General features: G+C 38.3%; 46 protein-coding genes (1 of these 46 running past the window's edge). 45 read left to right on the forward strand and 1 reads right to left on the reverse strand.

The genetic code is table 11. From position 1 onward, the window contains the following. From F0Q01_RS11335 to F0Q01_RS11500, 34 genes are all read left to right on the forward strand, one after another. On the forward strand, positions 1–4,028 hold a 4,028-nt coding region (locus tag F0Q01_RS11335), incomplete at its 5' end, for an RHS repeat-associated core domain-containing protein (RefSeq protein ID WP_279279584.1). A 25-nt stretch (positions 4,029–4,053) separates the two neighbouring features. After that, complete coding sequence (locus F0Q01_RS11340) at positions 4,054–4,764, forward strand: hypothetical protein (protein ID WP_090489560.1); 711 nt, start codon at positions 4,054–4,056, stop codon at positions 4,762–4,764. 91 nt (positions 4,765–4,855) lie between these two features. Next, the gene (locus F0Q01_RS11345; protein WP_090489558.1) at positions 4,856–6,712 is read left to right on the forward strand and encodes an RHS repeat domain-containing protein; all 1,857 of its coding nucleotides are present in this window, start codon (positions 4,856–4,858) and stop codon (positions 6,710–6,712) included. 27 nt (positions 6,713–6,739) lie between these two features. Next, positions 6,740–7,204, forward strand: coding sequence for a hypothetical protein (locus F0Q01_RS11350; RefSeq protein ID WP_090489556.1), 465 nt, complete (start codon positions 6,740–6,742; stop codon positions 7,202–7,204). Positions 7,205–7,403: 199 nt separating this feature from the next. After that, positions 7,404–7,997, forward strand: a complete 594-nt coding sequence (locus F0Q01_RS11355; protein WP_090489554.1) for a hypothetical protein — start codon at positions 7,404–7,406, stop codon at positions 7,995–7,997. Between the two features lie 36 nt (positions 7,998–8,033). Next, the gene (locus F0Q01_RS11360; protein WP_090489552.1) at positions 8,034–8,498 is read left to right on the forward strand and encodes a hypothetical protein; all 465 of its coding nucleotides are present in this window, start codon (positions 8,034–8,036) and stop codon (positions 8,496–8,498) included. A 135-nt stretch (positions 8,499–8,633) separates the two neighbouring features. Continuing rightward, positions 8,634–9,257, forward strand: coding sequence for a hypothetical protein (locus F0Q01_RS11365; protein ID WP_090489550.1), 624 nt, complete (start codon positions 8,634–8,636; stop codon positions 9,255–9,257). Positions 9,258–9,281: 24 nt separating this feature from the next. Beyond that, complete coding sequence (locus F0Q01_RS11370) at positions 9,282–9,746, forward strand: hypothetical protein (protein WP_090489548.1); 465 nt, start codon at positions 9,282–9,284, stop codon at positions 9,744–9,746. Between the two features lie 189 nt (positions 9,747–9,935). Next, positions 9,936–10,133, forward strand: a complete 198-nt coding sequence (locus F0Q01_RS11375; protein ID WP_143096673.1) for a hypothetical protein — start codon at positions 9,936–9,938, stop codon at positions 10,131–10,133. Positions 10,134–10,220: 87 nt separating this feature from the next. Further along, entirely contained in the window at positions 10,221–10,421 is a 201-nt protein-coding gene (locus tag F0Q01_RS11380) for a hypothetical protein (RefSeq protein WP_143096672.1), read from the forward strand. A 354-nt stretch (positions 10,422–10,775) separates the two neighbouring features. Next, positions 10,776–11,018, forward strand: coding sequence for a hypothetical protein (locus F0Q01_RS11385; protein ID WP_090489542.1), 243 nt, complete (start codon positions 10,776–10,778; stop codon positions 11,016–11,018). A 34-nt stretch (positions 11,019–11,052) separates the two neighbouring features. After that, positions 11,053–11,379, forward strand: coding sequence for a hypothetical protein (locus F0Q01_RS11390; protein ID WP_090489540.1), 327 nt, complete (start codon positions 11,053–11,055; stop codon positions 11,377–11,379). Between the two features lie 58 nt (positions 11,380–11,437). After that, complete coding sequence (locus F0Q01_RS11395) at positions 11,438–12,364, forward strand: leucine-rich repeat domain-containing protein (protein WP_090489538.1); 927 nt, start codon at positions 11,438–11,440, stop codon at positions 12,362–12,364. An 18-nt stretch (positions 12,365–12,382) separates the two neighbouring features. Further along, positions 12,383–13,330: a hypothetical protein gene (locus F0Q01_RS11400; protein ID WP_090489535.1), complete on the forward strand. Its 948-nt coding sequence runs from the start codon at positions 12,383–12,385 to the stop codon at positions 13,328–13,330. A 3-nt stretch (positions 13,331–13,333) separates the two neighbouring features. After that, positions 13,334–17,569 (forward strand): type VII secretion protein EssC, encoded by a 4,236-nt coding sequence (essC, locus tag F0Q01_RS11405; protein ID WP_090489533.1) that lies wholly within the window; start codon positions 13,334–13,336, stop codon positions 17,567–17,569. Positions 17,570–17,580: 11 nt separating this feature from the next. Then, a complete protein-coding gene (locus tag F0Q01_RS11410; RefSeq protein WP_090489531.1) occupies positions 17,581–17,823 on the forward strand; it encodes an EsaB/YukD family protein in 243 nt (80 codons plus the stop codon). Positions 17,824–17,998: 175 nt separating this feature from the next. Beyond that, complete coding sequence (locus tag F0Q01_RS11415; protein WP_090489529.1) at positions 17,999–21,004, forward strand: toll/interleukin-1 receptor domain-containing protein; 3,006 nt, start codon at positions 17,999–18,001, stop codon at positions 21,002–21,004. Between the two features lie 35 nt (positions 21,005–21,039). Further along, positions 21,040–24,108 (forward strand): toll/interleukin-1 receptor domain-containing protein, encoded by a 3,069-nt coding sequence (locus tag F0Q01_RS11420; protein WP_090489527.1) that lies wholly within the window; start codon positions 21,040–21,042, stop codon positions 24,106–24,108. A 148-nt stretch (positions 24,109–24,256) separates the two neighbouring features. Beyond that, on the forward strand, positions 24,257–24,574 hold the full coding sequence (locus F0Q01_RS11425) for a hypothetical protein (RefSeq protein ID WP_090489525.1): 318 nt from the start codon (positions 24,257–24,259) through the stop codon (positions 24,572–24,574). A gap of 92 nt (positions 24,575–24,666) precedes the next feature. Continuing rightward, complete coding sequence (locus F0Q01_RS11430) at positions 24,667–25,668, forward strand: FAD:protein FMN transferase (RefSeq protein WP_242941884.1); 1,002 nt, start codon at positions 24,667–24,669, stop codon at positions 25,666–25,668. 200 nt (positions 25,669–25,868) lie between these two features. After that, on the forward strand, positions 25,869–26,921 hold the full coding sequence (locus F0Q01_RS11435) for an ABC transporter substrate-binding protein (RefSeq protein WP_090489521.1): 1,053 nt from the start codon (positions 25,869–25,871) through the stop codon (positions 26,919–26,921). After that, a complete protein-coding gene (locus tag F0Q01_RS11440; RefSeq protein ID WP_090489519.1) occupies positions 26,921–27,874 on the forward strand; it encodes an ABC transporter permease in 954 nt (317 codons plus the stop codon). The genes F0Q01_RS11435 and F0Q01_RS11440 overlap by 1 nt, the downstream gene beginning before the upstream one ends. Then, positions 27,867–28,667, forward strand: coding sequence for an ABC transporter ATP-binding protein (locus tag F0Q01_RS11445; RefSeq protein WP_090489517.1), 801 nt, complete (start codon positions 27,867–27,869; stop codon positions 28,665–28,667). The genes F0Q01_RS11440 and F0Q01_RS11445 overlap by 8 nt, the downstream gene beginning before the upstream one ends. Positions 28,668–28,798: 131 nt before the next feature. After that, positions 28,799–30,121, forward strand: coding sequence for an aspartate kinase (locus tag F0Q01_RS11450; RefSeq protein ID WP_090155115.1), 1,323 nt, complete (start codon positions 28,799–28,801; stop codon positions 30,119–30,121). Between the two features lie 127 nt (positions 30,122–30,248). Further along, entirely contained in the window at positions 30,249–30,887 is a 639-nt protein-coding gene (locus F0Q01_RS11455; protein ID WP_090489515.1) for a hypothetical protein, read from the forward strand. Positions 30,888–30,917: 30 nt separating this feature from the next. Then, positions 30,918–31,517, forward strand: a complete 600-nt coding sequence (locus F0Q01_RS11460) for a hypothetical protein (protein WP_090489513.1) — start codon at positions 30,918–30,920, stop codon at positions 31,515–31,517. Between the two features lie 12 nt (positions 31,518–31,529). Continuing rightward, positions 31,530–32,624 carry a hypothetical protein gene (locus F0Q01_RS11465; RefSeq protein WP_090489511.1) on the forward strand — a complete coding sequence of 365 codons (1,095 nt, stop codon included), beginning with the start codon at positions 31,530–31,532 and terminating at the stop codon, positions 32,622–32,624. Between the two features lie 130 nt (positions 32,625–32,754). Beyond that, entirely contained in the window at positions 32,755–34,032 is a 1,278-nt protein-coding gene (locus tag F0Q01_RS11470; RefSeq protein WP_090489510.1) for a dihydroorotase, read from the forward strand. 265 nt (positions 34,033–34,297) lie between these two features. Next, on the forward strand, positions 34,298–35,218 hold the full coding sequence (gene pyrF / locus F0Q01_RS11475; protein WP_090489508.1) for an orotidine-5'-phosphate decarboxylase: 921 nt from the start codon (positions 34,298–34,300) through the stop codon (positions 35,216–35,218). Between the two features lie 119 nt (positions 35,219–35,337). Next, positions 35,338–36,102, forward strand: a complete 765-nt coding sequence (locus F0Q01_RS11480; RefSeq protein WP_090489506.1) for a dihydroorotate dehydrogenase electron transfer subunit — start codon at positions 35,338–35,340, stop codon at positions 36,100–36,102. Further along, complete coding sequence (locus tag F0Q01_RS11485) at positions 36,102–37,010, forward strand: dihydroorotate dehydrogenase (RefSeq protein WP_090155099.1); 909 nt, start codon at positions 36,102–36,104, stop codon at positions 37,008–37,010. The genes F0Q01_RS11480 and F0Q01_RS11485 overlap by 1 nt, the downstream gene beginning before the upstream one ends. 130 nt (positions 37,011–37,140) lie before the next feature. Continuing rightward, complete coding sequence (locus F0Q01_RS11490) at positions 37,141–37,839, forward strand: adaptor protein MecA (protein ID WP_090155097.1); 699 nt, start codon at positions 37,141–37,143, stop codon at positions 37,837–37,839. A gap of 193 nt (positions 37,840–38,032) precedes the next feature. Next, complete coding sequence (locus F0Q01_RS11495; RefSeq protein ID WP_090155094.1) at positions 38,033–38,575, forward strand: glutathione peroxidase; 543 nt, start codon at positions 38,033–38,035, stop codon at positions 38,573–38,575. A gap of 828 nt (positions 38,576–39,403) precedes the next feature. After that, on the forward strand, positions 39,404–39,730 hold the full coding sequence (locus F0Q01_RS11500) for a hypothetical protein (RefSeq protein WP_090489504.1): 327 nt from the start codon (positions 39,404–39,406) through the stop codon (positions 39,728–39,730). 531 nt (positions 39,731–40,261) lie between these two features. Here the strand turns inward: F0Q01_RS11500 and F0Q01_RS11505 are convergent. Then, on the reverse strand, positions 40,262–40,657 hold the full coding sequence (locus F0Q01_RS11505) for a hypothetical protein (RefSeq protein WP_090489502.1): 396 nt from the start codon (positions 40,655–40,657) through the stop codon (positions 40,262–40,264). Between the two features lie 66 nt (positions 40,658–40,723). Here F0Q01_RS11505 and F0Q01_RS11510 point away from each other — a divergent pair, with 66 nt between their 5' ends. From F0Q01_RS11510 to F0Q01_RS11560, 11 genes are all read left to right on the forward strand, one after another. Next, positions 40,724–41,935, forward strand: coding sequence for a 6-phosphofructokinase (locus tag F0Q01_RS11510; protein ID WP_090489501.1), 1,212 nt, complete (start codon positions 40,724–40,726; stop codon positions 41,933–41,935). A gap of 194 nt (positions 41,936–42,129) precedes the next feature. Next, positions 42,130–44,253, forward strand: coding sequence for an FAD-dependent oxidoreductase (locus tag F0Q01_RS11515; protein WP_090489499.1), 2,124 nt, complete (start codon positions 42,130–42,132; stop codon positions 44,251–44,253). After that, on the forward strand, positions 44,253–45,359 hold the full coding sequence (locus tag F0Q01_RS11520) for an NADH-ubiquinone oxidoreductase-F iron-sulfur binding region domain-containing protein (protein WP_090489497.1): 1,107 nt from the start codon (positions 44,253–44,255) through the stop codon (positions 45,357–45,359). The genes F0Q01_RS11515 and F0Q01_RS11520 overlap by 1 nt, the downstream gene beginning before the upstream one ends. 229 nt (positions 45,360–45,588) lie before the next feature. Then, positions 45,589–47,037, forward strand: a complete 1,449-nt coding sequence (locus F0Q01_RS11525; protein WP_090155083.1) for an FAD-binding protein — start codon at positions 45,589–45,591, stop codon at positions 47,035–47,037. Positions 47,038–47,263: 226 nt separating this feature from the next. Beyond that, positions 47,264–47,656, forward strand: coding sequence for a C-glycoside deglycosidase beta subunit domain-containing protein (locus F0Q01_RS11530; RefSeq protein ID WP_090155081.1), 393 nt, complete (start codon positions 47,264–47,266; stop codon positions 47,654–47,656). Positions 47,657–47,672: 16 nt separating this feature from the next. Then, positions 47,673–48,728 (forward strand): sugar phosphate isomerase/epimerase family protein, encoded by a 1,056-nt coding sequence (locus F0Q01_RS11535; protein WP_090155079.1) that lies wholly within the window; start codon positions 47,673–47,675, stop codon positions 48,726–48,728. 131 nt (positions 48,729–48,859) lie between these two features. Continuing rightward, the gene (locus tag F0Q01_RS11540) at positions 48,860–51,271 is read left to right on the forward strand and encodes a GH39 family glycosyl hydrolase (protein ID WP_090489495.1); all 2,412 of its coding nucleotides are present in this window, start codon (positions 48,860–48,862) and stop codon (positions 51,269–51,271) included. Between the two features lie 193 nt (positions 51,272–51,464). Further along, positions 51,465–52,535: a Gfo/Idh/MocA family protein gene (locus F0Q01_RS11545; RefSeq protein WP_090489493.1), complete on the forward strand. Its 1,071-nt coding sequence runs from the start codon at positions 51,465–51,467 to the stop codon at positions 52,533–52,535. 204 nt (positions 52,536–52,739) lie between these two features. Beyond that, the gene (locus F0Q01_RS11550) at positions 52,740–55,139 is read left to right on the forward strand and encodes a GH39 family glycosyl hydrolase (RefSeq protein ID WP_090489491.1); all 2,400 of its coding nucleotides are present in this window, start codon (positions 52,740–52,742) and stop codon (positions 55,137–55,139) included. A 169-nt stretch (positions 55,140–55,308) separates the two neighbouring features. Beyond that, a complete protein-coding gene (locus tag F0Q01_RS11555; protein WP_090489489.1) occupies positions 55,309–56,262 on the forward strand; it encodes a flavodoxin family protein in 954 nt (317 codons plus the stop codon). Positions 56,263–56,334: 72 nt separating this feature from the next. After that, on the forward strand, positions 56,335–57,671 hold the 5' portion of the coding sequence (locus F0Q01_RS11560; RefSeq protein ID WP_090489488.1) for an MFS transporter. 136 nt of this gene lie beyond the right edge of the window; 1,337 of the gene's 1,473 nt are visible here — the first part of the coding sequence; its start codon is at positions 56,335–56,337; its stop codon lies off the right edge, out of view.

Raw genomic sequence — 57,671 nt, forward strand, 5'->3', positions numbered from 1 at the left:
ATAGAAGACTTGTAGAGATCAAAGAACCAGATCAAGCTACAAGAAGATTTACATACGATAGTGAAAATAGAATAAAGGATGTGATTAATCCAAAGGGAATTACATCTATCACAAATGAGTATGACAGCGAGGGACGTACTGTAAAGCAGAGCTTCCCTGATGAGACTGTTATGACTTATGAGTATGATGATGAAAAAAAGACCTGCACTGCTACAGAGCAGAATGGAAATAAGGTCATCTATACCCATGATGAGCTAGGTCGTCATACAAAGACTACCTACTATGATGGTGAGGAAAGATATACTTACAACAACAGAAATCAAAAGACAAGCTATACAGATAAAAGAGGAAATACAACAAGATTTTCTTATGATAATAAGGGCCATCTGACAAAGGTGGTAGATGCTTTAAGAAATAAAACCAGTATTACTTATAGAGCAGATGGTAAGCCACTTGCTGTAAAGGGAGCCAAGGGCGAGGAGTATCACTATGAGTACGATTTAGATGGAAAGCTTTTTGAAATAAGAAATCCTCTTAATGAGACTAATAGATTTATCTATAAAAATGGAAACCTTGCGAAGGCAAAAAATGCAAATGGGGCAGCCACTTTATTTTCTTATGATGAAAGAGGTAACGTAAATACGGTAGAAGACCCAGATGGTGTTAAGACATCATATGAGTATGATGAGCTTAATCGTGTCATCAAAACAGTAAGCCCTAGTGGAGAAGTAACTACCTTTGAGTACGATAGTGCTGATAGAATCACAAGGACAGTAGATGCTCTCGGTAATGAGCGAATCTATACATACGATGCTGCGGGGAAGGTCACATCAGTAACAGAGCCAGATATGACTAAGAGGACTTTTGACATAAATGTCATGGGAAAAGTCTCTAGAGTAGTAGATCAGGCAGGGCGAGTTACAGAAATTAAATATAACGTAATGGGTAAGCAGGAAAAGGTATGCTTGCCTAATGGTGGTGTGATTCTTTATGAGTACGACCCACTTATGCGACTTACTAAAGTCACAGACCCAGAGGGAAGAACCAGGGGATATGACTATGATAAAAATGGAAATGTAGTTGCTGAGTACATAGGGGATATAAAAGTAAGAGCCCTTGAGTATGATGTGATGAATCGAGTGACAAAGGAGACAGATGCCCTTGGTCATACTAGAAGCTTTACTTACGATGAGGCAGGTCTTATTACTTCAGTAACTGATACTTTGGGAAATAAGAGTACTAGAGAATACGACCTCCTTGGACGAGTAACAAAAGAGATAGACCCTCTAGGAAATGAGACAAGCTATACCTATACAAAGCTTGGAAATGTAGAGACAATCACTGATGCAGCAAGTAGAGTAAGAAGATTTGAGTACACAAGGGGCGGAAAGCTTACAGCTATTTATTTTTGCGACAAGCTAGAGCAAGAGCTTTCTTACGATGTTGCCGGGAGAGTTTCTAAAAGAACGTTTGCTGATGGCTATGAAATCTCATATAGCTACGATGCTTTAAGTAGAATTGAAAAAGTAAATGGAACTGATGGAAGAGCGGTATCATACGAGTATGATGCCATGGGAAGAGCAACAAAGGTATCAGATTCAGATAAAGATACTCTCTATACCTACACAGCTACAGGTCGCCTTAAAAGTGTAGTAGATGCTCTTTCAAATGAGACAGTTTATACATACGATGCACTTGATAATCTAAAGAGTATCCATCGAGTGGATGGACTTGCTGATGCCAGTGAGACTAAAGAGGATAGACTTCCAAAGGTAGGAGAAGATGGTCATGTGACAATCTACTCTTATAACCTAGCAGGCCAGCTTACAGAGGTAACAGACGCCTTAGGTCAGAAGGAAACCTATGAGTACGACCAGTATGGAAGACTTGTTACAAAGGTAGATAGAGACAATTATTCTACAGCCTATAGCTACAATGATTTGGGAAGAGTAACAAGAGTAGACTATGCAGATGGAAAGTCTGTGGCTTTATCTTATGATGAACTTGGCAGATTAGATGAGTTTACAGATTGGCTTGGTACGACTTCAATTGAAAGAGATATCTTAGGTAGAGTTATTTCTGTAAGTGACTATAATGACAAGACCGTATCTTATGGTTACGGTAGTTTAAATGAAAGAACAGCAATAGTCTACCCAGATGGTAAAAAGGTAGATTACAGGTATGATGATAAACTTAGACTCACAGAGCTTGTATCAGGTGATGATAAGACAAGCTATAATTATGATGCGTATGGTAGATTAATTAAAAAGACTCTTCCAAATGGAAATGCACAGACCTTTGATTACTTTGTAGGAGGACTTCTTAAGTCTCTTGAAATGTATGATTCAAATGGGCTTATGGATAGATATACCTATGGATATGACAACAAAGGTAATCGAACTAAGGTAAATCGATTTAGAAGAGATTTAGAGAATGTTTCTGGCGAATATATTTATGGATATGATTTAGAAAACAGGCTTACAGATGTAAGTCTTGATGGCAAGCTTATTCGTAAGTACGAATATGATGCATTTGGAAATCGAAGCAGATATATAGATGATGAAGAAGAAACAACCTATAGCTATGATAATATAGATAGGCTTCTTAAAACAGTAAACAGCTCAAAGACTATTTCTTATGAATATGATAGAAGAGGAAATAGGGTAGCCGAATTTGAAAATGGAATATTAGAAAAGAGGTTTTTATTTGATGCCACGAATATGCTTTCAAAGGTTGAAAGTGGCAAAGAAGTTGAGGCTATTTATAGCTACAACGGTATGGGAAAACGCGTGGCTATAAGCAAGCCAGATGAGCAGATAGAGTATCTCCTTGATTTAACAAAGGACTACCACAACATGCTAGAGCGTTCTGTAAATGGTGAGGCGGAATCATACATATATGATAGCAATATAGTATCAATGTCAAAATCGGGAGAAGACTATTTCTACATGTTAGATGAGCTTGGAACTGGTATGTATCTGACTGGAACAGACGGAGCCGCTGTTTCAACTTTTGCATACGATGAATTCGGTAGAACTGTTAATCCAGGAAGTGGAAAGCATGAAGGAATTGCTTACACTAAAAGTGGAAATATCATCCAGCCGCTAGCATTCACAGGATATCAGCAGGATGAGATGACTGGCAATTATTATGCTCAGGCAAGATACTATGATGCTGAGGTGGGTAGGTTTGTTTCTAGAGATAAAGAGAGATTCATATATATCTATAATAGTAAAACAGAAAATTTATATTCATATTCAGAGAATAGACCGTTAAACTATATTGATCCAACAGGAAATATAATATATACGCCATTGGAAGGCACGGAAGCCCATTTGATAATCGAAGAATATGCTTGTGAGACGTTGGGGGCATATACTGAATATAGGATAGATGGAGCTTCTTTCTGTGGCACAGGTCTATTTGGAAGGGCTGATATAATTTTGGTGAATGGATTAGATGCTGAGGTATATGAGATAAAACCAGTAACATATGCTAATGGAAGTAGAAGAGCGCTAGCGATGATCCAAATAGAGACTTATGTAAATGCAATAAATAATGATGCGTATGATAATAAATTACGATTGGGAGTAGAAGGAGCTATTCCAGGAATAAGCTATGATTGTAGTTTTGAGAATATGTATGCACCATCTGTAGTTCATCCAGGAATGTATATACAGTATTATGCTGATGGAGATGGTCTTATTCTCTATAGATATGTAGAAAAAGAGAAGATTCCAGATAATTATCAGCAAATAGTTATGTCAGAAGAGCTAGAATCAAAATTAGAGAAACGTGTAAAACAAGTTAAGTTTGCAACAGTTTTAATTCAAGCATTAGTAGCATGGAATAGAATAAATACAGCATCTGATGCATCGTCGACATATGCAGGGCAGGATTTGCTTTATTGTGAGGACGGTGAATATACCTATACTTATGAGTTGCACAACACTCCGACGCAAGACTTTCTTGATTCGTTCTTTTTGGGTTTACCTATGGATGGGATGATGCCTGTTCCAGTGCTATAGTGAGAAAAGAAAAAGGAGATTCACTATGAATAATTCGGCTAAAAAGAAGATAATTGAAAAGATAGTAGTAGAAGATGCCAAAAAACATGGATTTACATGCAAAAGTATAAGAGGTGGTTTAGGGATAAAGTATTTGGCTATATTCGGAAGAAAGAAGAATGGCGTTGCTCAAGGATTTGATATATATGAAAACGTGATTAAGGAAGGCAATTTAACGATGCTTATCATGGGTAAAAAAATAGAGACAACTTATCATGATGAAGAATCTTTTGAAATTGCAATGAAGTATTACGCTGATTATTTAAACAATCATGGATATGAAGATTTAGATGCAAATGCGGTAGCTCCTCGATTTGAAACTCCAGATAGAATCAGATTACGTGATGAGTACGTAATTATGGCACAGCATTTTAATGAAAAATGTGGGAATTTGAATGACGATGGGTATCTGGAAGAGGTTAGGCAATATCTTACGGAAACATTCAATTATGATTTTGAAGAGGTAAAAGAGGACTTATTATTAATTACTGCAGCTTTTGCAACATATATAGCAAGGATATATTCTAATGCAACTTTAAAGGAGGCTGATAATGATCTCTTGTTGGTTCATATAAGTACCACTTCATACGGAAGAGTTATGGAGAGATATTTTAATCCATTGAATACTATTAAAGGAATCTATGATAGGAAAGATATTAGTTTACTTGATATATTTCTTGGGTATTTTAAAAAATAGTAGCCAAGCAAAAAGAAGCGCAGTGATTGACTCTATTGCAGCATAGTCAAGTAAATGGACAAATCTATAATGGACCACTAACCCCGTCCCCATGGATCCAGGTGGAAATATAGCAAGCATGACAAGTATAGATAAGGAAGGTGTACTTGATAAATACTTCTATACATACGATAACAGCGGATACATCTCTGAGATTAATAGAAACAGAAGAGCGCTTGATGCTGTATCAGGAAAATATGAGTATAGCTATGATGCAATAGGTCGCTTAATAAAGTCCACACTTGATGGTGCCATAAAGGCAGAGTATCAGTACGATGCATTTGGAAATAGAACATCTCTTACAGAAGGAAACACAAGTACAACTTATAGCTACGATGTGCTTGATAGACTTCTTGAGGTAAATGAACTAAATAACAACCAGTCTGTTGTCAAAACCTACGACTATGATAAGAGAGGCAATCAGACAAATGAGTATGTAGATGGTGTTTTAAATAAGACCTTTACTTTTGATGCAACAGGAATGATGTCAAAGGTAACTGATGCAGTAAAAGGTCAGCAGGAAGATCTTTATAATGGACTTGGATTTAGAGTAGAAACAACAAGACCTGAAGAGCATATCGAATATCTCTGCGATTTATCAAAGGATTACTTTAACCTTTTAGAGCGCACAGTAAATGGAGAAAAAGAAAGCTTTGTCTATGATAAAAATGTAATTTCAATGTCAAAGAAAGGAAGCAACTTCTACTACCTTCAGGATGAGCTTGGAAGCCCAATGTATCTAACAGGTACAGATGGAGTAGCAGTATCCTCATATGCCTTTGATGACTTTGGAAGAAACATAGACCCAAGAACAGGCAAGCAAAAGCATGGCTATACCAAAGATGGCAACATCATTCAGCCATTTGCCTTCACAGGCTACCAGGAGGATGAATTCTCAGGCCTTAAGTTTGCCCAGGCTAGATTCTATGATGCAAGGGTAGGTAGATTTGAGTCTAGAGATAAGGTAAAGGGATTCACACATGCTCCATTTACCCTTAATAACTATAGCTACTGTTTCAATAATCCACTTGGATTAGTAGATAGAGATGGCAACTGGCCAGAATTGTTAGAAAACGCTTGTGACTGGGTAGCCGATAAAGCAAGTGATGCCGGAAAAGCGATTAGTGATGCTGCAAGTGATGCCGGAAAAGCGATTAGTGATGCTGCAAGTGGCGCCAAAAAAGCGATTGGAGATTTTGCAGAAGATACAGTAAACGGAGTAAAAGCAGTAGGAAAATTTGTATATGAACATCCTAAGGAAATCGCTATTACAGCAGCAGCTGTGGGTGTAACGCTTGCAACAGGCGGCGCAGGAGCTGCATTATTTGTTGCAGGAGCTAGCGTGACCTGTGGAGCAGTGAATGCATATACTACTGAAGGAGATAAACAAGATGCTTTTGCGCAAGGAATGATGCTTACATCAGTAGGTTTGACAGCCGGATATCTTAATCCCGCAGGAACTGCAATGGGACTTGGTGGACAATTTGCAGCTGATGTCTTTATTAACAATAAAATATCTTCACCAGAAGTATATGTAGCAGCAGCTGTTGGAGGTTCAGTGGGGAATATTGATGTGAAGGGCGCGAATGCACTTGGAGGCATGGCAGCTGGATTAACTAATAACATTCTTTCGGGAGAAAGGATTTCGATATTTGATGTTATTCGATCAGGAGTTATTGGGGGTATGTTTGATGGTCTAAACCTTGGATTAGAAATCTCACCTGCTTCAATAAAGTATGGAATAAACTCTATTTTTAATCCTCTTTATTATTCTTCAAATGCAGGCGGCCAGACTATTGGAAATATATTGGATGACATAGGAAGAGCGGTATTTGGGCTGAATGGAAGTAGCGATATAGGAATGAATATATTAAATTCGATTACCGATGAAATATGTTCAGATGATTAGCGAATATTTTAAGTTGAGGATATTAGTATGGATTATCAAAGTATTTTTAATTTATATTTTTATTTGATTTTAGTTGGTTTCCTAGGGATGCTAACAGTAACAATTGTTTTGTGGAAAAGCAAATCAGACTTTGACAAGTACGAAAAGATTCGAAATAGCAAGTATAAAGAGCAGATTATTTTGGGTTATAGACTTGTCTTTACAGCAGTTACAATAATAGCGCTATTTACAGTAGTAGTTCCTTTAGTGAGTGATAAAAAAAGTATTAATAATAAAACTTATAATATTGATTATGGTCAGGTAGTTTATATATCGAAAGATAGAGGACCATATGGATTAACAAAACTATTTCGTATCGAAACTGACGGGAAAATATTAGAAGTTGATGTATTAAAACGAGATAAGAAAATTTTAAAAGGTGATTACGTGAAAGTAACTTGGCTAGAAAATTCTAAAGAGGCAGTCGTGGAAAAATGCGATAAAGAGGAATAATGGACCACTAACCCCGTCCCCTTGGTTCATTAAAGATGATTCGTTTTCTTTGATATTAATATTGTTGACACTGTTTTTTGAAGGCATGTCTGTTTTCTTTTTTGCAATATTTGAAATTGGAATGCGACATATCTCGTGAAAAATACGGGGCAATAAAGGACTGCTTAACTTCAGTAGCTTCTAAGGATGGTTTGATTAGATGATAGATTCAGGCTTAAAAAAATATGCGGGATTAATTAAGCTATACATTTTTATGCTAGCTGTTGTAAGTGTACCTGATATTTTCATGTCAATAATGTCGAACAAAAACCAAGAGATATCTATGGTCCAATGTGGACTTTTGACATTATTATGTGTGCTTTCGGTATATGCTGAGAAGAGCAAACTTGATGTGAATAAAATACAAATTATCTTAGCAGTAGCTACAGTAATTGTTTTTTCGGGTAGCTATATTGTTGTTGTTCGACAGTTATTTGTTATGGGGATATCATTGCTTTTTTCATTATTAACATTTCCAATCGTAATTATTGCTTGGATTATATGTTATAAATATAATCGTTCCACTAGAAAAGGAACGACTCAAGGAACGACAGTAACTCAAACATCTATTATTTCAACAATAGCAGCAGCGTCATTTTTATTTGGTAGAAAGTATATTGTAGACTCAAGTCCAGAAAAATTTGCATGTATTTGGATGATTGGTACTATTTTTCTTATGTTAATGATGGTGTGGTTTTATTCTTTTGTGGTTGTAAAAATAAAGAATATAGAAGAAGAGAATAAAGATAACTAATACCACAAATAGATGGTGAAGCTAAGGGGTATTAGTATGGATTATCAAAGTATTTTTAATTTTTATTTTTATTTTAATATAGTTGGATTCTTTGGAATGTTAATAGCAACAATTGTTATGTGGATAAGCAAATCAGGCTATGATAAGTACGAAAAGATCCGAAACAGCAAGTATAAAAAACAGATTATTATGGGTTATAGACTTGTCTTTACCGCAGTTACATTAATGGGGTTATTTACAGCAGTAGTTCCACTAGGGAGTGATAAAAAAAGTATTAATAATAAAACGTATAATGTTGATTATGGTGAGGTAGTTTACATATCGGAAGATAAAGGACCATTTGGATTGAAGAAACTATTTCGTATTGAAATTGACGGAGAAACTTTAGAAGTTGATGTAATAAAAAGAGATAAGGGAATTTTAGAAGGCGATGATGTTAAAGTGACTTGGTTAGAGCATTCCAAAAGTGCAGTCGTGGAAAAATGCGATAAAGAGGAATAATGGATCACTAACCCCGTCCCCTTGGTTCATTAAACTATTAGACAGCATGCAAAAGATTTTGTTTATGATAATGCGGAGAAAGTAGAATCTGTTGTTTCTGACGGAATAGATTGGGTAAAAGGATAGTTTGATTAAATGATTGATTCTGATTTAAGAAAACACGTTGGAATAATAAAGGCATATACCATAATGCTAGCTATTGTATGTGTACCGGATATTATTATGTCAATAGTATTAGATAAGGTTGAGGAATTGTATATGAATCAGGTGTTACCGACAATTCAGTGTGGTCTCATGACATTACTGTGTGTGCTGATAGTATATACAGAGAAGGCAAAACTTGATTTGAAAAAGCTACAGATTATATTAATGATAGCCACGGTGATTGCTTTTATTGGCTACTATAGTAATATTGTACGTCAGTTGTTTGTCATGGGGAAGTCATGGCTTTTTTCATTCTTAATATTTCCTATTATAATCATCGTATGGATTATATCTTTTAAATATAATAAATCCAATGCAAAAAAGAACATACAAAACGCAACCGCGACTCAAACCTCTATTATTTCGACGGTAGCAGCTGCTACATTGTTGTTTAGTAGAAAACATTTGAAAGGTTCAAGCCCAGAACAGTTTGCGCATATTGACCTGATAGCTGCTATTGCATTTATGATATTTACAGTGTATATATATTCTTTTGTGGTTGTAAAAATAAAGAATATAGAAGAAGAGAACAAAGATAACTGTTACTACAAATAGAGGGTGAAGCTAAGGGCTATTAGTATGGATTATCAAAATGTTTTTAATACTTATTTTTACTTGTGTATATTGGGCTTTATCTGCATATTATTTCTAACGATTATTTTATGCGCTAGTAAAGCAGAGTTTGATAGGTATGAAAAAATCCGTAATAGTAAATACAAAGATCAGATTATAATAGGATATAGAGTTGGGTTTATAGTATTTACAATTGTGACGTTTGTTTTATTAATAATGCCCAACTTGCGTGATAAAAAGAGTATTAATGAGGAAACTTATAATGTCAGTTATGGCAGTATTGTGAATAATGTAACTAGTGGTGCGCCATTTGGCTTGACTAAATATATTGATGTTGAAACAGAGGAGACTGTTTTGGAGTTAAATGCACTTAAAAGCTACAAAGGGATTTCAAAAGGCGATTATGTGAAAGTGACTTGGTTAGAGCATTCCAAATGTGCCGTCGTGGAAAAATGCGATAAAGAAGAATAATGGACCAATAACTCCGTCCCCTTGGTTCATTACGGGCAACCAAAAACAGTTGAGGAATGTAGAGAAAACTTTTTAGATTATATTTTGGAAGAAAAATGACAGTGATGGGGTGGAATAGTGAAAAATAAAATTCAAACAATAATTCAAGGTTTACTGTGGATTGTTACGATTGTCCCAGCGGCCTATGTAATGAAGAATTGCATAAGTGCATTTTTTAATGGAACATATCATGGATTCAACAGTGATGAAAAGATTTATGGTTTTAATGCATTTGTAGATGTACTACTCAGTTATATAGCATTTGAATTTATATTCTTTGTTATATGGTTTATATGCCTTGTTATTATTATCGTATATACGATTAGGCTTCACAAGAAACACACATAGTAAAGAGCCGATAGTTAAAAGGCACATAGTATTAATGGACCACTACCCCCGTCCCCTTGGTTCATAATAATCGGAGAAATAATGCAAATGAATTACGAGGAATTAGCAGGGAAGATGACCTTGTTAGTTGAAAAATATATCCCTGAAAGATCTGATTTAATAAAATTGATTAATGAAGACAACGATAGTGTTAAATATATCCTAGCGGAAATTGACAGAAATAAAAATCAGAATTATGAAACAAGTGATTTAGAACTATTAAAGGAAATCGCTTATTATTTTTTATAATTAGATATGGCAGTATAGTCAAGAGCTGCATTACATGAGGAGTTTTCCTCTGAAGGATTATCAAATAGAAACGCTCAAGATTTATGACGGGCATGGGGGATTATGACAATGCATGATAAATATATATTAAATCGTATAGGGCAGATTTTATAAATAAAGAACTAATATTTGAAGTTGCTAATGATATAAGTGATGAAGGTAGCACTATATGTTTTGTTGATGTGTTGACACATTCTTTTAAATGCATAATAGAAGACAATATTATTATAGATATAACAGAGCAAGGGATAGATGATTTTATTGTCGAAAATAGCAAGGAACTTAGCGAGTTGATTTTACTGGGGAGATGAAGATATGCAGTTTGACAACATAAAGGATATAACAAGTTTTTTGCTTTTTCTACGAGATAAAAACGAGATAGATGAGTGTTTATACAAGGATTTTACCTGGTTTAGCACAAATAAATACACTACCAGTTCAGAATATTTTGGAGAATTAATGGTGTTTTTAGAATCAATAGTTGATTCTGATTCCATGAAAAAGGATAGGGATGAGATTTTGGAACTTATAAATATTTTACAAGGTTATTTTGAATAAAAGTAACCGCATAGACAAGATTGGCTAAGAAAAAATGATAGATGAAATGATAAAAAGTATTATGTCTTATCCCAATGGGACAAGTCTAAAAATCTTCTGGGAAAAACAATCATTAGAATTAATTGGGACTATCGATACGGTGTATGAAAGCTGTAATTGTTTAGATGAGGATGATCCTAATTATATGGACTATTACGCATGTGCAATGAAAGTCACAAAAGTAAATAAAGCTTCTGGTGATTATGATAAGAAAATAGGTGATTTGGTGGAAATATCTATAATTAATTGCCCTGATAAAATTGAATTATTAAATGATCAAGTGATATGGTCAAAAAACGCAAAGAATAATTATAGAAAATGATTGGTTAACCCCGTCCCCTGGTTCACATACAGATGATTATGATTTTAAGAGGATTAGGATGATTAAGACATCAAGGAAACAAAAGATTTTTATTGTATTATTTCTGATAACTGTGGTATGCCTTTTGTTTATAAAGATACTGTCAATTGGGTTTTGGCATGATGATTATCATTACAGATTTAGCCTTGAAGAAACTAGGATAGTTATTGATGGATATCATGGTGAAGATGAATATGTAGAAGTACCGACACATTTAGGTCCATTTAACGTGAGTTTAACGAGTGGAGTGTATGATAATAATTCAATTATAAAAAAGATTTTTGTTCCCATGGGATTGTCGGAGGGATACGTATTTGATAATTGTTCAAATTTACATGAAGTAGAATTTGAACAGGGTATTACTTCAATTAATACTAGATTTAAAAAGTGTTATAATTTAGAGAAAGTTATTATACCTGAATCAGTAACAGAAATAGGCGTGTATGCATTTGCGTCTTGTAAAAATGTAAGTGATGTAAAGATACCAACATCAGTTAAATATATAGGATTAGATGCATTTTATAATACGAATTTTGAAACGCAACATGCTGATAATAAGTATTACATAGTGGGAGATGGAATTTTACTTTTTTATAATGGGCCACAGGATTGCATTGTTATTCCTAAAGGGATAAGGCAATGTAGTCACTTATATTTTGAAGATAAAGAAACTTGTTATGTATATTATCCAGAAACAGTTACGGATGCATATTTATATATACCGAAGAATGTTGTTGCGTATTTTGGAGACGAGGCAATAAACTTTAGGGCTATAGATGACTATCAATATTTTGCAGGATTGTTTGTGGCTCCAGCAGGTTCATATGTAGAAGAATACTGTAAAGAGAATAATCTGAAATTCAGAACAATGACTGAAGAAGAGGAAAAAGAGTGGCGAGAGAAGACTGAAGTAGCAGCTTCGGAGATAACTTATCAGGATGAATAGATATAGGTATAGCTTTTTATGAATAGAAAACTTATAGTTGGATTACTTATTGCGGCGATTGTTATTGGAGGTTGTTGTTTTTTCTTCAGTAGAAACAATAAAAAGGAAGTATATCAAAAAGAATATTTGTATCAATTCTATGCTCATAAAGAAGGGGATGATGTTATATTTTATGAGCCTGGATTGCTGATGTATTTATCTGGTTATAACTTATATACAAACTCTGATGCTTCCTTGGAAGATTTGGAAGAGTCATATTTTAGCAGAAACGAGTTATTTGATAATTACATTTCTGTATTTGCTTTGATGAAGCCTGATAATATAGAAGAAACATTTTCTGAAATTACAGAGCGTGAATTAGGAAAATCATATTTTAATATTTCGCTAGATGAAGCGAAAAAAATAAATGATATATTTCTTGAACAGCAGAGTTTAGTGACTGATTATTATGGAGATTCAAGGATACTTTTATACAATTTGTCGGATGAGCAGCGGGAAGAATTCTATAAAAAATATGAAGATTCGTCTTATGTTATTGAGGATTCTGTGATGGAGACAACGGAACCATATACAGGACATAAGCACCAAGAGTTTCAGGGGATTGTTAAAGAGATAAATGGAAATGAGGTAGTAATCAGAGTTTTAGATGGGAAAAGAATTTGCCAGTATAGTGGAATATATGATGATATATCATTTGATATACAGGATTATGTAGCGTTTGATTTTTATTTTTTTAAAACTGGAATCGAAGAAGAGACTAGGAGCGAATGGACAGGTGTTGAGTTTGAGAACATAAAAATAATCGACGAACCAAAAAATTTTGATATAGATGCGTATTATGCTGATGAATATGAAAAGAAAAAGGACCTTATTATAAAGGTGTTAGTAGTTGCGTTTTATAGTTTCGTTTTAGTTGTATCAATGGTGTATTTCTCTAGGAGACAACGTGAGAAATGGAGTTCTTAGTATATGAAAAACAATATTAAATTCAAAAATTTACAGGTTAGCTATGATATGGAAATTAGCACAGTAGGTGTTAATTCTATTGTCATAGGAAATAGACCACATGATGATATTTGTATAACTGAAAGTCAAAGCAAGAGCTTTGCAGTTACTATAAATAGAATAAATGATGGATTTGAAGTGACTTGTGATGATGAAGAGATTCCTGTTTTCATCAATGGTACCTTGGTCCAAAAAGAGGATAGTTTTTTTGCACCGGGGACTTTTCTATCTATTGATGGTATTCCTTTCTATTTTGAGGAACATGCAATAAAAACATCCATGTCATTTAAGCTAAAGACTACCTTTAATTTTAAGGATTTATCTGAATCAGGAAAAGCTATGGTTTATCCTGAGTTTTATCGTAATGTCCGTTATTTATATGAATTGCCAGAGGATAAACTAGAGGTGCTTAATCCGGAGAATCCTCCACAAAAGCCAAAGAACAATCTTTTGATGACACTGACTCCACTACTTGTTTCGCTGGCGCTGATGATATTTGTCAGATCTAGAATGATGCATGGCGGTATGATGTATGTGCTTTATTTTGCAGGCACTATGATTGTTGGCGGATTGATGTCAGTTTGGACATATTTTGAGAGTGGAAAGGATTTTAGGAAAAAGAGCAAAGAGCGTATCCAGGTATATGCTGACTACATAAGCAAAAAAGAAGAGGAAATTCAGAAACTCCGCGACGAGGAAAAATTAATTTTTACAAAGCGAAATCCTTCTGTGGAGGAGACCGTAGACAGAATAGAGTCATTTTCTCCAAATCTTTTTGAAAAGCAAAAAGGTCAAGAGGATTATTTGGATGTAAGAATTGGTACTGGAAGTGTTAAATCTCAAGTTCAAGTTGAATATAAAAAACAAGAGTATCTCCATGTATATGATGAGCTGATTAAATATCCAGAATTCTTACATGATAAATACGAGTACATAAATGATATGCCTGTCACATTGCCACTCGGTCAGAAAAATGCAGTGGGTTTTGTAGGAAATAGAACAAAGCTATATCAGATTATGAAAAATATGGTTCTCACCATTGCAGGCCAGGAATCTTTTACTGATGTAAAAATGATGTTCCTTTTGGATGAAGTATATGCTCCATATATGGAATGGGTGAGATGGCTTCCAAACACATACGATGAAAATACTGGCATGCGATTTGTCATGTATGATGATGCTAGTAGCAAGGGTGTTTTGGAGTATTTGTATTCGGAAATATCTAGCAGAGATGGTCTTAAGAAAGAGCAGATAGATGAGTTGCCAGATTATGTGGTATTTGCTTTTAGATCTGAAAGATTGTCAGAGCATCCTGTAAGCAAATATTTTGAGGAAGCTCGAAAGCTAGGATTTACATTCCTGTTTTTCGAGGAAAAAGAAGAGTTCTTACATAAATCATGCGAATTAGGCGTGTTCCTTGATGATGACCTTTATAGCGGATATATTCAGGATATAGCTGATGGTACTATTGTGCAGAATTTTACTTATTCTCATGTCAGCAAGGCCACTGCTGAGAGTTGTTCTAAGAAATTGGCTCCGGTTTATATAAGGGAACCATCTCTTGAAAACAATCTTAGAAAAAATATTTCTTTGTATGAGCTTTTGAATATTAATTCTGTGGACGAATTGGAATTATCCGATAGATGGAGTTCTTCAAAAGTATACGACAGCATGGCTGCTCCTCTTGGTGTTAAAACAGGAGGGGAGATGGTCTATTTGGATATTCATGAAAAATATCATGGACCTCATGGACTGGTTGCAGGAACAACAGGTTCAGGTAAATCAGAGATTCTTCAAACATACATATTGTCAATGGCTACACTTTTCCATCCATATGAAGTTAGCTTTATTATCATCGACTTTAAGGGCGGTGGAATGGCAAATCAGTTTAGAGATTTACCTCATTTAAATGGAGCGATAACAAATATTGATGGTAAACAAATCAATCGCTCATTGATGTCTATAAAGGCAGAGCTTGTTAAGAGACAGGAGCTTTTTGCCAAGTATGATGTAAATAGAATTGATGATTATATCAAGCTATATAAAGATGGAGTGGCTGAGATTCCATTACCACATTTGATATTGATAGTGGATGAGTTCGCAGAGTTGAAAAGCGAGCAGCCAGAGTTCATGAAAGAGCTAATCAGTGCAGCACGTATCGGTCGAAGCCTTGGTGTGCATTTGATTTTGGCAACACAAAAGCCAGCTGGCGTTGTAAATAATCAGATTTGGAGTAACTCAAAATTCAAGCTTTGCTTGAAGGTGCAGGACAAATCCGATAGTAAGGAAGTAATCAAATCACCTCTTGCAGCAGAAATTAGAGAGCCAGGTAGAGCATATTTCCAGGTTGGAAATAATGAAATATTCGAGCTGTTTCAGTCCGCATATAGTGGAACTTACATTACAGATGGCAAAGCAAAGGCTGTTAAAAAATACGAGATATCTACAGTAGATTTAGCAGGAAGAAGAAGCACTGTATATTCTCAAGAGCCAGCGCAAAATGATAATACGGTTACAGAGCTTGACGCAATAGTTGAATATGTAAACGAGTATTGTCAGAAGGAAAAGATAGAAAAGCTGCAGGAAATCTGCTTGCCACCATTGCCTGAAATAATTGAGTATCCAAATGATTTTGAATCAAATGGCACTGATGTAATTGTTCCAATAGGTGTATATGACGACCCTACAAGACAGGCACAGAGAATTTTACAGACAAACTTTACTCAGAATCATACATTTATTTTGGGCTCTTCACTTGCAGGAAAGACATATCTTCTTCAGTCAATGATATATGGTTTGGCGTCAAAATATTCGCCAGATGAAGTGAATATTTATATCCTTGATTTTGCATCAATGGTCCTCAAGAGTTTTGAAAAGCTCAATCATGTGGGAGCATTTATAAATCTAGCCGAAGATGAGAAGCTGAACAATTTTATTGAGCTCATGCAGAAAATCATTAACGATAGAAGAGAAGTACTATCAACTGTTGGTCTGAGTTCATTTGGCGCTTACAAGGAAGGCGGAAACAAAGATTTACCTCAGATCGTTATCTTCCTTGAAAACTATACAGCTTTTAGAGAGACATATCCTAGGTTGGAAGAGCAATTTATAAAGATTTGCAGAGATGGTGTTGCTCTTGGCATTTCCGTTGTAGTCACCAACCAGCAAATGTCAGGTTTGGGCTTTAAACTGTTGACTAATTTTGCAGTTAAAATTGCTATGAATTGCAATGAAAGAGCTCAGTATTCTGCTCTGCTTGATAGATGCAAGATTCAACCAGACGAATTCCCAGGTCGAGGTCTTTTAAATATCGATGGTGATATTTTAGAATTCCAAAGCTATCTTGCTTTTTCAAAAGGCAAAGAGGTTGAACGTCTTTCAAAGATTAATGAGTTTATAGAATCTACCAATGCAAGGTATCCAGGAAAGGTGGCTGAATCTGTTAAGTATATTCCTCCACATTTGGATGATGACTATATTGAAAGCAGATTTGGAACAGCCAAGATGACTGATTTTAAGATGCTTGTTGGACTGGCATATTCAAATATTGAGCCAGTTTACAATGATCTGTTGTCGGACAACATAACAGCTATATTTGGTCGCGAAGATTTGGGTCGAGGCAAATATGTGAACTATGTTGTTGAGAAATTGTTGGCTAGTGCTAAAAACTGTCCTGTGGAATTGCATGTATTTGATTCTAGCGAGGGAGCAATGGAGCGCTTTAGCGACAATCCAGCTGTCAAGGAATATACCAACAGTATCATGGAGGTTGTTGATGCAGTAAATGACATACGTGATATAGCTGCCAATCGAAATGAAAAAATGCAACGAGGTGAAAGCATTGACGATGAGCCGTTGATTGTTGTGGTTTTAAACGATGCCAAAGCTGCAGAGATATTAGAAAAACATGAGACTGCAAAGAATGCATTTAATGAGCTGGTAACACTCTATAGCAAGTGTAAGGTATCCTTTATATTTGCCAATGTTCCAAATGTTGCACTTACTCCATTATCAGGCAAGGTATATATGATGATTAGAAATAGTGCAAATCTAATTTTCTTCGAAGACATGGTAAACATTAAATTTATATCTATACCAAATAGTATTGTTAATCAGGTAAAGAAGAAAAATGGAAAGGGCGATGCTTATTACGCCAAGGGTAACAAGCTTATTAAAACAAAGACTATGGAGTGGAAGTAGAGGGATTTTCTATGACAGATAAAATAATAATTATGTTTCACTGTGGCGGAAAATCTATAGATGTGGAAATTCCAAGCAGTATAACAGCAAATGAATTAATTCATGGATTAAATGTAGGCTTTAATCTAGGCATCGATGAGTCTAATGAATCGGAGTGTTTCCTGCGCTCCGAGAATCCATTAGCCTTAATCAAGGGTAATATTGAAATTTCAGAGCTAGGGCTTAGAAATGGTAGTTCTGTATATTTAAGATAGTTAAGAAATGTTATTTGGCTTAGGCCGAATAACATTTTTTTTGCGGGTTTTAGCGTCCTTTAGAATTGTAAATATCCCTAATTTATAATAAAATATGAAATAATTGTGAATTCTGTTAATAGTTCAATTGGTATTAGTTTTGAGTTTTATGCATTAGGGAGTACAGCTTAATAAGATGAAGTATGATGCATTTATTAGCTATAGGCATTTGATGCCAGATGAGTATGTAGCTAAGAAAGTACACAAGGGTTTGGAGACTCTTAGGATTCCTAAAAAGATACAAAAAGAAATTGGGAAATCTAGGATCAATAGAGTCTTTAGAGATATGGAAGAGCTTCCAGTAGGTAGTGATCTGGGAGCCAATATTATGGCTGCTTTAGAGGAGTCAGAGTATCTGATTGTTATCAGTTCACCTAAGACAAAGGAGAGCTATTGGTGCAATCAGGAAGTTGAAAATTTTGTGCGAATGCATGGACGAGACAAAGTTCTTGTTGTTCTTGCAGAGGGGGAGCCTTATGAATCTTTTCCTGAGCAGTTGCTCAAAGATGAAGAAGGCAATGCGGTAGAGCCATTTGCAGCAGATTTTCGTGGTACTACAAGAAAAGAAATAAATAAAAAGGCTAAGACAGAGTTGGTGCGACTTGCAGCAGCTATTTTAGGCATTGATTTTGATGATTTAAAGCAGCGTCAAAAAGAACGCAAAACCAGACGCAATATGATTCTTGCCCTTGGTGTTGCTGCATTTGCTTTTGTATTCGGTGGATTTAGCGTTTACAATTTGGCACGAATAAACGAAGAGTATCAGCAAAAGCTTGTTAATGAGTCCAAGGTACTTGCGGCCAAATCAGCAGATGTTCTTGAGACTGGCGATAGAAAGACTGCAGCTCTTATAGCTATGGAGGGCATCCCAGAAAGTGGTGAGAGACCTCTGGTTCCAGAGTCTCTGTATGCTTTATCAAAGGCTCTTGGAGTTTATGATTATAATACAGTCTTATCTAGTGAGACGGTTATTAATGCAGATTATTCAATCAAGAAATTTTGCAACAATGCAACTAACGATATAGTGGGCATATTAGATGACAATGGCAATGTTTACGTATGGGATTTGAAAGCCGGTGAGATGCTATATGAGATTCAGGCAGAATACGTTAACGGCATTTTGGTTCCTGTTTTTGACATAGGGATTACAGAGGAAAGCTCCACCTTGGTGGTAGTATCCCAAAATGGTGTCAGGGGCTATGATTTGTCAGGTTCCATGGTTTATGAATATACACTAGAGCAACCAATATTAGAGGGCAAGGTTTCTGAGTATAATAATTGTCTTGCAATAGAATATGCTGAAAATGGCGTCGACTATTACCCAGATACTGTGGCAGTTATTTCTCCTGAAGATGGTAAGGAGCTTGGCGTCTACCACAATGACTGCCCTGCGCCTTATTCAGATGTAATTGATTTTATCAATACAGGTTCTATGGTTATTGTTGGGCATATGCAGATGGATGGAGAGGAAAACTATGTATCTGTTTACGATACCGCCCATGAAGAATTCAACAATAAAAATTTATTAATAAAAAATGATACGACAATTTCTGCAGGATTTGCTTTTACCGCAGATGACGTTGGAGTAATAATTGCATCTGCTCCATATGAGACCATTGGAGATGGCAGAGAGATATCAGTTGATTTGCAATATTATAGTTTGGCTTATGATAACAGAACTTGGAATACTACAGTTGACTATTACATACAGTATTCAAACAAACTGGATTATCAAATAGAAATCTTGGGTGATGGAAAGCCATTTGAGAAGTCTCTGATTACCGCTGGCCGATCTATTTATATAGTGGATAACGCTACAGGAGAGATAGTTGATCAGATTAAGTCGGATTCGCTATTTAGTGACACAATTGTTGGTGGTGATATTTTTGCAGTATCTACAGAGGCAGGTTTCCTTAGATTTTATATATATTCAGAAGGAGTCAAAAATCCGTTTTTTGAGCGCAAGCTGGCTAGCAATATTGCCCAAATCGGTATGACCGATACGAAATTTATAACCATAGACGGGACAAGCCCTAGCGCCAGAATATATTACTCTAATAATACCCAGTATTTTGATAAAACCTATACGGTGGATGGATATAGTAATGACGGAATGAGTAGTCCAGATGGAAAATATTACTATATCGCTTCTGAGGAAGAAAACAATTCTTCTGGAAGGATTTTTACAGTTTGTAAATCAAGCAACCATAAAAAAGTAGGTGAATTTAGGGCGGATTATGCATATTATAGCGGCGTTCAGTTTATAGACAACGACACCATTTTTGTGCCTACCTATGATTTGGAATTGATTTTTTATTCTATATCAGAGGACAAAAAAGAAGTTATAAAAAGTGATATAGATGCCAAAGATTTTGGAATGAATGTATCGGACAATAAAAAATACTTTGTGTTATTTAGTTATAAGTTTGCAGATGTTTACGATTTAACTACAAGAAAAAAAGTATTACACAAGGATTTTGATTACGATATTTCTGCTTGTACTATTACTTCGGCTGGAGATTATTTCTATTTATTTGACGATGAATATCGCGTACATAAGATAGATACTAAGACAGGCGAGGATGAGCTTTTTGACCTAGGTTATGGCGTGCTTGAGCTGGCAATCAGTCCTGATGACAGCAAATTGATTATTAATTGCGATGACAATAAATTAAGAGTGTTAGATGCTAAGAGCAAAAAAGAAAAAGTTGCTTTTGATTTTGTAGCTAATCGTGAGGGCTATCTAAAAACTTCGCCAGATGGAAAATATGTATTTGCTCAGTCTTCCAACAATTTTTTCCGTATATACGATATAGAAAAGGGCACTATTGTCCTTTTGACTGATGCCATCGATTCCAAAATAAGACGTATCTCGTTTAATGAGGAAACGGGAGTGCTGGCAGTGTCTACAGTTGCTGATATGTATTTGCTTGATATGAAATCAGTAGGTTTGCTGGCATATGTACCTTCTGGCAGATTCTATATAAACGGAACCAATCAAATCATTACTGGAAGCAATAGTAACATTTATGTGTTCAATTATATGGATGCGGAGGAGCTGAAAAAAGAGGCTCGAAAACGATACGGTGATTCGCAGTTGTCTGAAGAACAGCGATTGATTTTTGGAATTGAAAATGATTAACAACTAGTTATTAATGCATTAGGGAGATAAAAGGTATGAAATACGATGCTTTTATAAGCTACAGACATCTTGAGAAGGATATGTACGTAGCAAAAAGAGTTCATAGAGCACTTGAAACTGCAAAGATTCCTAGAAAGATACAAAAAGAAATCGGTAGAAAGAAAATCGACAGAGTTTTCAGAGACCAGGAGGAACTTCCTATCGGAAGTGACTTGGGCAGCAATATAGAGGCGGCTCTTAGTGAGGCAAAATATTTGGTAGTAATCTGTTCTCCTGAGACCAAAAACTCATATTGGGTAATGAAAGAGATAGATACTTTTATTTCCATGCATGGCCGAGAAAATATTCTTGCAGTTTTGGTTGACGGGGAGCCGGGAGATTCTTTCCCACCACAGATTCTCACTGATGAAGCGGGCAATCCTGTTGAGCCTTTGGCTGCAGATGTGCGAGGAGATAAAAAAAGAGACATTAAGCGCAAGCTTAAAACAGAAAGTCTTCGTCTTGCAGCAGCTATATTGCAGGTTGATTATGATGATTTGAAGCAGCGTAACAAGGAACGACAGATGCATAAGTTCCTCGCTGGAGCTATTAGTATTGCAACTGTTATTACTGCTCTTGCAGTAGCCTTTGGTTTGTACAATGCATACAATCTGGACAAGATAAATGCAGAGTATCAGCAAAAGCTGATTAACGAATCTAAAGTATTAGCGCAAAAATCAGACGATGCTTTGGAAGTAGGCAATAGAAGGGTGTCAGCGCTCTTGGCAATGGAAGGTCTTCCAACAGAGGAAAATGATAGACCATTGGTTCCTGAGTCAGTGTATGCTCTGTCAAATGCCCTTGACTGTTACGATATAGGCGCAGAGCTACATTACGATAAAATCCTTCCTCATAATATGCAGGTAGATGAGTTTGTAGAGAGTCTTGATGGAACTAGAGTTGTCAGCTACGATACTTCACAATATGTTTACCTATGGGATCTTGATACAGGTGAAAAGCTATTTGAATTGCCACCAGAGTACAATTATCTAGATTATGGGTCAGTAGATGTGGTATCTATAAAAGCTGTAGGCTTCTCAGATAATGCAGTTGTAGTCATTAGTACTAATTCTGTTACAGGTTACGATGAAAAGGGAGAGATTCTCTATCAATATGTACCTGAGGGTGGAGTTAGTAATGGTGCTATTAATCAGATGGCCAACAAAGCAGTTATTGTAGAGCGCTTTGATGGATTAGTCGATGATGAGTATGTAACAACAAGAACTTTTGTTGTTATAGATACAAAGACTGGTGAGGTTATCAAAAAGTACGATGACCATCTAGATATGAGCTACGGCTATACTTTTGCAATAGATTATAATGGAAAATATGTAGCTGTTGACCGTAATGTAGATGCTGATCAGGATAATTTCTTTACAGTTTACAATTTAGAGACTGATGAATATGTGGATTGTAAATTAGCTGATGACTGTGCGTTAGAGGCTAAATTCACCGTCGATGGTCAATTAGCTGTTGCATCCATGGATTACGATGACCTTTTGTCGGCTAACGATGCTCCTATGTACTGTCAAAAGTTTGACGTTGCAACAGGTCAGGAGCTATGGAAGGCAATGATGGATGATACTCGCGCAGCTATGGATACAAGCTACACTCGCCTTTCAAGCACTATTACAGATATTGATGGAGAAGAATGTGGCCGATTAGTCTTTAATACTAGTAGGTCCGTCGCCGTTTTAGATTTATATACTGGCGAATTAGTTAATACTATTACTACAGATGCTTCAATCCAGCGAATTGGATTTAATTCATCAGGAAGCTATATATATGTGGGAACCAACGATGGAAGATTAACCATCTACTCAACCAAACCAGGAATTACAATAACTAATGGTGTTACAGAGGTTATGGATAACACTATGATAGATTGGTTTATGTGTAATAGTACTGTTGTGGCTAGCTCATATAGAGGTGCTAATCTCATCGTAATGAGGTATTCAAATGATGAATCTTGTCTTTATGAGACTGAGTGCGAAAGAGAAATCGGAAAGATTGTGTCAGTTTCGCCAGATGAATCTTCATATTTATCATCTAGTACTTTAAGAAATGGGGACGATTATTCATCTTATGAGTTTAATGTAATTGATTCTAAGACAGGTGAAATAAAGGGGACATTTACAGTGTCAAGTGCTAGCAACCAAGATGCTAGATATTTAGATGATGACAATATAGTTGTACCTGCGACAGATGGTTATATTTATGTATTCACTATTTCCAGTGGCAAGCTTGAACCAAGGCGTTTGATGGAGAATACCTATACTGCAGTAACAAGCTATTCAGCAAATGGTAAATACATGTTATATACTGGTAGTGCAGATAAAATAGTACTTAGCCTTCCTGATTTAGAGATAAAATATCAGGCTAGCAATTATGACGCTTATATGGGCTCGTACGATAGTGTAATCTTAGCTAACAATGGTAAGACTATATATTATATTTCGTCTACCAAGCAGAATAGTCTATATAAGTATAGTGTTGCAAAGGACAAGGCAACTCCAATTATAGAAGATTATCAAGTTGATAAATGTGCATTAAGTGATGACAACTCATTGCTTGCTGTAGCTGGCAAAGATGGTAAATTGAGAATTTACGATGTAAAAACAATGGAATGTCTGGATGAAATAGAATTCTATGCCAAGTCATTCAGTGGTTTGATTAAATTCTCTAGTGATAATAGTCAATTGTATTTGCAAGGTGCCGATTTATATTTCAAAATTTACGACCTTAATGAAAAGAGATATGTCTTCAAGTTTAAGGGCCAGACCAATGAATTGGATTATTGCCAGTACGATGAAAAGAATAATAGATTGGTAGTATCGAATTTCATGGGTATGTCAATTATAGATCTTAACCAGATGGGTGTACTCAGTTCTATCGATCATGGATTGGTATATTTACCAAAGAATAATACTGTAGTATGTGCCTATAACAATTATATATATGGCTTTAAATTCAAAGAAGTAGATGAGCTTCTTAAGATGGCAAATGAGAAGTATGGCGATGATGAGTTAACTGATTTGGAAAAATTAGATTACGGAGTAGAATAGCTGATTTTACTTAGGCTTTCGGTTTTATAACCGAGAGCCTAATTTTTTTGAAAAAATTTTCAAAAAAGTCTTGACATGAGATATTGTTAGTATTAGTATACTACTCAGAAAGAAAAAATACGCTAATCTAAACAAGGAGGATATTGGAATGTCAAAGGTGGTAAACAGAATTTTATTAATAGCATTATGCGGTGTTTCTTTAATGTGTGGAGCGTATCTCGCAAAAGGAACTCCAAAGGTAGAGGGTCAGATTTCTACAACAATCGTAGAGCAGACTTCTACAGAAGAGACTGTTTCCACTATGCACAGAGGCGTGGTTTCCGGAGATAATAATCATAAGGTAGAGGGAAATCACAAGGCTCGTCTTAACCGCGTGGACAAAGCTAAGAAGCCAAGCGTGATTCATGATATTAAGCCTGGCAAGCCAGTTAGTAAGCGTCCAAATAATCAGAATAATCGTCATTAGTTTTGTTTTTTCAGATTTAAAGATATGATAAAATCTGAAATATGAACACAAGGAAACTAATTTCGATAGGGGCAATTTGTATACTGATTGTATTGATAGTCATTAAAGCTATGTCAGGACTTGTTTCTGATGGGGTGCCGGACAAATATTCAATTGTTTATATTGATTTATTTGATACCCGTACAGAGATTACAGGTTATGATGTTGATGAAGAATCTTTTGCGGAAAATGCCGCTTATATAAAAGAGAGACTTACTTATTACAACCAGCTATATGATATTTATAACAGTTATGAAGGGCTTAATAATATCCGTGATATTAATGAGAATGCTGGCGTCCAGCCAGTACGGGTGAGTGAAGATATTATTGAGCTAATAAAATTTGGTAAAGATATATATTATGAAACTGACGGTCAGGTCAACATCGCCATGGGTTCGCTACTTTCCATTTGGCATGAGTATAGACAGGCAGGAATCGACAGTCCAAAGACTGCTAGCCTACCTTCTACGGAGGAGTTGCAGGAGGCGGCGAAACATACCGATATTGAGGACGTGGTGATTGATGAGGTGGCCGGTACAGTTTTTCTAGCAGATGCCAAGATGTCACTTGACGTGGGAGGCATTGCAAAGGGATACGCAGTTGAAAGAGTAGTACAAGAGGGTAAAGAGCATGGGATTGACCATTTGCTTTTAAATGTTGGCGGTAACATTTCCTGTATAGGTACTAAGGGGAACAAGGGAGATTTCAATATAGGTATCCAGAATCCGGATCTAGAGAGCGATGAGCTCTACATAGAGAAGGTTTCGATTTCAAATGGAGTTTGTGTTGTATCAAGTGGTGATTACCAGCGATATTACGAAGTGGAAGGGACTAGATATTGCCATATCATTGACCCTGATACATATTTCCCTGCCACAGAGTTTAGGCAGGTGTCTATCGTCACTGATGACTCCGGAAAGGCAGATGCCTTTTCAACAGCAGTTTTTAATATGACCCTTGAAGAGGGCCAGGAATTCATTTCAAACCACCCAGGTGTTGAGGCTATGTGGGTAATGCAAGATGGCTCCATAGTCTATTCAAAAGGATTTAAATGATAAGCGTATTTAGGACGAGTAACATCGTCCTTTTTTCTTGCCTATTTTTTACAAGCAAGCTTGACAAGAATTAATCTTTAAATATTTATACCTGTGAATAGTAACGTTAAATTTAAATATTATACTTTAACTTGCTAAAGTGTTGTGCTACAATTAAGTCTGATATTCTTAGATAACTGAGGGTTTTAGGAGGATTTAATATGAAAAAGAGATTATTTTCTATGTTCATGGTTTCTCTTATGGCAGGAGCTATGATGATTGGATGTGGAGATAAGACTACTGATGGCAAGGACGCTAAGACAGAGGTTGCATCAGATGGTCAGACATATAAGGTAGGTATCATCCAGTATGTTGATGATGCTTCATTAAATCAGATTGTTGACAGCTTGGAAAAGCAGCTTGATGTCCTGGCTGAGGAAAAGGGCGTTACATTTGAGTACGAGGACTACTACTGCAATGGTCAGGCTGATTCTACAACAATCAATCAGATGGTGTCAGAGCTTATCAATGATGAGGTTGATATTTTAGTACCAATCGCAACTCCTACAGCTATGATTTGTCAGTCAGCTACAGAGGACAATCAGATTCCTGTTGTATTTGCAGCAGTTTCAGATCCAGAGGGTGCTGGTCTTGTTGCTAGCAATGATGCTCCTGGTTCAAATGTTACTGGTACTTCTGATGCCCTTAACACAGAGGCAGTACTTGATTTGATGATTGAGCAGGATAGAGACCTTAGCAAGGTAGGCCTTTTGTACGACAAGAGCCAGGATGCTTCAGCAGCTCCTATTGCAGCGGCTAAGGAATATCTTGATGCTAAGGGAATCGATTATGTAGAAAAAACAGGTACTACAAATGACGAGGTTATGCTTGCAGCAGATGCCCTTATTGCAGCAGATGTAGAGGCAGTTTTCACACCTACTGACAACACAATCATGACAGCAGAGCTTGGTATCTACGAGAAGTTCATTGAGGCAGGCATCCCACATTATTGTGGCGCTGACTCATTTGCATTAAATGGCGCTTATCTTGGATATGGTGTTAACTACGCAACACTTGGTACAGAGACAGCTAACATGGTTGCTGAGATTTTAGTTGATGGCAAGGACCCAGCTACACTTCCAGTTAAGGTTCTCGACAATGGTACTGCAACAGTCAACACTGACACAGCAGAGGCTCTTGGTTTAGACTACGAAAAACTTAGAGATTTGTGTGATGGATTCGTAGAAATTCAGACAGCAGAGGAGTTTGAGTAATGTCTTCACTTTTCTCAATTTCGATTTTTCAGAGTGCTTTAGAACTAGGGTGTATATACGCCCTAGTTGCTTTAGCACTTTTTATTTCATTTACCATTTTAAATATTGCGGATTTGACCACTGACGGTTGCTTCACATTGGGGTGCGCAGTTGGTGCTATGGTTACCCTTGCAGGTCATCCATTCCTTGCTTTTTTTGCAGCGCTTATATCTGGTGTTTTGGCTGGATTTTGCACAGCATTTTTACAGACCAAGCTGGGAGTTGAATCAATTCTTGCAGGAATTATAGTTAATACCGGTTTGTACACCATCAATATTGCGGTGATGGGATTTTCGTCTCTTACTAATCTCTTCGGATGTGACACCATTTTTTCCATCGGCAAGGACACAATTGGAAGTGGAGTCATTGGTGATTGGTACAAGCTACTGATTGTAGGAGCTATTGTTGCACTTATTGCTGTATTTTTATGGTGGTTCCTTGGTACCACACTTGGTATGTCTATCAGAGCCACAGGCGACAACGCTGATATGGTCAAGTCATCTTCAATCAATCCTACATTTACAATTACTGTAGGACTTTGTCTTGCCAATTCCCTTACAGCTTTATCTGGTGCACTTATTGCCCAGTATCAGAAGTCAGCTGATATCAATATCGGTACAGGTATGGTTACAATCGCCCTTGCTTCACTGATCATTGGTCAGACACTTATTGGAAATAAGGGAAGCATGCTCAGACGAATTGTCGGCACTATTTTAGGTTCCGTTTTATACAGAGTAATTGTGGCCATAGCCCTTAGAATGTCTGTGCCAGCAGAGGCTCTTAAGCTTGTTTCTGCAATCATCGTTGCAGTTGCTATTGCTGCACCTTATGTACGCAAAAAGGCAGCTCTTAAGAAGAGAGAGTTTGCTAATTATAGAGGACAGCGCAGTCAGGAGGTAAAGGAAAATGCTTAAACTTGATAATATTTCAAAGACCTTCAATCCTGGCACTGTAAATGAAAAGGCGGCCCTCACTAATCTCAGCTTAGATTTAGCAGATGGCGATTTTGCTACAATCGTAGGCTCTAACGGAGCAGGCAAGTCCACTATGTTCAATGCCATCGCAGGCACATTTATCGTAGACGAAGGCAATATTTATTTGGACGGAGAGGATATTACATTTAAAAAGGAGCATGTCCGTAGCCGTGTTATTGGACATCTTTTCCAGGACCCACTTAAGGGTACTGCTCCAAATATGACTATAGAGGAAAATATGGCCCTTGCATTTTTGAGAGCTTCTCACGCATCTAGTCATTTATTTTCTCGTATTGGAGCAAAGGACAAATCTCGTTTCAGAGAGCAGCTAGCTCTTCTTGGGATGGGTCTTGAGGATAGAATGAAGCAGCCAGTAGGTCTTCTTTCAGGTGGACAGCGTCAGGCGCTTACACTTCTTATGGCTACATTTGTTACACCAAAGCTTTTGCTTTTGGATGAGCACACAGCAGCCTTGGATCCAGCCACAGCTGAAAAAGTTTTGGAACTTACCAAATCAATTGTTGCTGAGCGAGGAATCACATGTCTTATGGTCACTCACAATATGCATCAGGCCCTTGAGGTTGGCAATAGGACCCTCATGATGAATGCCGGCAAAATTGTCTTTGATACAGCAGGTGAGGAGAGGGCAAAGCTATCGGTTGCAGACTTACTTGAGAAGTTTAAGGTAGGTGCTGGAGAGGAATTAGATAATGATAGAGTGCTTTTATCCTAAACTTTTGGGTAATTTAGTACTTTAATTTAGTAAAGCATTGTTGTATAGTATTATGTAATTGCGAATCGTGAGCAATATGATATCAGACGGCCGTGGGCCGACGATTAAAAAATAGGAAGAGGATATATTCGATGAAAAAGGTTGTAAAATTTGGCGGTAGCTCATTAGCAGACGCTAAGCAGTTCATGAAAGTTGGCGATATCATTCGCGCTGATGAGAATAGAGTATTTGTAGTTCCTTCTGCGCCTGGTAAGCGCAATAGCAAGGACACAAAGGTTACAGATATGCTGATTAAGACCTACGAGGATGCTAAGGCAGGCAAGGACGTATCTGAGAATCTTGTAGCTATCAAGGCTCGTTATGACGAGATTATTGATGGTCTTAATCTCAAGGGATTTAGCCTTGAGGATGATTTCAAGAAGATTGCTGAGGATATCAAGGCAGATTTATCACTTGATTATCTTGCAAGCCGTGGAGAGTTCCTTAATGGTAAGATTATGGCTGAGTATTTAGGCTATGATTTCATCGATGCTAAGGATGTAATCTTCTTTAACGAAGAGGGACATCTTAATTCATACAAGACAATGAAGGTCCTTGGACAGGCACTGGAGGAGCATCCTCATGCTGTTATTCCTGGATTCTATGGTTGTGATAAGGACGGCCGTGTTAAGACATTCTCACGTGGTGGTTCTGACGTAACAGGCTCTATCGTTGCCGGCGCTGCCAAGGTTGACGTATATGAGAACTGGACTGACGTATCAGGATTTTTGATTTGCGATCCTCGCATCGTTAAGAATCCAGTTGGTATGCAGACTATTACATACAGAGAGCTTCGCGAGCTTTCATACATGGGCGCATCAGTTCTTCACGAGGATGCTATTTTCCCAGTTCGTTCTGCTGGTATTCCTATCAATATCAAGAATACTAACAGACCAGAGGATGACGGTACATGGATTGTAGAGAGCACAGGCCAGAGAAATGAGTACGTTATCACAGGTATCGCTGGTAAGAAGGGATTCTGTACAGTCCTCATTACTAAGTCACTTATGAACTCTGAGGTAGGTTTCTGTAGAAAGGCCCTTCAGGCATTCGAGGACAATGGTATCAGCATTGAGCACATGCCTTCAGGTATCGACACAATGACAGTTGTTGTTCATGAGGATGAGTTCATCAACAAGGAGCAGGCTGTTGTTTCTGCTATTCATCGCAATTGTGCTCCTGATTCTATCGAGATTGAGTCAGACCTTGCACTTATCGCAGTCGTTGGACGTGGCATGAAGAGCACACGTGGTACTGCTGGTCGTATCTTCTCAGCCCTCAGCCATGCACATGTTAATGTCCGCATGATTGATCAGGGTTCTTCAGAGCTTAACATCATCATCGGTGTTGAGAATCAGGACTTTGAGACAGCTGTTAAGGCTATCTATGATATTTTCGTAACTACAAAGCTTTAATTCACGAATATAAAGATTTAGCTGCATCTGCTGATGCAGCTTATTTTTTTATGAAAATGGGGTTGCATTATTAATGTAAGTAGTATATAACTACTATATATAAATAATGGCGAGGATGATGAAAGTAATGTTTGGTAAGAAACTTTTTACATTTAAAATAGTAAACATTGTTATAGCTGTTTTAGGCGTGTTTATGACTATTTATATTCACAGATTTTTTTTTAGACAGATAGGGGATGTATATCAAGGGAGAGTAGAACACATAAATATTTTTCAATATATATTTTTTTATCTGAATGAATTTATTCTATTACTATTTTTATTTTTGGATTTTACTAGAAAAAGAAGGATTTCTTTGATTGTGACAATACTAATGCTTATAACTGCAGTATATAGTTTTGCTGCATTGGGATTACCTGTAGTGTATGAGTGCTGGGATTTTAACAGTGAGCCTATGATTAGAGGTTCATTTAGCGTTTTGATAAGATTATTAGAGCTTCCTTTTTTATATGCTTTTATTTTACTATACCTATTGAAGAAGAATAAGACTAACCTATTTTGGATATATAACATTTATCTATTACCTGTGATTTTCTTTCTTTGCAGTTTCGATTGGTTTTCATATGATCCTTGGAAAGAAAAGGTAACGACGTATTTTTCAAATTTTCCTTGTTCTATTTTGACGTGGTTATTATTATCAATCAGTTTGCATGTTAGATTTGTTTATCAAAAAATGGTCAATGGGTCAATTCAGCAGGGAAGTTAGTTAAGTTGGCCGAATTAAAGGAGAGTTAAAATGCAAGAAGAAAGAGTACCTTTAATATCAACTGCAGTGATAGTGCAGGCTATTGTGTTTCTTTTGATGACATCCTACGGGAGTATGTCTGTTTTTTCTTTTAGTGGTAGGACTATCTGTGTTGTTGCTTTGTGGGTGTATGTGTTTTCCATGGTGGATTATACTTACACTAGAGAGATAAGACATGCCATAAAAATGGCGATTGTCTACACGGTGATATGGGGCGCTATTGAGACTGGGATGGATTTTGTGTTGAATAGACTGTTAAATATGGGATTTTTTACTGTGGGTGGTGCCTGGTACGGTATTCAGAATCTGTTATGTTTAGGTAGTGTATTAGCATTTAATCATTATTTTGATGAGGATGGAAAAGAGATAAAAAAGTCTGTTATAGCCTTATTAGTTGTCGGTGTGGCGGTATATTTATTTGCTGTACATTATGTTATTGAAAATGTGCCAAACACGGTCCCTTCGACTATTTTTGAGCATGTAACATCTACAGTCAATCAGCAGGACATAATTCTAAAGAGAATAGCAGCAATATTCTATGGAATTGAAGGATTTTTAATAAGTTTTTCATTGGAAAGACAAAATAATTAAGAGAGATGTGTTATGTATGAAAGGGGAAAGATGGAAGAGCGTAATGAGAATAAGGCGGGTTTATACAGAGTATTGGTATGTCTGATTTCTTTTGTGGGTATTGTGCTTGTGTTGGGAAGCATTTATCAGTTGCTTTTGCTAAGGAAGAATTATTTGATGTTCCACAATCCTTATCTTTTAGATATAGTACCTATTTTTATTGGAGCAATTATTATTGGAGTACTTTTGCTAGTTGGAGCTATCAAATTGTACCATCATCTTTTGCCAAATGATCGAGATATTGAAAAGAGGCAAAAAGCTAAGGTGCTGAAAGAACAGAAGGCTGAGTCTGAAGCTCAGAAACTGCAAGCTGAGAGAATTAGACTTGCTGCAGAGAGAACTGCAGCATTTGAGAAGGAGATGGAAAAGGAGAGGCAGGAAAATCTCAAGAGAGTGAGCCTACAGGGTGACCAGGGGGGAGGACGTCAGTATGAGGATGAACAAGCCCGTGCAGCTAGATTATCCCACGTACATGGCGAGGACGAAGCTATTGAAATAGTATTTTTCAAAGGTCCATTTATTGAACTCTACGTTGCCATATTTGTAGGGATAGGGATAATGATTGCATCTGCCTTTTTAATGTATAACTATGTGACCCAATTTGACGCTTTATCTTCTGGCATGCAAAGTGAAAAGGGAACGAGCATTTACTATTGGAAAATAGCGGGATTTGTTGTCCTTTTTTGGATAGGAGTATTTTTCTGGCTCCTTGGTAAAACATATGACTACATGGTTTCAACTAGCTGTATTGCTAAATACTTAGGTAGGATTTATCTTGTGGGCTCTAAGAAGGCTATTGCCCATGAAGAAAATGGCAGACGCTTTATCAAATCAGCAGGAACTGTTGGAAAAGCTATTGATGCCGCTGCCACTAAAATAGAAAAGGATGAAGCGAGAAAAGCAATCTTACTAGAGTTCAAAGATCCAAATTTCCCAGAGCTTGCAAAGCGGATTATTACGGCAGCTGAATATCATAAATATTTAGGTGCCTATGAATTAGCCTCTTACAAGCATTTAGCTAAGACTCTTAAAAAGTACTTGCTGCATTTGTATAACAAGAGTAAGTGATAGTCAAATTCTAGCCAAGCTTTTGTGGATGAAAGAATAAGCTGTATTTGTAGCTTGTAAAATGTGGTTTTTGTCCAAATGGTATGTTATACTATTCAAGGTTTATTTGTTAGAAAAGTGAGGGTATAGCATGAGCCTTATTATTAAAAACGGCAGGGTATTAAACCCACCTACAGACACAGATGAAATATTAGATATTAAGATAGACGGGAACATTATCTCAGCTGTTGAGGCTGATATTGTTCCCGTTTTTTCTGATACGGTGATTGATGCGAAAGGATGCTATGTCATGCCTGGACTTATAGACATGCATGTGCACTTCAGAGATCCCGGTCAGACTGCTAAGGAGGATATCGAGACTGGCTCTAGGGCAGCAGCAAGAGGAGGAGTTACAACAGTGCTTGCCATGCCAAATACAAAGCCAGTTGTAGATAATCCTGAGCTTGTAAATTATGTCCATGACAAGGCAGAGTCAGTTGGATTGACAAGAGTTCTCCAGGTTGGCTCCGTGACTAAGGGAATGGAAGGCAAGGAGATTTCTGATTTGAAGGGCATGATTGATGCAGGCATTCCTGCTATCTCAGAGGATGGCAAATCCGTTATGGACTCGGGTATATACCGTGAGGCAATGAAAATCGTAGCGGCAGCCGATGTTCCAGTGCTTGCTCACTGCGAGGACATTAATCTGGTTCAGGGTGGCGTTATGAACATGGGCGCCAAATCAGACAGCATGGGAGAAAAGGGAATCAGCAATGCTGTTGAGAATATTATCGAAGTTCGCGATATTATGCTTGCTGAGGAAACAGGTGCAACACTTCATCTTTGCCACTGCTCTACAAAGGAGAGCTATGACATTGTCAAAGAGGCTAAGGCCAGAGGCGTGAAAGTTTCTGGAGAGGTTTGCCCACATCACTTCACACTTACAGAGGACGACATCGTGCCAGGTGATGGCAATTACAAAATGAATCCTCCTGTCCGTACAGCAGAGGACAGAGATTTTCTTAGACGAGGCTTAGCTGAGGGGGTGTTTGAGGTTATTTCTACAGACCATGCTCCTCATACAGCAGAGGAAAAGGCAAAGGGCTTTGCATCGCCATTTGGTATCGTAGGTCTTGAGACTTCTGCAAGCCTTACATATACAGAGCTGGTACTTTCAGGTCTCATCACACCACTTACAATGGCGGCATACATGAGCTCTAATCCAGCTAGAATCATCGGTCGCGATGACCTTGGAAATATTGCACCAGGCAAGGTAGCCGATATCACAATTTTTGACCCAAGCATAGAATATGAGATTCATGCAGCAGACTTTGTAGGCAAATCAAAGAATATGCCATTCGAAGGCCGCAAGGTCCAGGGCAAGGTGGTCAAGACTATCTTTGGTGGTCGCGTAGTTTATGGTAATTAGATGAGCAAGTAGCTATCAAGCTCTTAGTGTTGCGTAGCGAAACATGTAGTTGAGTGAAGCAATATCTAAGGCTTGAGAGCGTAACTTGCGGGATTGAGTGACAATATATAATTATATGAGCCTGTACGCGATTAATTCAGTGAAGAGAAATTTTTTATAGTCGGTAGACATCAAGCTCTTATATCTCTCAAGGGAGACGTGTTGTCGAGCGGAGAGATATAAGGCTTGTAGGCGTAACCGACTAGTTAATAGAAAGGATAAAGTTATGATACAGAAATTAATTAGCCAAATTAAAGAGAAGGATGCTCCAATAGTTGTAGGTCTTGACCCTACAATGAAGCTCATGCCAAAGAGCCTTGTGGACAAGCACATTGCTGAACATGGCCAGACACTTGAGGCTGTGGGCGAGGCAATGTTTGATTACAACAAGCAGATTATGGACGCTTGTGCTGATTTGATTCCAGCAGTTAAGCCACAGATTGCCATGTATGAAAGCTATGGCATTCCAGGCATGATTGCATACAAGAAGACAGTTGATTATGCTAAGGAGCTTGGCCTCGTAGTTATTGCTGATATCAAGCGTGGAGACATTGGTTCTACATCTACAGCTTATGCTCTTGGCCACCTTGGTTCAGTTCAGGTTGGCGATTACAAGTATCAGGGATTTGATGCTGATATGGCTACTGTTAATCCTTATCTTGGAACAGACGGAGTCAAGCCATTTGTTGATGTTTGCAAGGAGGAGGACAAGGGTATCTTTGTTCTTTGCAAGACATCTAATCCATCTTCTGGTGAGTTCCAGGACAGACTTATCGATGGCAGACCACTTTATGAGCATATGGCAGAGAAAATCGAGGAGTGGGGCGCAGACACACGTGAGGGTGACTACTCAAATGTAGGTGCAGTTGTAGGTGCTACATATCCTGAGATGGGCGCAAAGCTTCGTAAGCTTATGCCTCATACATATATTCTCGTTCCTGGATACGGTGCTCAGGGCGGAAAGGGCGCAGACCTTGTAAACTTCTTCAACGAAGATGGCCTTGGCGCAATTGTAAACTCAAGCCGTGGAATCATCGCTGCATACCAGCAGGAGAAGTACGCTAAATATGGCGAGGCTAATTTTGCAGAAGCAAGCCGCGCAGCTGTAGAGGATATGCTCGCTGATATCAGAGGAGCGCTTAACTAGTAATTACCTCATACCGAAGAGGAAGCGGTTTTGAGAGGTAAAAGAAGAGAATTTTACCACCCCAAAAGAGGAAATCCGGTTGTGAGTGGTAAAGAAAATTTTTAGGAGTCATGGAATCAATGAAAGTAAAAGAAAAAGCCCAGGTTTTAGAACAAATGAAGCTGGCTGAGGGAGTATACAGCTTGAAGCTTAAGACTACAGCTGCTGAGTATGCTGTCCCAGGTCAGTTCATAAGTATATACAGCAACAATGGAAGCAAGCTTCTTCCACGCCCAATCAGTATCTGCGAGATTGATAAAAATGCAGGTACACTACGCGTAGTTTATCGTGTAGTAGGCGAGGGAACAGCTGAGTTTTCACAGTTAACTGCAGGAGATCAGGTAGAGGTTATGGGACCCCTTGGCAATGGATTCCCACTTGAGGGAGAAAAGACTGTAGTTGTTGGCGGTGGAATCGGTGTGCCTCCAATGCTTGAGCTTGCAAAGCAGCTTTCAGGCAGCGTAACAGCAGTTATGGGCTATAGAAATGACGACATGTTCCTTACAGAGGAATTTACAGATGTGGCAGCGGAGCTTATTATTGCCACAGATGATGGCTCAGTAGGAGTACATGGTACTGTGGTTGATGCCATGAAAGAAAATGATTTGGATGCAGATGTTATCTATGCTTGCGGCCCAAAGCCTATGCTAAGAGGCGTGGCTGAGTATGCGGCTGAGCGTGGAATCAAGTGCTATGTATCAATGGAAGAGCGCATGGCTTGCGGAGTAGGCGCATGTTTAGGATGTGTATGCCAGTCTACTGAAAAAGACGACCACAGCCATGTTAACAATAAAAGGGTTTGCAAGGATGGACCAGTATTTCTTTCTACGGAGGTGGTGTTGTAATGAATACAAAAGTTACCATTGCAGGAGTTGAGTTTCAGAATCCTATTATGGAGGCTTCAGGCACCTTCGGTTCAGGAATGGAGTACTCAGAATTTGTAGACTTAAATAAGCTTGGCGCTGTTGTAACAAAGGGTGTTGCCAACGTGCCATGGCCAGGCAATCCAACACCTCGTATAGCTGAGGTTAGCTCAGGAATGCTTAATGCTATTGGCTTGCAGAATCCAGGTGTTGAGGTATTCTGCGAGAGAGATTTAAAATTCCTTGAGCAGTTTAAAGATGCCAGAGTGGTGGTTAATGTTTGCGGACATTCAGCCGAAGAATATATTGAAGTGGTAGACAGATTGGCTGGTGAATCTCGAGTAGATATGCTTGAAATCAACATTTCTTGCCCTAATGTTAAAGAGGGCGGAATTGCATTTGGACAGGATCCAAAGGCGGTTGAGGAGATTACAAAGTTGGTCAAGGCCCATGCAAAGCAGCCTATCATTATGAAGCTTTCGCCAAATGTTACTGATATAAAGGTAATGGCAAAAGCTGCAGAGGCAGGTGGAGCAGATGCCATATCACTTATCAATACTCTTACAGGTATGAAAATCGATGTGGAACGTCAGAGCTTTGTCTTAGCTAATAAGACTGGCGGTATGTCAGGTCCAGCAGTTCATCCAATTGCAGTTAGAATGGTATATGAGTGTGCAAATGCAGTAAACATCCCTATTATAGGAATGGGAGGCATTTCAACTTGGCAGGATGCAGTGGAAATGATGCTTGCTGGTGCAACAGCTGTATCTGTAGGGACAGCTAATTTTTACAATCCAACAGCGACACTTGATATTCTCTCAGGAATGAAAGATTATATGGTTCGCAAGAAAATCGATGATATAAATGATATAATAGGAATTGTAAAATAGAATTGATTGACACTTATCCCGATGTTCACAGAAAAATCAGACAATATACTCAGAAATTTCCGTGACACATTTAAATCGATTTGCTAAACTTTTATTACATCGACACACTATGTGAAAGGAGGGGGAGCTGATGAAGTTCAAGAGAATAGGCGAGGATAAAATACGCTGCGTCATCACCAAAGAAGAAATGGAACAGAACGGCATGGAGCTTGGAGATTTCGTCAGTGACCAGGAAAAGACCCAAAGCTTTATCAGGGATATTTTAGCTGAGGCATGCGAGACTTTAGGTATGGAGACTCACGCCAAGGCTTATAGTGTTCAGATGACAGTTATGCCACAGGGCGATGTTGCATTACTTATATCCCCAGATTCAAGTTCAGGACTGGCAACTGCAATTGAGGAATTGAAGAAACATTTAACAGGTTTACAGGAGACACTTTCTACGACTAAGAATCCACCTCCTATTTCAGCCAGCACAGCTGATGTACCGGTGCAGAACGCAACAGTACTTAAGGACGAGAGAGACGAGGTTACAGATCAGTATCTTGATACACCGTTGTGGGCTATTCTTCCAGATTTGGATGCTGCTATCGAATTGTGCAAGCATGTTCCAAAGTATGAGGGAATTAAGAGCTCGCTTTACCGTTATGGCGATGATTACTATATCAAGCTTAACTTCCAGCTAACACGTCGCCAGATTTCAGCAGTGATTCTTGTTATTGCTGAGTTCGCAAGTCAGATGTTTACAGAGAGCTTTGATGGAGCATTTCTATTAGAGCATGGAGATCTTATAAGCGATGATTGCGTAAATGTTTTATCTCAGATTTAAATATGACTTTTTTAAATGGCACTTGGATTATTCCAGTGCCATTTTTTATTGGAAAATAAGCTTGGCAAAAAAAATTTAGAAAAGTGTTGACAAATGAAATTCGATTGCGTACAATCTATTCATAAAATCAATTGCGCACAATCGAATTAAACAATTAGAGAGTATTAATGATTATTTTAAGGAGGACAAGACAATGGGATTTTATGATTTATCAGTTGAGAAGTCAGATGGCACACAGCTTTCAATGGCTGACTTAAAAGGCAAGGTAGTTTTAGTAGTTAACACAGCTACAGGTTGTGGATTTACACCACAGTACGAGCCAATCGAAAAGATGTATGAGAAGTATCATGAGCAGGGATTTGAGGTAGTTGATGTACCTTGCAACCAGTTCGCAGGTCAGACACCAGGCAACGATGAAGAGATTCATGAGTTCTGCCAGCTCAACTACAACACACAGTTCCCTCAGATGAAGAAGGCTGATGTTAACGGTGACAATGCCATCGAGTTATTCAAGTATCTTAAGTCTCAGAAGGGATTTGAAGGATTTGGAAAGGGCCCTGCAGCTCTTGCAATGGGCGTAATGCTTAAGAAGATTGACAAGGATTACAAGAACAATCCTGATATCAAGTGGAACTTCACAAAGTTTGTTATTGACCGCGAAGGCAACGTAGTTGCACGCTTCGAGCCAACAGCTGACATGAAGAAGGTTGAGGAGTGCGTAGCAAGCCTCATGTAATACCACACCTGCCTGTTTAATACAGGCCATAATTTAACATTTTCAATAGAAAGTGTTTCCAGTTGTAATACAAATAGAATTTCTCCATATTTACTTATACAAAAAACATGTGGCATAGTCTTTTGAATCCCTCATTTTTCAAAAGCAGCCACATGTTTTTATTTGCTTAATCTTGACAGAATTAGTGAAGTAATGATATAAAATTAAAGTCTTTTTACATTTCAATTTTTATCTTTTTTCGGTTTTTCGAATTTACATCCCACTTGTTTTTATGAAAAATAGTTGGCTAAGTTAATATTGCTATTTAGGGAAAATTAATTGCATTATAAAATAGCGTAGTATTTATCTATATATCGAATAATTTTAAATAAAGGAGGTTTTGTTATTCAAACATATTTAGAAATTCATAGGAGAAAAATCTTAAAAGAAATAAAAGAAATCGAGCGAGAAATCAGAAGACTGCCTGAAGGCTCCCTGCAAGTACATGTAAATAAAAAATATTATCGTTGGTACCATGAGAAAAATGGTCAGACGAAATACCTTCCTAAAAAGGAATTTAATGTAGCAAGATTACTTGCTAGAAAGCAATACTTACTTCTTCGTAAAAATTATTTATTAGATCAATTATATTCAATTAATCACATAATCGATGCTTGTCTAGATTCAAAGATAAAACTAGATGAATTTATCTCATCAAGTCGTTTTTCTGCTTTACTTCAATCAACAATCCCTCAAAATAAACAAATAAACAATTGGAACAAACAAAGTTACGAGACTAATCCAAATTATAAGAGCCAACTGACATTTACATGTCCATCAGGAAATGTAGTGAGATCTAAATCTGAGGTGTTTATCGATATGGCTCTGCATCAGAAATCTATTCCATACCGATATGAATGCAAACTTTTAATCGGAGATAGAGAATTCTACCCGGATTTCACATTAATACATCCTTTGACAAAAGAAATAATTTATTGGGAGCATTTTGGAAAAATGGACGATGCAGATTATGCCAATAAAGCTATGGCTAAAATGAAGCTATATCATTCTGCAGGGATTATACCTGGGAAAAACCTCATCATCACTTTTGAAACAAAGGATAGGCCATTTACTTTTAATGATGCGATGGCGGCACTGGTCCAGTATGGACTGTGATGAGAATCCTAGTGAATATGGTAGATGTTTGGCGTTTGGTAGGAGAGTTTTAGGAAATGTTTTTATTGAGAGGATAGTTGTTGAACACTGGATTGCATTTATGGAGCGGAGCTTTGTCCCTTTGTCTGTGGATTCTGCAGAAAGCTATTGTTTGCGTTAGCCACGGACAATTTTTGGAGAGAAGAAGTGGTTTTTGTCCGCGCAACGAGTGTAAAGCTTATTTTTAAGTTAGTCACGGACAAAAAAACGCGATTTTAAGAAAATTATGTCTGTGGAAAAAGAGAAATCAAGACGTATCGACAGGCGGCGGACAAAAACAGGGAGAATGCAAATGAAATTGTCCGTGACTGGCGAGAAATCAAGGCATATCGCGAGATGACGGACAAAAACAGAGAGAATGCAAATGAAATTGTCTGTGACTGACGAAAAATAGCAGGAATAGAGCTGTCGACGGAAACGACTGGAATGGATAGAAGAAAAAGTCCCCCAAAGAAAAAGTTTTGGGGGACGTAATTACTAAAATGATGTATTTTATCGATTCTTTATTAACTTAATGATTCCCTTGATGATGCCACGGACTACGGCGAAGATTAGGAACATGAGCATGAAGCCCCAGACACCGAATACAATGTCGTTGAAGTCCATGACGCCTGTGTGGGTAACTTTTTGACCGATTTCAATGGCAAATGTAAGCAGGATAATAAGTGTGAAAACATAAATCCAGCTGATGGCAAGAACATGACCGCTCTTTGCCAAAAGAGTAAAGAGTGGGTGCACGATAAAAATCATAATCATGCCAATTACACCGATTACAATGAAATGAAGCTGCTTGTCAGTGAAATTTGCCTCGTATGAATCGTTTAAGGACAAAAAGTACGTATGGAAGTAAGTAATTATGTCAATAATGCCATATAAAAAATTGTTCATAAAATGTCTCTCCTGTGTTACAATCATCCCAACAGATACTCTAATTTCATAGGGAGGATATTTATTATGGGTAACGTAATAGTAGCACAATCAGGTGGCCCGACTGTGGCTATCAATGCCAGTCTTGCTGGTGTAATTGAAGGTACAATTGGTTCAAACTACGATAAAATCTATGGATCGATTAATGGCATCTTGGGTATTCGAGATGACAATATAATTGATTTATCTGCTATCGTGGCTTCAGACCCTCATTTCTTAAAGCGTTTAAAGACAACTCCAGCTATGTATCTAGGTTCATGTCGTTTTAAACTTCCAGCCATTGACTCTGGTGACCCTATCTATAATACATTATTTGAACAATTTAACAAATACCAAATAGAGGCATTTTTCTATATTGGCGGCAATGACTCTATGGATACAGTAGACAAGCTTTCTGCATATGCAGCACAGATTGGCTCTGATATTAGATTCGTTGGCGTGCCAAAGACAGTTGATAATGACCTTTGTGTAACAGACCACACACCAGGTTTTGGTTCAGCTGCAAAATACATTGCAACTTCTACAATGGAAGTTATTTTCGATGCACAGATTTACGACAACCCAAGTGTTACTATTATCGAGGTAATGGGACGCGATGCCGGATGGCTTACAGCTGCAACATCCCTTGCAAAGACAGAGTGTTGCGATGGTCCTGATCTTATCTATCTTCCAGAGGTTGCATTTGATAAGGAAAAGTTCATCCAGGATGTTAAATCAATTCTCGGAGAAAAGACCAATGTTGTTGTTGCAGTTTCTGAGGGAATAAGAGATGCTCAGGGTGAGTATATTTCTGCATCAACAGGCACACTTGATAATTTTGGTCATGCTCAGCTTTCAGGTGCTGGCAAGACATTAGAGTATCTTGTAAAGGACAAGCTTGGCGTTAAGGTTCGTTCAATCGAGGTAAATGTTCTTCAGAGAGCAGCAGCTCATATGTCCAGCCTTACAGACATCAATGAGTCAGAGGCAATTGGCAAAAAGGCTGTAGATATTGCTGAGGAAGGTGTTACTGGCGCAATGGTTACAATGGAGCGTATCAGCAATGCACCTTATGAGATAAAGTTTGATTATGCAAAGATTCATGACATTGCAAATGAGGCTAAGGAAGTACCTCAGGATTGGATTAATCCAGAGCACAACGGTGTTACAAAGGACATGTTAATGTACCTTAGACCGCTTGTAATTGGTCTCCCAGATGTGGAGTACAGAGATGGACTTCCAGTATTCGTAACTAGATAAATATGTTGCAATAAAATACAAGCCTATGTTGCACGGTGGATTATTAAGGTAATCTACCGTGCAATTTTTTGTTAAAAATACAGAAAAAAATTAAAAGATACAGCCCCAAGCATTAAATAGAATAGTATTTGTCAAAATGAAGATTGATTAATAAAGTTCTTATTTTCTAATAGTTTTTAAAGGAGTCTAAAATTATGGGAAAAGTCAATTTAATCATTGATGGCAAAGCTATTGTGGCAGATGAGTCAAAGACTGTCCTTGAGGCAGCTCTTGATAATGGAATCTACATCCCTCATCTATGTCATCATGATGATTTACATCCAAATGGTGGATGCCGTCTCTGTGTGGTGAAACAGGACGGAGTAGACGGTGTGATTACTTCATGCTCAACCAAGGTAAAAGAGGGTATGGTGATTACAACAAAAGATGAGACAGCTGAAAAGGTTAGAAAGCTTTCAGTGGACTTGATGTTTAAGACTCATCCAAGTGAATGTGTAGGTTGCCCAAAGTATGGCAAGTGCCAGCTGGCATCTATCTCACAGTATGTAGGTGATTCTGGCAGAGACCTACGTCAGCAAAAGTTACCTCTTATTGAAAATGAAGAAAATCCATTGATGCTTCACGAAATGTATCGATGCATTCTCTGCGGTAGATGCGTGCGAGCATGTTCTGAGCTTCGCGGCGTGGGGGCCCTTAAATTTGAAAAAGTTGATGGCAGAATGAAGGTTGTTATTAACGGTAAGAGCCTTGAGGATGCAGGCTGCCAGTTCTGTGGAGCTTGCGTTGAGGTATGTCCTACTGGTTCAATCCGTGACAAGGTTGGTGTATTCAAAGATGACCCAGGCCTCAGCCGTGAAATGACACTTGTTCCTTGTAGCGAGGGATGCCCTGCACATATCAATGTGCCTAAATACATTAGATTTATTAAGGAAGGCAACTTCCCAGCTGCAGCAGCAACAGTTCGTGAAAAGGCGCCATTTCCAGAGTCACTTGGATACATATGTGTTCATTCATGCGAGCTTCAGTGTAAGAGAAATCATCTTGATGGCCCACTTTCTATCAGAAATCTAAAGAGATTTGCAGCTAGTCAGGATGATGGTAGCTGGAAAGCAAATGCTTTCATGAAGGAATCTACAGGCAAGAAGGTGGCTGTAATCGGCGCAGGTCCTGCAGGACTTACAGCAGGATACTATCTTAAGAAGCTTGGCCATGAGGTAACCATTTTTGAAAAGCTCCCACAGGCAGGTGGACAGATGAGATATGGCATTCCTTCTTATAGACTTCCTAGAGAGGTTCTTGATAGAGAAATCGCTGAAATAGAGTCAATCGGAGTGGAAATCAAGTGCAATCAGGATGTTAAGTCGGCAGCCGAACTTAAGGCTCAGGGCTACGATGCAGTATTCGTGTCAGTTGGAACTCATGCCGGTAACAGACTTCCACTTGAGGGCAATGATTTACCAGGTGTTTATCTCAATGCAGATTTCCTCCGTTCTATCAACCTAGGAAAGCCATTTGAAGTAGGTGAGAATGTAGTTGTTCTCGGTGGCGGAAATGTAGCAATAGACTGTGCTGAGTCGGCACTACGACTTGGTGCTAAGCATGTAGTTATGACATGTCTTGAGGCTCCAGATAAGATGACTGCTTCTGAAGAGGAAGTTACATGGGCCAAGGAAGATGGAATCATAGTTGAAAATTCACGTACATTCGATGCAATAGAGTCAGAAAATGGCAAGGTGACAGGCCTTACTGTTACTGGAATAGAGGGACTTAAATTTGGCCCTAAGGGACCTGAGTTTACACGAATCCCAGATTCCACAGTTACTTTCCCTGCCGATACAGTTATTTTTGCTGTTGGCCAGCATCCTGACATTACAGAGGAATTTGGTCTAGAGCTTAACAGAGGACGTATTGCTACAAATGATGGTCATAAGACATCGGTGGAAGGCATTTATGCAGCAGGTGATGCTGTTACAGGAACACGTTCAGTTATTGCAGCTATTGCAGAGGCTAGAGAGGCTGTTTCTGAAATAGATAAGTTCCTTGGCGGTGATGGAAATATTGAAGAAAAACTTGCGCCAGAGCAGATAGCTAATCCTTGCATTGGAAAAAATGAGAACCTGACAAAGACTCATAGAAATGAGCCAACAGTTACAGAAGTCGATGCTAGAAAATGTAACTTTGAGCCTATGGATTTGGGATTTGATTGCAACAAGGCAGGTTGCGAGGCAAGTCGTTGCCTACAGTGTGACCTTCGAGTACAGATTTCTCCACAGAAATTCTGGAGTGATTTTTTGGCAGAGGAAGGAGGTCAGCAGTAATGAAGAATTTATTAGTTGTTAGTTGCGTAAGTGATGATGTAAAAGCACCTCTTTCAATGTATATACTGAAGAATTTTACAGCTGATGTTGTGACAGGTGTTGACAAATATTCAAAGGAGTTTGACGCTGAAACAATCTATCTTCTTCCAGAAGGCGAAGATGTTTCAGGCTTGAATGGAGAGATTGTTCATACAAGCCAGATTTCTCCAACTCTTAATAACCCATACTCAGTTGCTCAGGTTTTATCAGGCAATTTGCCTCGTCCTATGATTCAGGATGACTATGTGGCAGTGTACGATGGCAAGGCGGTATCCGTTATTACACCTGAGGCGGCATACGGTATGACTAAGGGATTTGAGGAAAAGTTCGTTGCCATAAACAAGGGTGAGAATACTGAAATCAAGAAGGTAAATGTAGGCCAGCCAGTTGGAGAATTAGCGGCTGTTGATGGTGCCAAGGCAGTACTTTTTGGCGGTTTAAAAGGTAAGTTTGTTTCAGGCTCTGAGGCTGCAAAGCTTAAAATTGATGAGACAGAAAAATTCAGCTCTATAACAATTTATGATGAGAGCGAATGTATTGTGGATGCATGTGTTCAGCTGATGAATAAAGCATACGAAATGTCCTGTGGCAAATGTGTTTTATGCCGTGAGGGCACATCACAGTTCAAGCAGATTGTGACAGAGATGACAACCGGCAAGGCGAAGATGTCTGATTTGGACCTTATCAAAGAGGTATCAGAGCTTATTTCAATCGGAGCATATTGCCCATTTGGCCAGAGCATGACAAAGCCTCTTACGTCAGCAATGGAACTTTTTGCAGATGAGTTTGAGGAACACATCAAGAAAAAGTCCTGCAAATGTGGCAAGTGCTACAAGCAAGCAGAGCTTTACTATATTGATCCAGACGAGTGTATCGGATGTGGTGAGTGTATTGATGCCTGCCCAGAGGATGCAATCGAAGGAAAAGATGGATTTATCCATATAATTGACCAGGATCTTTGCGAGCAATGCGGCAAGTGCGTATCAGCATGCGACGAAGGCTGCATTAAAACAGCCACAAAGCTTCCTAAGCTTCCAAAGAAAAAAACAAAATGCGGTAAATGGTGAAAGGAAACCCGTGCAACGAAAGCTTGTCTTTTATTGCACGGGTTTTTTCTGTCCTTTTTTTGAATGCAATAATAGATAAAGATTCAGGAACTTGATAGAAGTTGTATGTAGCCTGTGATGATACATTAATAGCAAGAAAATAAGAACCATGCACGAGCAAAATGCTTGGGTAAACTAGTGATTTTGCTTGTGAATGAGAATTAGAAAGATCGTTTTAAAGGAGAAGAAAATGGAAAACTTGAAAACACAGATAGTTGTCATTGCAGGTGGTCCATCTGGTATGTCGGCAGCGGTTCAGGCAGCTGAAGATGGAGCAGAGGTCATTGTAATTGAAAAGGCAAACATCACAGGTGGTGCAGCTAACATGGGTATGGGCCCACTTGGTATTGGAACAAAATATCAGCAGGAGCAGATGATTGATATCACTGTTGAGAAGGCATTTAACATGTTTATGGATTACACACATTACAATGTTGATGCACGACTCATCAAGCGATATTTCGAGCAGTCTGGCGAGACAATTGAGTGGTTAGAAGATATGGGCGTTGAGTTTGAAGGCGCTTTCAAATATTTCCCACAGTCAGAGGCTACATGGCACATTGTAAAAACAGGAAATAAAATCGGACCACGTGCAGCTGGTCATATGAATAAGGCTCTTCTTAACAAGGCTCAGGAGCTTGGCGTAAAGGTTCTTCTTGAGACAGCTGGTAAGAAGATTTTGAAGGATGATGAAGGCAAGGTATGCGGCGTTGTTGCAGTTAACAAAGATGGTGAGGAATTCACAATTGAATGTCAGGCAGCAATCATCGCAACAGGTGGTGCTGGTAACAATCCAGAGCTTATAAAAGAGGAAATCGGCTTAGAGTTTGGCAAGGATGTATTTAACTTTGCTATTCCTGGTCTTATGGGCGATGGCCTTAAGATGGCTTGGGAGGCAGGTGCTGATCACCTTCCAGTTAGAATTGAGCAGGCATGTGATGTAGGTGGCGGCGAGGAAGCTTCTGCATCAGTTAAAAACGTGCTTAGACAGCCAAACCTTCTCGTTAACAAGTTTGGTAAGAGAATCATGAATGAAGAGTTCATGCAGAATACAACATACCTTTCAAATGTTGCTATGCACCAGAAGGACAAGACAATTTACTCTATCGTAGATTCTTCAATTGTTAAGTCATACATCAAAAATGGCGTAGATGTAACTAGCCTTGTTACTCCAGATCCAGATGTATCTGATTTCAATGAGGGAATGGAGGAGCTTCTTGCAAAGGGTTCAAAGAACTTCTTCAAGGCAGATACTATTGAGGAGCTTGCTGAGCAGATTGGCATTGACCCAGAGGTTCTTGCAGAGACAGTTGATGATTACAATGATTACTGCGAAGGCAGAGATGAAGAGTTCTTCAAGAACTACAGATTCCTTCGCAAGTTAAAGAAGGGGCCATTCTACGCAGGTGCTTTCCATCCAGGCGGATACGGAACAGTAGGTGGAATTCGTATAAACGAAAATTGCGAATGCTGCGATAAGGACTTTATGCCTATTCCAGGACTTTATGCTTGCGGTGCTGATTCATGCAACATTTACGATGACAGTTACATGTTCTTGCTTCCAGGTAACTCAATGGGATACGCAGTCAACACAGGACGTATCGCAGGTATGGAAGCTGCAGAGTATATTGAAGATTAATAACGAAAGCTGAGAACACTGGTTACGGCCACAAGCCTTTGATTCTCTCTGCTCGACAACACGTCTCGCTTGAGAGAACAAAGAGCTTGATGCCTACCAGTGAATATAGCGTATTGATGAGCTTGTAGTTCACAATCTCTGAGATCTCTGCAAGTGACATTTAGTCACTGAAAGAGATACTCAGGATTGTGAATGTAACAAGCGGACTATTAGGGAGGAAATAAAAATGGCAGGAAGACCTATATATAGACCATCCAGCTTTAAGAATGTAGAGCGCGACGGCAATGTAGTTGGTTTTTCATTTGATTGGAAAGCCCAGTACTATCGTTCTTTTACCCTTTCAATTTTAAGAGATTTGGTAATTAAAGTAGATGGTCAGGAATATAACAGAGACGATATTAGTATTACAGTAAACGGGGCTACATTTACACTTGAGGAATGTAGAACAGTGGTTGATCCAGAGTATAGATGGGAATTTGGTGAGTACGCAACAGTTACAGTATTAAAAGAGGGCGGCCTTTCAAAGGGTAAGCATTACATCGAAGCAGTACAGAAAATTGCTCCTTCATATATGCCATTCGTGATTGAGGCTCCATGTAACACAGAATTCGAAATATAGTCAGGAGGACAGATAAATGAGCGATATTAAAAGATGTGTGTCTCTATATAGCTATCAGGACGAGTTCTATCTTGGAAAGCTTGATTTAGAGGGATGCTTGAGGGAGACAGCTGCAACAGGAGCAACAGGTGTAGAGCTTCTTGCAGAGCAAATGATTAGAAAATTTCCACTTCCAATTGAAACTAAAGATTTCAGAGACCAGTGGTTTGAGTGGATGAAAAAATATAATCTTACACCAGCATGTTATGATGCATTTTTGGAGAACCATATTTATGACAACCGTACTCTCACTTTAAAAGAGCAGGTTAACATGATGAATAGAGATATTCGTCTTGCTTCACTTCTTGGATTTCCAGTGCTTCGTACATTGGTTTCGACTCCAATGGATGTGATCGAAGGAAGCTTGCCTTATGCAGAGGAGATGGGTGTAAAAATCGGTCTTGAAGTACATGCACCATTCTCGCTTAATTCAGGCTGGGCAGATGGATACATGGAAATGATTAAAAGAACAGGCACAAAGTTCTTTGGATTTGTTCCAGATATGGGTATCTTCTGCAAGAATATTCCTGATGTTGTCCGTGACAAGGCTCGTCGTCACGGCGCAAAGGAAGAGTGCATCAAGATTGTTGATGATGCATATGCAAAGCGTGTAGCTAACGGATTTACAAAGATTAAGTATGACCTTAACCTTGGTAAGGCAAATATGGAATACCGTATGGCAAATGGAATGGCAGAAATGATGGATGCTGTAAAGGCTGCAGGTGGTGGCCCAGCGGATTTAGAGTATGCAGGTTCTTCATTTACATATTCTTGGTCAGAGCCACAGGATATTATCGACAACATCGATTATATTTTCCATACACATGCTAAGTTCTACAATGTGCACGAGGACCTTGAAGAGACAGCTGTTGCTCTTCCAGAGGTAATCGAGGCTTACAAGAAAGCTGGTTACACAGGATTCTTAAGTTCTGAGTATGAAGGTGGAGAACACCTTAGAGCTGATTTAGATGTTGACAGTATTGAGCAGGTACGTCGTCATCAGGCAGCCATGAAAAAGTACATAGGAAAATAATTCAAACCAGTATTTAATAATTGCCTAGAATGCCACAAATACAAGGCTTCGAGGTGATTGATTAGAGGGGGAAGTAATTTACTTCTCCCTTATTTCTGTTGTATAATGTTGTCCTAAAGATAGGAGATACTATGAATAGTTTTAATCAATTCAAAGTTAACATATACAGAGATATGTCTGAGTCCCAGCATCTGCATACAGATGTTGAGTTATTGTATGTCGTTGAGGGTAGTATCAACATCAAGATTAAAGATGCAGTTTTCACCCTAAAACGAGATGATGTTTTTGTTATCAACTCAAGTATTCAGCATAGTATTGAGACAGTGGAGAAGAGTATTGTCTGCTCTATTATGTATGATTATCAGATTTTGGTTCACATCCTTAAAAAGCCTAATAGCTTTTTTATGTGCAATAGTTCTGTGGACAAGTCCAAAAGCTACAACGAGATAATTAGACTATGTCGTGATGTAGTTTATCAGCATGTTGCATCTATTAAAAAGACAGACAGTTTGATGTATAGTATGCTCTACAAATTGCTTGATGAGCTTGTTGAGCATCACATGGTTGATGATACTAATTCAGAGATTTCCGAGAATCATGATGCTGATGAAAAGCTTCAGATTATTATTCATTATGTTCACACCAATTATCAGGACGGCATAAGTCTTTCTGATTTGGCAAAGCAGATGTACACATCTACATCTACGCTTTCTCGATTGTTTAAAAAGCAGACAGGGACCTATTTTGCAGAGTATGTAAATCAGGTTCGCACTCGTTATGCAATAGATGAGCTTTTATATACAGAAAAAAATATGACTAAAATAGCCATGGATTGTGGCTTCTCAAATGCCAGTGCATTTACCAAGGTATTCAGAGAAATCTACAACATGGCACCAACTGAATATCGTCAAAAGATGAAGGGCAATGTGAAAGACGAAGTCCAGGTGGATGAGGATATCAAGGAAAAAATTCAGGCTGAGTTTAAGCGCCCAGAAGAGGACGAGTATCAAGTGGCTCCAGTTGAAACGGTTGTTGATGTACAGAACACAACTGAGCTGAAGCGCTGCTGGAACAAGCTTATAAATGTTGGCTTTATCCATGATGTTCTCAGGGCTAATACTCAGTATCACATTGAGTATCTCCACAAGGAGTTGGGATTTACCTATGCCAGAATCTGGATGGTATTTAACTCAAAGACTATGGTTTCTGATGGAGTTACTGTAGGTAATTACAACTTCGACATGATATTCGAGGCCCTTGATTTTCTAGTTGACCATCACATCACTCCTTGGCTTGATTTTACTAATCGACCATATGCCAATGTGACCAATTCGGAGGAATCTGCTTGGTTTGAGGACATTCGCATTGTCTACAAGGACAAGAGAGTTTGGGAGAATTTATACAAGCAGTTTTTCAAAATGCTAGTTCGTAGATACGGAGAAAAGGAAGTCTCTAAGTGGAGATTTGAAATTGGCTTAGAGGGATTCCATTCCGATTATGATACTTTCTATATCCTTGATGGATATGATTTTATAGACGTATATGAGTTTATTGCCCAGACTGTTAAAAAGCTGGTTCCAGCTGCCCAGGTAGGTTATTCCGCAGGCCCTGGTATTGAGGGACAGGTGTCGTTTGACACTATTCTTACCAAGCTTAGAGATTGCAAAGTACAGCCGGACTTTATCTCGGTAATATTATTCCCATATATTCCAAAGACAGTGTCGGGATTAAATGGGGGCAAGGCTCAGTTTGTGCGCTCTCAGGATCGTGACTTCGAGGGCAATGAGCTAGAGCGTATTGGCAAAGCCTTTGATAAGCTAGGTATTCCTAGAAATAAAATTGTTATTTCTGAGTGGAACCTTACATGTTCTAATCGCAACTATCTCAATGACAGTACATTTAGGGCTTGTCTATTTATCAGAAACATAGTTAAATTTGCTGCGGATATTGATGTGTGGGGACTTTGGTTTGCCTCAGATTGGCAGTGCAATTCATATTCAGCCAGAAATGTTATTAATGGAGGCGGAGGACTGCTCTCAAAAGATACCATTAGAAAGCCTATTTTCTACGCCATCAAAATGATTAATCATTTAGGTAGTCAGGTGGTGGCCAGAGGAGAGAATTTCATGGTTACTAAGCTGGCAGCAGATGAGTTCCAGATTGTATGCTTCAATTTGAATTGGTATAATTCCAGCTATTTTATCAATGCTGAAAATCAGGCTACAGTTGCCGAGGCCAAAGCATATTTTGACCAGAGCAGCACCAAGAAAAAGATAGTTATAAAGCTTTCGGGAGTCAGCGAGAATAGTGGCTACTATGTAAAGCGAAGAAGTGTTAATAGCAACCAGGGTTCTATCATTGACGAATGGGGCAAGTTTGACAACGATGAGAAGCTTGAGAGGACTGAGATTAAATATCTTCAGGAGATGTGTGTTCCACAGCTTTCTAGGACAAAGGTACAGTCCAAGGGCCACATGCTTACACTTGAACTGGAGTTAGAGCCACAGGAATTTTGCATGCTCCACGTTCTTCCGGAATACTAAAAGCAGAGGGGAGGGCCCCACTTGCAATAAAATACTATATTTGATTGCGGTGATTTTTTCCAAAATAATTGTCTTTGCAACAGATAATAAAATATTGAAAAGCTAATAAGAGAATATAAATAAGAAAGTCGGTATATTTTATGTAGATAAAAGATATCGACTTTTTTTATTTATATTTATAAAGGAGAGACATATGGAAACTATCAGAATTGGTATCATAGGCCATGGTTTCATGGGCCATGAGCATGAGTCAATGCTCACACGCCTTGATGGCTACAAGGTAGTTGGTATTTCAGATATCGACCCAAAGCAGCTTGAAGACGTTAAAGAGGGCATAAAAAGATATGCTAACAATGAGGAGATGTTTAATGATCCTGAAGTTGATGTGGTTATCATTGCTGCAAACAACAATCAGCATCATGACCTTGTTATTCAGGCGGCAAAAGCCGGAAAGGATATTATCTGCGAAAAGCCGGTAGCTATGAATCTTGCAGAGCTTGATGACATGGTAAAGGTTGTAGATGAGTGTGGTGTTAATTTCACAGTTCATCATCAGAGACGCTATGACAAGGATTTCCGTACAATGAAAAATGTATTTGACAGCGAGACTCTTGGTGATGTTTATTCAATCAAGAGCAGCTTATACGGCTTCAACGGAAATATGCACGATTGGCATGTTTACATTGCAGAGGGCGGCGGAATGCTATTTGACTGGGGTGTTCACCTTATTGATCAGATGCTTTGGATGATGCCTGGTGCAAAGATTAAATCCGTATTTGCGGATGTAAGAAATGTAATCAACTTTGAGGTTGATGACTATTTCAAGATTCTTATGAAATTTGATAATGGAATTATGGCAGAGGTAGAGCTTGGCACATATTTCCTTACTGACAAGATGGACAACAAGTGGTTTGAACGCCACTGGATTATGGGTGGAAACAAGGGTACGGCTTACCTTGATGGATTTGACCCACAGGGTGCTATCGTTCGCACCAATGGACTTCTACAGAATGTAGGCGGTCAGCGTACTATGACAGCAGCGGGCCCAACTCGTTCATTTGGTCCACCACCAGAGGGCAAGCTTGTAACTGAGCCACTTCCACTTGCAGACACAACTCATGAGGATTACTTTGAGAACTATCGTAAGGCATTTGATGGCCAAGAAGAATTCCTTGTAAAAATTCCTGAGACAAGAAGAGTTCTCAGACTTATGGAGGCTGCTAGGGAGTCAGCTCGCACAGGCAAATCAATTGATTTTGAATAGTAGACATTAAGTTGGTTTTGACCACAAACTTGAGGCATTTTACATAGCTAAAAGGGTTTGTGGTCGGCCAACTTTTTTAGTGCAACAATTTACCCCAAAACGTTGTTACTCCTGATACGTTTAAGTAAAAATCTGCAAAAAAATGAAAGCCAGTGATGGGTTTTAATCAAGCAATATTAAGTGGCGTCATATATAATTTTTGACATGGAAAATATAAGGGAAATAGTGCAATTTAATATTATTCATGAAAATAACAGCGAGCCTAGAGAACAGCATTATCATCAGAATCTTGATATGCTATATGTTCTTTCTGGCTCTGTCGACGTGGTGATTGATGACAAGGAATATCACCTTAAAGAGGAGGATATGATTTTAATCAATTCCAACAAGCGTCATAAGTTCGAAAACTCAGGCAATCTTTTGGCTATCAGATTTGCAATCGATTATTATCTGTTGTCCCAGACTGTTGGCACTACTCAGATGCTTTTCCTCTGCAATTCTGCAGTGGATAAAAACTCAGCCTACGACAAGCTGCGCCATCAGATAAAGGAGATTATCAGATACTACTATACTGAGACCAAGGGAGATAAATGTTATCTTCAGGCTCTCTACTATCAGATGCTCCATGTGCTGATTGCAAATTTCATGGTAAAGACTGAGGAGGCCAAGGTCCTCTTTGATCATAACTCAGACAAAGAGCGCATCAGCGAAATTCAAAGTTATATCCAGGGACATTACCAGTCGCCAATCAGCCTAAATGATTTGGCGGAGCAAATGTACCTTACACCAGCATATCTTTCCAAATACATCAAAAAGAAATTTGGAATGACATTCATAGATTATCTCAACAACATTCGACTTTTCCATGCAGTGGATGAGCTGGTTTACACAAATAAAAGCCTGACTCATATTGCTATGGATAATGGTTTTTGCACTTCTGCAGCCCTTAATAAATCCTTCAAAAAAGTTTTCAATATGTCACCAGGTGAATACAGAAAGTCTGCTGAAAAATGCGTCGAGAAAGTGGCAAATGAAGATGAAATCGGAAAGCAGGAAATCATTTCTTTTATAGAAAATGAAAGCAACAAGCTTAAGAGCGGTAAATCAACTCAATTGCTTGTAGAGGTTGATGCTTCCAATTACAAGAAGAAATACGTGGATGAGACACGGGTGATTAATATAGGCAGCATTTATATGTTGCTTCAGCAGGAGGCTCAGGAACAGCTTCTTGAGCTGAAGGACAAGCTGGGAATCACCCATGTGAGGGTGTGGAATGTTTTCGCATCAAACACATGCATTAGAGAAAACGACACATACAGTTTTCATAAGCTGGATAATGTGCTGGATTTTCTTGTGGACAATGACATTAAACTTTACATGGAACTGGGACAAAAGCCAACTCTTCTAATGTATGCTCCTGAGCGCTACATTAATCCAGATTCCAAGGAAATCAAATTATTTGAATATGATTTTTATAAAAAGCTAATCAAAGATTTGAGCATTCATCTGGTTAACAGATATGGCATTGAGGAAATTGAAAAGTGGTACTTCGAGTTTTGGAACAATCCACTTTTAAAAATTGGAGAGGAAACTGGAGAGTACTATAGATACTTCGATTTGATATACAAGACATTTAAAAACATAAGTCAGGATATCAATATCGGTGGTCCGGGACTTGTTTTAGGATATGAAAAGGCATTGGCTGAAAGGGTTTTTGCTATTTGGAAAAAGCGAGAAATTTGGCCTGACTTTATTTCCTTTGGTTCATTTCAGTACATATCATTTGCAGATGGACAATTTATTTACGGCAAGAAATCCTTGGACAAGGATTATGTTAAAAATCAGGTTTCAGTCATGAAACAGTCCATGGCAGACATTGGATTTAATGTAAAAGAGTTCCATTTAGACGAATGGAATTACACGGTATCCAATAGAAATGTCATCAGTGATAGTTGCGAGCATGCAGCCTACATCATGAAAAATTATATCGACATGATAGGCAATGTGGATGTGATGTGCTATTGGCACGGACTTGATTTGTATGCAGAGTACTATGACACCAATTCATTGCTTAGTGGTGATGCGGGATTGATTTCAAGAGATGGGATCAAGAAGCCATCATTTTACGCAGTGGAGTTTTTGAATCGCAGTTATTGTAATGAGATTTGTAGAAATGATAATGGGATTATTTCTACCAATGGTCGCGGTAGTTACTCTATTGTATGTCACAATTTCAAGCCATTATCGGAAAGCTATCTGGACATCGAAGAGGATTTGATTCAGATAAAAGACATTGAGCACTACATACAAGACACTGAGGATTTGGGAATGAAATGCGTTTTGAACAATGTTCAAAATGGCAACTACCAGATTAAGACATACTACATCAACCCAGAGTACGGCAGTGTTCAGGATATGTGGAAGCGACTAGGCCTTGCAGAATCCATGGAGAGTGAAGAGATTCAATTTATTAAGAAACATGCCAATCCAAACATGGAGATGCAGCAGGTGGAGGTATCCGACAACAGGTTGGAGGTTGAATTTAACCTAAAGGCTACAGAGATAAGATTCATAGAGATTAAATATCAGTTCAAATATGAGTAGCAAGATTTTTGGAGAGCAAAAATTGTACTATGATTTTTGTTCTCCATTTTTTCGGGGGATATTTTAGAGCTAATTCAGATAATGAAAATTGCCAAATACAGAAAAGTCGAAAACGGCAATAGGACATAAAATATTCACATATTCATTCAAGATGTGAAAGGAGAAAGGAATGAAAGTATTAGGTATTTCTTTTGGTCGTATAGATCAAAGAAGCGATGTTATGGTAAAGGAAGCTCTCTTTGCAGCAAAAGAAGCTGGCGCGGAGGTGGAATTTATCAACACAGTCAGACTTAATATTGGTCATTGCCGAGCATGTGATTATTGCAGTCGTTGCCGTGATAAGGGAGATGTTGAAATTCACTGCTGTATGAAAGACGACTACTCAATCCTCGAAGAGAAGTGTCTTGATGCAGATGGTATTATCATCGCAGCACCTGTTTATGCGGTAGGTATTGTTGGCCAGTTTAAGAACTTTGTTGATAGATTTGGTCCATCTCATGATAGAGCAGCACTTTTGGAGGAGAACAAGAAGAGAGAAGAAGCAGGAAAGCCACTTCTTGATGAACGTTATTTCAAAGACAGATATGTAGGTTACATTTCAGTTGGCGGTGCGCAGACACACAACTGGGTTTCACTTGGTCTTCCAATGCTTGACTTATTCTCATTCTCATTCTGCATGAAATGTGTTGGTCATGTAGATGCTTACGACCAGGGCCGCACAGGACATCCTTTATTTGACAAGGATCTTATGAAGAAGTGTGCTGAGCTTGGTACAGCAGTAGCTGAATCACTTGGCAAGCCTTACGATGAGGTTGACACATGGGTAGGCGATGAGGGTGTTTGCCCAGTATGTCACAATCCACTTCTCTCAATGAACGGAACAACAACTGTTGAATGCCCTATTTGCGGTATCTACGGAAAGCTCTCTGTTGATGGAGACAAGGTAACAGTTGAGTTCTCTGAGGAGGAGAAGAACAGAGCTCGTAACACTCCAATTGGAATCTATGAGCACTACAACGAAATTCAGAACATGATTACAGTTTGTGTGCCAAAGCTTATGGCAAACAAGGACACACTTCCTAAGATGATGGAGAAATATAAGAATTTCGATTTGCATTGGTAATAGTGTCATTATATGGCACTTGTTCGATAGTTAGATATTTGTATATGTATGATATTTATGGGGGAAAAGAAAATGGACGCAACAAATTTAGCAGGTAGCTCTGCAAAGTCTGGTGTTACAAAGTTAAACCAGTACGGTATGGCTCCTTTGAAGCCAATTAATTATTTTGTCTATGGTATGGGTAATTTTGCTTCTCAGCTTTCATGGACAATGGTAAGCACTTACCTTTCAATTTTCTATACTGATGTATTTGGTCTTGGAACTGGTGCAGTTGCACTCCTTATGTTTATCGCTAAGGTTTGGGATGCTATTAATGATCCAATGATGGGAACAATCATGGAGCGTACTCACACAAAGCATGGTCGCTTCCGTCCTTACATTGTAGTAGGTGCAATATTCCTTGTAATCTTTACAATCCTTACATTTACTGTACCAGGATTTGGTGGTCCAGCTAAGCTCGCTTATGCTTACATCACATACATCGGTCTTGGTATGTCATACACAATGACAAACGTACCTTACCTTGCAATGCCTGTTGTTATGACACGTGATCCAAAGGAAATCAACAGACTTAACGCAGCTCAGATGATGGGTATGACAATTGGTCAGATTATCCTTAACCTTTTTGTGCTTCGTCTCGTTGTTTGGTTTGGTAAAGGAAATCAGGCTGCAGGTTATCAGTCAACAGCTATTCTTCTTGCACTTGTAGCACTTCCAATGTTCTGGGCAGTTGCAGCTCTTTCAAAGGAGAGAATTGATGTTAAGAAGAGTGAGCAGGGAAGCATTCTTGAAGGTCTCAAGCTCATCGCTAAGAATAGAAACCTTGTATGTGCACTTCTTTATAGCTTAATGAACATGTTTGGTATGCTTGGACGTATCTCTGTAGCAGTATTCTTCTACATGCACGTTGTACAGAATTTTGAATACATCACAATTTTTATGATGATGCAGATGATTGTTGGTACACTTGTAATGCCACTCGCTCCAAAGCTTTGCCTTAAGTATGGTAAGAGAAACATCGGTATTGTTTCAATGCTCATTCAGGGTCTTGCACTTATTATCATTTTCTTTGGTCCATCAAAGAGTATTCCATTCAACTTCGTAATGATGGTTATCTACGGATTTGGATACATTGCTGGTCCTTCAGGAGCAGGTATGGTTGTTGATGCTATCGATGATTTTGATCTTAAGTATGGTTACAGAAATGATGGTATGGCATTCTCATTCTCAGGAATGGCTACAAAGATGGGTACAGCTCTTGCAAACTCTATCTTCCTTCTTATCATGGGATACTTTGGATATGATAGCTTATTTGGTGTAAGAGAGCAGTTAGCAGAAGCTACAGATCCAGGAGTAATTGCTAGCCTTACACAGCAGATTGCACACACAGAGTTTGGTATCAACATGTG

The organism is Pseudobutyrivibrio xylanivorans (assembly GCF_010906925.1).
Lineage (GTDB): Bacteria > Bacillota > Clostridia > Lachnospirales > Lachnospiraceae > Pseudobutyrivibrio.

Bases quoted from the DNA above. Each gene is read 5' to 3' on its own strand.
- F0Q01_RS11435 (WP_090489521.1), top strand. From the start codon at position 25,869: ATGAAAAAGAGATTATTTTCTATGTTCATGGTTTCTCTTATGGCAGGA.
- essC (WP_090489533.1), top strand. From the start codon at position 13,334: ATGAAAAACAATATTAAATTCAAAAATTTACAGGTTAGCTATGATATG.
- F0Q01_RS11415 (WP_090489529.1), top strand. From the start codon at position 17,999: ATGAAGTATGATGCATTTATTAGCTATAGGCATTTGATGCCAGATGAG.
- F0Q01_RS11495 (WP_090155094.1), top strand. From the start codon at position 38,033: ATGGGATTTTATGATTTATCAGTTGAGAAGTCAGATGGCACACAGCTT.
- F0Q01_RS11350 (WP_090489556.1), top strand. From the start codon at position 6,740: ATGGATTATCAAAGTATTTTTAATTTATATTTTTATTTGATTTTAGTT.
- F0Q01_RS11550 (WP_090489491.1), top strand. From the start codon at position 52,740: ATGGAAAATATAAGGGAAATAGTGCAATTTAATATTATTCATGAAAAT.
- pyrF (WP_090489508.1), top strand. From the start codon at position 34,298: ATGATACAGAAATTAATTAGCCAAATTAAAGAGAAGGATGCTCCAATA.
- F0Q01_RS11445 (WP_090489517.1), top strand. From the start codon at position 27,867: ATGCTTAAACTTGATAATATTTCAAAGACCTTCAATCCTGGCACTGTA.
- F0Q01_RS11460 (WP_090489513.1), top strand. From the start codon at position 30,918: ATGCAAGAAGAAAGAGTACCTTTAATATCAACTGCAGTGATAGTGCAG.
- F0Q01_RS11420 (WP_090489527.1), top strand. From the start codon at position 21,040: ATGAAATACGATGCTTTTATAAGCTACAGACATCTTGAGAAGGATATG.
- F0Q01_RS11440 (WP_090489519.1), top strand. From the start codon at position 26,921: ATGTCTTCACTTTTCTCAATTTCGATTTTTCAGAGTGCTTTAGAACTA.
- F0Q01_RS11555 (WP_090489489.1), top strand. From the start codon at position 55,309: ATGAAAGTATTAGGTATTTCTTTTGGTCGTATAGATCAAAGAAGCGAT.
- F0Q01_RS11510 (WP_090489501.1), top strand. From the start codon at position 40,724: ATGGGTAACGTAATAGTAGCACAATCAGGTGGCCCGACTGTGGCTATC.
- F0Q01_RS11485 (WP_090155099.1), top strand. From the start codon at position 36,102: ATGAATACAAAAGTTACCATTGCAGGAGTTGAGTTTCAGAATCCTATT.
- F0Q01_RS11365 (WP_090489550.1), top strand. From the start codon at position 8,634: ATGATTGATTCTGATTTAAGAAAACACGTTGGAATAATAAAGGCATAT.
- F0Q01_RS11480 (WP_090489506.1), top strand. From the start codon at position 35,338: ATGAAAGTAAAAGAAAAAGCCCAGGTTTTAGAACAAATGAAGCTGGCT.
- F0Q01_RS11515 (WP_090489499.1), top strand. From the start codon at position 42,130: ATGGGAAAAGTCAATTTAATCATTGATGGCAAAGCTATTGTGGCAGAT.
- F0Q01_RS11520 (WP_090489497.1), top strand. From the start codon at position 44,253: ATGAAGAATTTATTAGTTGTTAGTTGCGTAAGTGATGATGTAAAAGCA.
- F0Q01_RS11340 (WP_090489560.1), top strand. From the start codon at position 4,054: ATGAATAATTCGGCTAAAAAGAAGATAATTGAAAAGATAGTAGTAGAA.
- F0Q01_RS11465 (WP_090489511.1), top strand. From the start codon at position 31,530: ATGTATGAAAGGGGAAAGATGGAAGAGCGTAATGAGAATAAGGCGGGT.
- F0Q01_RS11390 (WP_090489540.1), top strand. From the start codon at position 11,053: ATGATAGATGAAATGATAAAAAGTATTATGTCTTATCCCAATGGGACA.
- F0Q01_RS11540 (WP_090489495.1), top strand. From the start codon at position 48,860: ATGAATAGTTTTAATCAATTCAAAGTTAACATATACAGAGATATGTCT.
- F0Q01_RS11545 (WP_090489493.1), top strand. From the start codon at position 51,465: ATGGAAACTATCAGAATTGGTATCATAGGCCATGGTTTCATGGGCCAT.
- F0Q01_RS11455 (WP_090489515.1), top strand. From the start codon at position 30,249: ATGTTTGGTAAGAAACTTTTTACATTTAAAATAGTAAACATTGTTATA.
- F0Q01_RS11470 (WP_090489510.1), top strand. From the start codon at position 32,755: ATGAGCCTTATTATTAAAAACGGCAGGGTATTAAACCCACCTACAGAC.
- F0Q01_RS11400 (WP_090489535.1), top strand. From the start codon at position 12,383: ATGAATAGAAAACTTATAGTTGGATTACTTATTGCGGCGATTGTTATT.
- F0Q01_RS11525 (WP_090155083.1), top strand. From the start codon at position 45,589: ATGGAAAACTTGAAAACACAGATAGTTGTCATTGCAGGTGGTCCATCT.
- F0Q01_RS11395 (WP_090489538.1), top strand. From the start codon at position 11,438: ATGATTAAGACATCAAGGAAACAAAAGATTTTTATTGTATTATTTCTG.
- F0Q01_RS11425 (WP_090489525.1), top strand. From the start codon at position 24,257: ATGTCAAAGGTGGTAAACAGAATTTTATTAATAGCATTATGCGGTGTT.
- F0Q01_RS11505 (WP_090489502.1), bottom strand. From the start codon at position 40,657: ATGAACAATTTTTTATATGGCATTATTGACATAATTACTTACTTCCAT.
- F0Q01_RS11380 (WP_143096672.1), top strand. From the start codon at position 10,221: ATGAATTACGAGGAATTAGCAGGGAAGATGACCTTGTTAGTTGAAAAA.
- F0Q01_RS11530 (WP_090155081.1), top strand. From the start codon at position 47,264: ATGGCAGGAAGACCTATATATAGACCATCCAGCTTTAAGAATGTAGAG.
- F0Q01_RS11355 (WP_090489554.1), top strand. From the start codon at position 7,404: ATGATAGATTCAGGCTTAAAAAAATATGCGGGATTAATTAAGCTATAC.
- F0Q01_RS11345 (WP_090489558.1), top strand. From the start codon at position 4,856: ATGGATCCAGGTGGAAATATAGCAAGCATGACAAGTATAGATAAGGAA.
- F0Q01_RS11360 (WP_090489552.1), top strand. From the start codon at position 8,034: ATGGATTATCAAAGTATTTTTAATTTTTATTTTTATTTTAATATAGTT.
- F0Q01_RS11410 (WP_090489531.1), top strand. From the start codon at position 17,581: ATGACAGATAAAATAATAATTATGTTTCACTGTGGCGGAAAATCTATA.
- F0Q01_RS11375 (WP_143096673.1), top strand. From the start codon at position 9,936: ATGAAGAATTGCATAAGTGCATTTTTTAATGGAACATATCATGGATTC.
- F0Q01_RS11385 (WP_090489542.1), top strand. From the start codon at position 10,776: ATGCAGTTTGACAACATAAAGGATATAACAAGTTTTTTGCTTTTTCTA.
- F0Q01_RS11370 (WP_090489548.1), top strand. From the start codon at position 9,282: ATGGATTATCAAAATGTTTTTAATACTTATTTTTACTTGTGTATATTG.
- F0Q01_RS11535 (WP_090155079.1), top strand. From the start codon at position 47,673: ATGAGCGATATTAAAAGATGTGTGTCTCTATATAGCTATCAGGACGAG.
- F0Q01_RS11450 (WP_090155115.1), top strand. From the start codon at position 28,799: ATGAAAAAGGTTGTAAAATTTGGCGGTAGCTCATTAGCAGACGCTAAG.
- F0Q01_RS11490 (WP_090155097.1), top strand. From the start codon at position 37,141: ATGAAGTTCAAGAGAATAGGCGAGGATAAAATACGCTGCGTCATCACC.